The sequence below is a fragment of the Xanthomonas translucens pv. undulosa genome (assembly GCF_017301775.1).
GTDB classification, from domain to species: Bacteria; Pseudomonadota; Gammaproteobacteria; order Xanthomonadales; family Xanthomonadaceae; genus Xanthomonas_A; species Xanthomonas_A translucens.
Window position 1 is genome coordinate 4,460,621 of record NZ_CP063993.1, and the last position, 57,671, is coordinate 4,518,291.

Genomic DNA, 57,671 nt, shown 5'->3' on the forward strand with positions numbered 1-57,671 from the left:
AGCACTGGCGGATAACAGCAGCAGCGACAACAGGAAACGGATCGGCATTGCCTGACAAAGGGTGAAAATGTGCCGCGCATCAGGCAATAATTGTGCCGCGATCGGCTCGCGGATGGATGACGCGCTCTAACCGATGGGTGGCGCGGCCCTTGGTTTCGCGCCGCGGGAACCGGGCGGCGGCGTTGCACGATCCGTGTCGGCCTGGCGCGCGTCGAGCCAGCGTTCCAGCTGGATGGCCGGCAACGCCGGCGCGAACAGGAAGCCCTGCAGCACGTCGCAGCCCAGCCAGGACAGGAAGGCGCGTTGCGCTTCGGTTTCCACGCCTTCGGCGACGGTGTGCAGGCGCAGGCTCTCGCCGATGCGCAGCACCGAGGTGGTCAATGCGCGCGCGGTCTCGCTGTGTTCCAGGTCGCGCACGAAGCTCATGTCCAGCTTGAGTTCGTTGACCGGCAACTGGTGCAGATGGCTGAGGCTGGAATAGCCTGTTCCGAAATCGTCCAGCGACAGGCGCACGCCGCTGGCCTGCAATTGACGCAGATTGGCCAGCACCGCCGGGGCGTTGGACAGCATGACGCTCTCGGTCATCTCCAGCGCCAGGTCGCTGGGCAGCAACCTATGCGTGCTCAGCATCTGCGCTACGTGCGCGGGCAGCTGCGCGTCGGCGAAGTTGCTGGCCGACAGGTTGACCGCCACGCGCGGCACCGGCACCCCGCGCAGGCGCCAATCGGCCATCTGCCGACAGGCCTGGCGCAGCGCCCAATGTCCGAGTTCGTCGATTAGCCCGCATTCCTCGGCCATCGGCACGAAGCGCGCCGGCGAGATGTCGCCCAGATGCGGGTGCTGCCAGCGCAGCAGCGCTTCCACGCCGTACAGCGCGCAGGGCGGCTGGCTGTGCAGCTGCGGCTGGTAGTGCAGTTGCAGCTGATCGCGGCGCAACGCTTCGCGCAGCGCCGTCTCCAGCGCCACGCGTTCCTGCGCCATGCGGTTCATGTCGGCGCTGAAGAAGCGGAAACTGCCGCCGCCTTCGTTCTTGGCCCGGTACATGGCCAGGTCGGCGTGGCGCAGCAGGGTCTCGATGTCGCGGCCGTCGTCGGGGAACATCGCCACGCCGATGCTGGCGCCCGGGTGCAGGGTCACGTCGCCGACCACCACCGGCTCGGCCAGCGCCAGCAGCAGGCGCTCGGCCACCCCGGCCGCCTGCTCGGCACCGCACTGCGGCAGCATCAGCACGAACTCGTCGCCAGCCTGGCGGCCGATCAGGTCGGTCGCGCTCAAGGTTTCGCCCAGGCGTCGCGCGATGTCGCGCAGCAGGCCGTCGCCGGCGGCATGGCCCTGGGTCTCGTTGACGCGCTTGAAGCGGTCGATGTCGACGAACAGGATCGCCACCGGAAACCCGTGGTATTCGGCGGCGGCCAGCGCCTGTTCGGCGCGGGCGCTGAACATCACCCGGTTGGGCAGGTCGGTCAGCGCATCGTAGAACGCCAGCTGGTGCACGCGCGCCTTGGTCTGCGCGCGCTCCAGCGCCAGCGCGCACAGGTGCAGGCACAGCTCGATCAGCCGCAGGTGCCAGGCCTGCGGTTCGCAGACGTGGCGGTAATACAGCACGAAACTGCCGAGCACGCGCCCGCCGTTGGACTTGATCGGGCTGGCCACGCAGCTGCCCAGGCCGAGTTGCTGCACCAGCGCGCGGTAATCGGCGAACAGCGGGTCGGTGGCGGCGTCGCGCACGAGCACCTGCGTGCCGTGCCAGATCGCCGCGCCGCAGGCACCGGAGGTGGGGCCCACGCGCATGGATTCGACTGCCGCGTTGAACGCGGTCGGCAGGCTCGGCGAGGCCAGCGGGTGCAACCGGCCATTGCCATCAACGCTGACGATCGAGGCCACCACCTGCGGGGCGATGCGCTCGACCTCGCTGCAGATCAGGGTCGCCACGTCGACCAGCGGCTGTTCGCGGACCAGCGCGTCGAGCACGTTCTTGTGCAGGACCTCGTGCATCTTGCTCTGGGTGATGTCGGTGAACGACAGCACGTAGTGCTGGATGCGGCCGTCCGCGTCGGCGATCGGATTGGCCACGATCGTGGTCCACAGCGGCGAGCCGTCCTTGCGGTAGACCAGCAGGTCGGTCTGGTGGCCCTGACCCCCGACCACGCGCTCGCGGATCAGCCGGATCACCTGCATGTCGGTGCCGGTGCCGTGCAGCACGCTGCTCGGCAGCAGCCCGCGCACGTCGTCGGCGGCATGGCCGAACATGTGCACGAAACCGGGGTTGGCGTAGAGAATGGCCAACTGCGCGTCGCACACCACGATGGCGTTGTCGCTGCGGTCCAGCGCCAGCGACAGGATCCGCATCTTGACGTCGCGCTCGCGTTCGGCGCTGATGTCGCGCACGAACACCACGTACAGCGGCGTGGACTCCTGCGGCACCGTGGCCGCGCTCACCGCCACCCAGCGCTGCACGCCGTCCTTGCCGGGCAACTGCAGTTCGTGGCTGTCGCCGGGCGCGCCCGGGCCAGGCTGCATGCACCTGGCCAGGAACGCCGCACGCGCATCCTCCGGCACCAGCTCGCCGAGCGGACGCCCTAGCACCTGCGCCTGCGGCAACCCCCACAGCGCTTCGGCGGTCTGGTTGAAGGCCAGGATGCGTGCGTCCGCGTCGATTACCACCACGCCGTCGGGCGCCTGCTGCAGACAGTTCAGCAGTGCCTGCTCGCGCGCTTGCAGCTTGCGCAGCGCCGTCGCCGCGACCACGGTGCCGGCGACGGGCGCGATCGGTTTGCTGGCGCGTTGGCGCGGCATCGCCTAGGGTCCTGCAACACAATGGCGGCAGGCCGCATGGCCGTGTCGCACAGCGCGCACGGTAAGCCCGCGCGCCGTTTTCTGGCGCGTGCGCAATGGCGTCATCACTCGCTCGCTCATCGACATACGTTTCCCCGTTGTTGCTTGCCGCGCACGTGCCCAAGCACGGCGCGACGCCTCCCGATCGCGTCGAACAGCCCCTAGCGGGCCTGGTTGGACAACGCGATCAGGCGCTCGGCGATCCTGTCCAGCGGCAACACTTCCTGTGCGGCGCCCAGCCGGAATGCGCTGCCGGGCATACCCCAGACTACGCTTGTCGCCTCGTCCTGTACCAGCGTGCTGGCGCCGGCCTGCAACATTTCCAGCAGGCCGCGCGCGCCGTCGTCGCCCATACCGGTCAGTACTGCGCCGATCGCGTTGGCGCCGGCATTGCGCGCCACCGACTGGAACAGCACGTCCACCGCCGGCTTGTGCCGGTTGACCGGCGGGCCGTCGTCGATCTTGCAGCGCCAGCGCGCACCGTCGCGGACCACCTGCAGGTGCTTGCCGCCGGGCGGCAGGTAGGCGTGGCCGGGCAGGATCGCTTCGCCCTCGCTGGCCTCGCGTACCGCCATCGCCGAGTGCCGGTTGAGGCGGTCGGCGAAGGCGGTGCTGAAGCCGGCGGGCAGGTGCTGGGTCATCACCACCGCCGGCGCATCGGCGGGCATGCCTTCCAGTACCACGCGCAGCGCCTCGGTGCCGCCAGCGGAGGCGCCGATCGCGATCAGCCGGTCGGTGGTGCGGAACTTCAACGTGGACACCGCGCTGGGCGCTGCCACGGCGTTGCCGGCAGGCCGCGGCGCGGCCGGGCGGTCGAGTGCGCGGACCTTGGCCTTGGCCGCCGCCTTGACCTTGCCGATGATTTCCTCGGCGTACTCCTCCAGGCCGCGCGCCACGTCCAGCTTGGGCTTGGAAATGAAATCCACCGCGCCCAGCGCCAGCGCCTGTAGCGTGGTGTCGGCGCCGCGCTCGGTCAGCGAGGAGATCATCACCACTGGCGTGGGCCGCAGCCGCATCAGGTTTTCCAGGAACGCCAGGCCGTCCATGCGCGGCATTTCCACGTCCAGGGTGATCACGTCCGGATTGAGCCGCTTGATCTTCTCGCGCGCCAGGATCGGATCGGCGGCCGAGCCGACGACTTCGATGCCGGGTGCGCGCGACAGGATTTCGGTCAACATCTGCCGCACGACTGCCGAATCGTCGACGATCAGCACGCGGCAAGGGATTTCTGAGCTCATTCGAACAACTCCACGGCGCCGGTGACCGGCGCTTTGGCGAGGCGGGCACGCACCGCCGATTCGGCGGCGGCGACTTCGGCTTCTTCGTGCGCATGCGGCAGGCGCTGCACGACCACGCGGCCGGTGGTGGGAAAGAACCAGATCTTGCGCGGATGGATGCCGCGCAGATCCTCGGCCACCACCGGGATCTGCTCGGCCTTCAGATACTGCAATACGAACTCGGCGTTGCGGGTACCGACCGGGTTGTTGGTGAAACCCTTGAGCACGTTGCCGCCGCCGAACACCTTGGCTTCCAGGCGGCTACGGCTGGCGCCGCGCTTGAGCAGGTCGTTGATCAGCACTTCCATCGCATAGCTGCCATAGCGCGCCGGTGCGCCGTCGCCGGCCTGGCCGTCGGGCAGCATGAAGTGGTTCATGCCGCCGATCTTCAGCAGCGGGTCGCGGATGCAGGCGGCCACGCAGGAGCCGAGGATGGTGGTCAGCGCGGTGTCGTCGTCCACCACCAGGTACTGGGTCGGCAACAGCTTGGCCGCTATGGTCTGGAAGCGGGTGTCGTGGTAGCGCATCACCTGATCCGCGACCATCGTGGCGGCTCTCATGCGCGTGCCTTGGCGGCGCGCCGGTACAGGGTGCGCCCGCACGGCTGGATCAGGTCGGCCGCATGCAGGTAGTTCTCCGAATGGCCGGTGTAGAGCATGCCTTCGTCGTCCAGGTGCGGGACCAGCCGCGACAGGATGCCACGTTGGGTCGGCTTGTCGAAATAGATCATCACGTTGCGGCAGAACAGCGCCAGGTACGGGCCGCTGACGTCGTAGCGCGGTTCCAGCAGGTTCAACTGGCGGAATTCGAGCAGCTCGCGCAGCGCCGGCACCACCCGGCACTGGCCTTCGTTGGCGCCGCTGCCGCGCTGGAAGTACTTGCGCTTCAGCGCCGGGTCCAGGCTGGCGATGCGATCGACCGCGTACACGCCGCGCGAGGCGGTCGCCAGCACCTGCGTGTCCACGTCGGTTGCCAGGATCCGCACCGGCGGGGTCAGCGTGCCGAACGCCTCGCACACGGTGATCGCCAACGAATAGGGTTCCTCGCCGGTGGAGGCGGCGCACGACCAGATCTTCAGCGGCGCCGAGCTGGCATGCTTCTGCAGCTCCTCGCGCAGGCGCTCGAAGTGGTGCGGCTCGCGGAAGAACGAGGTCAGGTTGGTGGTCAGCGCATTGGTGAACGCTTCCCACTCGTCGCCGCCGTCGCGCTCCAGCCAGTCCAGATAGTCGCGGAACGAGCGCAGGCCCAGCGTACGCAGGCGCCGCGACAGGCGGCCGTAGACCATGTCGCGCTTGGCCGGGGCCAGGGCGATGCCCGCCTTCTGGTAGATCAGGTCGCAGACCCGTTTGAAATCGCGATCGCTGAAGTCGAAGTCGCGATTGTCGGAACCGGGGTGGGGCAGGGAAGACGTTGGAGTGGCCATGGCTCGCAGCGGTGATCGGTCTATCGGTTTATCGGCCGGCGCCGAGCGAAGTTGACGCCGGAACAAGACGCGGCCTGTGCCGGCGCCGCTGCCGCGCTCAGAATTCCTGCCACTGGTCTGCGGCGGCGGCCGTGCCCGCGCTGCCCGCTGCGCTGCGCATGCGCGCCGCCGGTCGCGCCTTGGCCTGGCCACGCGGGCGCGGTGCGGTGCCAGGCGCGGCGTGTGCTGGCGGCTTGCTGGCGTGCGGGTCCAGCTTGAACTCGGCGATGGTGGCGCTGAGCTGGCCGGCCTGGGTCTGCAGCGTGCGCGCGGCGGCGGAGGCTTCCTCGACCCGCGCGGCGTTCTGCTGGGTCGCCTCGTCCATCCGGCTGATGGTCTGGTTGACCTGCTCGATGCCCGACGACTGCTCCTGCGAGGCGGCGGAGATCTCGCCCATGATATCGGTCACGCGCTGCACCGAGGACACGATCTCCTGCATGGTGCGGCCGGCTTGATCGACCAGCGCCGACCCTCCGGCGACGCGGGTGACCGAGTCGTCGATCAGGTGCTTGATCTCCTTGGCCGCGCCCGCCGAGCGCTGGGCCAGGGTGCGCACCTCGCTGGCGACCACGGCGAAACCGCGGCCCTGCTCGCCGGCGCGCGCGGCTTCCACTGCCGCATTCAAGGCCAGGATGTTGTTCTGGAAGGCGATGCCGTCGATGACGCTGATGATGTCGGCGATCTTCTCCGAAGAGATCTCGATGCCGCTCATGGTAGTCACCACCTGGCTCACCACCTCGCCGCCCTGCGAGGCGACCGCGGCGGCGCCGACCGCGAGCTGGTTGGCCTGGCGTGCATGCTCGGCGTTCTGCCTGACTGTGGCGGTCAGCTCGTCCATCGACGTGGCCGTCTGTTGCAGGCTGGCGACCTGCTGTTCGGTGCGTCGCGATAGGTCTTCGTTGCCGGTGGCGATCTCCGAGGAGGCGACGTTGATGCTGGCCGCCGCGGTCTGGATGCGGCCGACGATGCCGGCCAGCTGTTCGGCGGTGGCATTGGCGTCGTCGCGCATGCTGGCGAACACGCCATGGAACTCGCCGTGCATGCGCACGCTCAGATCGCCGGCGGCGATGGCCTGCAGCAGCTGCGACAGCTCGCCCAGGGTCAGGTCGCTGACCTGCATCATCGCGTTGAGGTTCTGCACCATCGTGCGGAAGTCGTACTCGAACCGCTCGGCGTCGCCGCGCGCGCTGAAATCGCCGGCCGCAGCGGCTTCGGCAAGTTGCTTGATCTGCGCGTTCATCGCCGTCAGGTTGGCCTTGGCGGTGTCCATCGTCTCGGTCAGCACCGCTTTCTCGCCGGGCAGGCGCTCCATGTTTTCGCTCAGGTCGCCGACCGCATAGCGCTGGATGATCTGTACCAGGCGCAACTTCACCGCCACGTGCGCGGCGACCAGGTCGTTGCTGGCCTTGACCATGCGGCCGTAGTTGCCGGGGAAGGCGGTCGCGTCCATGCGATAGCTGATCGTGCCCTGCTCGTGGCGCTGCGCCATCTGGTTCTGCGCGTCGATCACCGCGCGGATGCGGCCACGCATGTCCAGCATATCGCCCATCAGCTGGCCGATCTCGTCGCTGGAATGGGGACGCACCGCACTGTCCAGCTCGCCGCGGGCGATCGCCTGCGACAGCTGCCGTGCCGCATCGAGCTGCCGCGCGATGCCGCGCGAGAGCAGCCAGCCGATGCTGGACGCAGCGGCAATGGTCAACACCAGCAGGCTCAGGATCAACAGCTTGGTGCGCGACAGCTGCGCGTTGATGATGTTCATTTCCTGGTTCAGCTGCGTGACGTTGTAGTCGGTCAGCGCCACGATGCATTCGAACAGTGCGCGCCGCAGCGGCCGCGACTGCGTGTCGGAGATGGCCTGCGCGGCGGCGACGTCGCCCGACCGCAGCGCATCGCCCATCGCGGTATTGCTCTGCAGGTAGGCGTCCAGTTTTTTCCTCACCCCGGCATACATCTGCCGCTGCGTCTGCTCCAGCATCACCCGTTCGATGATCGCCTGGTTCTTCGCCACTTCGGTGCGCGCCTTCTGCATGCGGTTGAAGTAGTCGGCCATCGCTTCCGGATCGTCGGCGCGCGCAATCTGCGCCAGTTCGTAGGTGCGGAACTCGCCAAGCTGCGCGCGGACTTCGGCCAGCGCCTGCGTGGCCGGCACCCAATCCAGCTCGATGCGCTTGAGCTCGGCCATCGCCAGGGTAGTGCGCGAATAAGTGAACACGCCTATGAACAGGGTCAACAGCGTGGTCATGGCGAATGTGAAGATCAGCTTGTCGCGGATTTTCAGTTGTTTGAGGAGGTGCATTGACGGTTCCGTGCAGCAGATCGGTCGAAGACGTTGGCGGTGCGATGCGGTGCGGTGCGTCGGGGCTAGCGGTGGGCGTAGATGAGCACGTCGGCTTCCGCATGCGGCGCGTGGCGGGCGTTGATGCGGCTCAGTTCCTCCAGGTCGGCGAACAGGGCGCGGCGCTGCGGCAGCGCCTGTTGCGTTGACAGCTGGTTGGCGCGTTCGTGATCCCCGGCATGCACCGCCGCGCCGATCTGCCGGTGCAACTTCAGGTAGGCATCGAGTTCGGCCTGGATCGTGGCGAAGCGTTGGCGTTCTTCGCCGCTCGGCATGGTGGCGATGTACAGCGCCACCTGCTTGTGTGCGCCGCGCAGCGATTGCTCGATACGCTGGTCGTAGTCGGCCACCTCCGCGGCATTGCCGGTGGCGGCGATCAGCGACAGTTGATACAGGCGCAATTCCGCTAGTTGCGCACGCAGCTCGCACAAGGCCATGGCCGCTGGCGCTTGCCGGGTCTGCAACTGCTGCAGGTGCTCGCGCGAGTCGTCGAGGTTGCGGGTACCCAGATACCCCACCGCGACTACCGTGGCGCAGCCGAGCACGCATAGCAGCGCAGCGAGCAGGGACGATTTCAGATCGGTCTGGCGTGGCATCTCAGGCTCCGAAGCGGCGGCGATGACGAGCGCAGTGGCAGGCATGCATTCATGCATCATTAATCGGATATCGACTGCCGCGCCTAGCGCTTGAGTTCGCCATTGCACGGAACGCGTTCAACTGTGATGCAATTCGGATTCGATGAGCCCGCTCATGGCACTGGATACGGAACTTCGACCAGTCTGTTTCTGCCATTGCCACGCGCGTGCCTGCCGCCCGGTTGAGACCAGGCGCGCGCCGGCCCTGAGCGAACGGCGCGACCCGCACCGCGACATGCGTCCGGCAAAAAAATCCCCGGCGCGTGGCCGGGGATCGGGAAGTGCATGAACGCCGCGATTGCCGGCGCCTCAGAACTCTTGCCAGTCCGAATCAGCCAGGGCCGGTACGGACTTGTTACTGCGGGTGGCCAGCGCCGGCTTGCTCGATGGCACCGCGGCCGGCTTCGTGGCCACCGTGCGGATCGAGTGCACCTGCGCATGGCGCGGCGTCGGCGTCGGCGCGCTGGCCGGCGTCTGCTCCACGCGGAAGATCGAGACCGCTTCGGTCAGTTGCCCGGCCTGTTCTTCCATCGAGCGTGCGGCGGCAGTGGCTTCTTCCACCAGCGCGGCGTTCTGCTGGGTGGTCTCGTCCATCTGGGTGACGGTCTGGTTGACCTGCTCGATGCCGGACGACTGCTCCTGGGACGCGGCCGCGATCTCGCTCATGATGTCGGTGACGCGCTGCACCGAGGACACGATCTCGCTCATGGTCTGCCCGGCCTGGCGCACCAACGCCGAACCGTTGGCGACCTGGCTCACCGAGGCGTCGATCAGGCCCTTGATCTCCTTGGCGGCATTGGCCGAGCGCTGGGCGAGCGTGCGCACCTCGCTGGCGACCACGGCGAAGCCGCGGCCTTGTTCGCCGGCACGCGCCGCTTCCACTGCGGCGTTGAGCGCCAGGATATTGGTCTGGAACGCGATGCCGTCGATGACGCTGATGATGTCGGCGATCTTCTTCGAGGAGGTCTCGATGCCGCTCATCGTGGTGACGACCTGGCCGACCACGGCGCCGCCTTGCGAGGCGACCGCGGCCGCACCGACCGCAAGTTGATTGGCCTGGCGTGCATGCTCGGCGTTCTGCTTCACGGTGGAGGTCAATTCCTCCATCGACGCGGCAGTCTCTTCCAGGTTCGCCGCCTGTTGCTCGGTGCGGCGCGACAGGTCGTCGTTGCCGGCGGCGATCTCGCCAGCGGAGGCGTTGATGCTGACCGCAGCGGTCTGGATGCGGCCGACGATGGCGGCGAGTTGCTCGGCGGTGGCATTGGCGTCGTCGCGCATGCTGGCGAACACGCCCTCGAACTCGCCGTGCATGCGCGCGGTCAGGTCGCCGTGCGACAGCGCGGTCAGAAGCTTGGAGACTTCGCCGATGCTGTCGCCGTTTGCCTGCAGCAGGCCGTTGAGCTGCTGCGCCAACTGCAGGAAGAAACCCTGCTTGCCTTCGGTGGCCACGCGTCCGGACAGGTCGCCGGCGGCGGCGGCCTGCACGATCTTGGCCACTTCCTCTTCGACCTGTGCTTCGACGGTGCGATCGCGCGATTCGCAGACGAAGCCGACATGGCTACCGTGCGCGTCGCGGATGCTGGACACGATCTGCGCGATGCGGGCATGGCCGTAGGCCATCTCGCGCTCGGCGATGCCCTGCTTCTCGATCGCGGCCACGGTGCGTGTGTCGATCTGGTTGCCGTATTCCAGCACCGACAGCGAGGAACCGACCAGCGGCATGCTCGAGTCGAATGCAGGGGCGATCTTGCTGATCTGGTCGGCGTACTTGTCGACGATGCCCTGCATCGACGGGTTCGCGTAGACGATGGTGTAGTCCAGGTCGGCGATGTACATGCCGGTGGAGGAGTTGTCCAGCGCGGTGCGAATGCGCAGGTTCTCGGCAGCCACCGCCGCGTCGCGCTCGGTGCGCTCGCGCAGGTCCTGCTGCATGCGCTTGAGCGCCTGCAGCAGTTCGCCTATCTCGTCCTTGCCGGTGGCGTCGATGTGCCCGTCGAGCTTGCCGCCGGCGACCTCGTTGGCGACCTTGACCGCGCTGCGCACGTTGCTGGCCAGCATGCGCCCGAACAGCCAGGCCAGGCCTACGGCGCCGATGACGCCGATCACCACGCACATCAGCAGCAAGGCCGAGGACCGACGGTAGGTGGTGTTGGCGACCACTGCGGCGACCTGCGCCTGGCGGTTGTTCTCGCCGATCAGCGCGATCACGTCGTCCACGACCTTGTTGTGCAGAGTGCGGGTCTCGCCGGTGAAGGTGTCGATCGCATCGTCGTGCAGTTCCAGCTGCAGCATCTCGTCCACCGACTGGTAGGAGGCGGTGGCCTTCTTCCAGTCCGCCGCGGTGCGCTCGTAGATCGCGCGCTCCTGCGGGCTGCCGATCATCGGCGGATACTGGGCGATGATCTCGTCCATCCGCTTCTTCAGCGCAACCTTGCGCGTTTCGGCGTCTTTCTTGATCGCATCGCTGCTGCGGATCAGGCTCTGGTAGGCCGCGCTGCGGTATTCGCCGAGGATGCCGCGCATCTCGCCGCCGGTGCGCACGCTGGGCACCACCTGATTGGAGGCATTGTCAGCCACGTTGTTGATCGAATGCAGGCCGTTGTAGGCGACCAGTCCCTGGATCAACATGATGGCGAGCACGAGACCGAACGCCAGCATCAGCTTCGGCATCAGCTTCAGATTTTTTATCCACTGCATGAACGCATTTCCCCTTGGTTCGACAACGGTGGCGAAGCATCAGAAAAACAAAAACGCCGCCTTGCCGGGGCGCATGGGCTCCGGCGAGGCGACGCTTCGTCGTCTTACTTGATCGTGGCCAGCTTCAGGCTGGACGGCGCGCTGACCTGGATCTCGGCGCGCGAGCTGTCGCGTTCGATTTTGCCGATCACGCACACGTCCTTGCCTTCCAGGCTTTCCGGCGCGAAGCCGAACTTGCCGCGGTCGGCGCCGGCGATGCGCGCAGAGAAGGTGTGGCGCGGGAACATGCCGCCCATGTACAGGAAGGTCGGCTCGCCTTCGGAGTTCTGCGCGTACTTGGCCTTCTCGACCTTGCCGCAGACCATGCCGTCCTTGCCCACGAAGCGGGCCGCCATCTCCGGCGGGATCATCTGCTGCGACTGGGCAAAGGCGCTCGGGCTGGCGGCAAGCAGCAGGATCAGCAGCAACGGGAAGTTCGGTTTCACGGAGAAACTCCTTTAGGGGCGGGAAGGGGTGGGAAAATGAATCGGCCGCAACTGAATCGCGGCTACCAATCAGCTATCGGCGTGGTCACGACGAACTTGACCGGCGCAAGTGCCTAGCAGTTCGCATTTCGGAAAGAAAAAACCCGCCGATGGACGGCGGGTCGGGAATTGCGGGCGCAACCGCGGCGCGGCCGCGGCTCAGGCCGCTCAGGCGGCTTCGTCGACGTGCGCGTGCTGGCTCAGGTCGGCGCTGTCGAGCAGGGTCTCGATGTCCAGCAGGATCAGCATCTTGTCGTCCTGGGTGCCGATGCCGGAGATGAAGCGGGTATCCACCGCGGCGCCGAATTCGGGCGTCGGCCGGATCTGCTCCTCGTTCAATGGGATCACGTCGGAGACGCTGTCCACGACGATGCCGACCACGCGGTCCTCGACGTTGAGCACGATCATCACGGTGAAGGCGTCGTAGCGCGCTTCCTTGAGGCGCAGCTTCAGGCGCAGGTCGATCACCGGCACGATGGTGCCGCGCAGGTTGATCACGCCCTTGATGTATTCCGGGGCGTCTGGGACCCGGGTGACCGAATCGTAGCCACGGATCTCCTGCACTTTCAGGATGTCGACGCCGTAATGTTCTTCGCCGAGGGTGAAGCTGAGGAATTCGCCGCCGGTGGCACCGGAGGCAGAGGTGTTCTTGTCGTTCATCGTGTGCTCCTGGTGCGCACGGAATTGCGCAGGGATGGCGGGAAGCGGGAAATGCGGCTCTTGCACTAGATCGGCGGGGTGGGGCGGAACTTTAGCGGTCCTGTCACCGTCCGGACCGGCCTGGTGCATTCGATAAGGATGGCGTGTGCTGTAGGGGCGGCTTCAGCCGCGACCGGGGCTTTCCTGGTAACCCCCGGTCGCGGCTGAAGCCGCTCCTACAGCGGCGCGCGGAAGTCGCGGTGTCATGCGTCGGGACTGAAGTCCCTCCCACAAAAAACATGCTCCTACAGGGGTCGCCGTGGGCGCTCGAAGCGCTGTTCACGACAGCACGCCGCTCTTGCGCGCGCTGCGCTGGCGCTCGATGCGGAAGATGTAGCGCTGGATCGCCGCGTCGGCGCCGCGTGGCAGGTCGGCGAAGCGCAGCCCGACGCGCAGCGTGTCCTGGCCGTTGGCCAGCTTTTGCGGATCTATGTTGCAGACCTGCAGGGTCAGCCCGATGGCGTCGGCGTCGGGCAACTGCAAGACGCAGCGCGGGTAGCTTTGCCGCTCCTCCGGCAGCGGCTGGCCGGACACCAGCACCACCGCCAGGCCGCCGCCACTGATGTCGATGACCCGCAGCACCAGTTCGGTGGGCGGGCTGGCATCGTCCAGCCGCAGCAGGCACATCGGCGATTCCGTGATCGGCGTCTCTAACCGGAAGTGCTCGCGGCGCTGCAGGTAGTACAGCGAATCCGGCAGCGGCGCACGGAAGCCAGGCGCGTCGCCGTGCGCGACCCGTTCCAGGCCGACGATGCGGAAACGCAGCCGCACCTTGTCCACCTGCGCGAAGCACAACAGGTACTCCGCCTGCTCCGCGGAGTGGTTGCTGGCTTCGTTGACACTCAGGTCCAGCAGCACGCTGTCATCGTCCAGCTCCAGCAGCGCGGTCGAGAACGACTGGTCGCGGCCACCCACATGCGCGCTGATCTGCGAGCGCTGATTGATCAGCGACCGCAGCAGTTGCCGGATCTCGCGCAGGTTGGTCAGCAGGAAGCGGTCGTCCTGTTCTGTCGCCTCGTGCGCAGACGGTTCCGGGGAGTCGCTGTTGGTGCCTTCGGCCATGGGTGGGCAACAGGGATGATGGATGGGGCGGGGCGGCGTATTGCGCCCGTCCCACGATGCTATCGGCCGTGTTCAGCTTTTTTGTAGCCTGCATGCAAGATGGCGACGTTGCCCGCGGCGCCGGCCGGCGCACGCTGCACCAGCGTGAACGAGGCCACCGCCCGCGCCAGCTCGCCAGCCTGGCTTTCCATCGAGCGCGCGCTGGCGGTGGCTTGCTCGACCAGCGCGGCATTGCGTTGGGTCGCCTCGTCCATCTGGGTGACGGTGCGGTTGACTTGCTCGATGCCGGCCGACTGCTCCTGCGAGGCGGTGGAGATCTCGCCCATGATGTCGGTCACGCGCTGCACCGAGGCCACGATCTCCTGCATGGTGCGGCCGGCGCGGTCGACCAGCGCCGAGCCTTCGGCGACGCGGCCGACCGAGTCGTCGATCAGGCCCTTGATCTCCTTGGCGGCATTGGCCGAGCGCTGGGCGAGGGTGCGCACCTCGCTGGCGACCACGGCGAAGCCGCGGCCCTGTTCGCCGGCGCGTGCGGCTTCCACCGCGGCGTTCAAGGCCAGGATATTGGTCTGGAAGGCGATGCCGTCGATGACGCTGATGATGTCGGCGATCTTCCTGGACGAGGTTTCGATGCCGCTCATCGTGCTCACCACCTGGCCGACCACCTCGCCGCCCTGGGTGGCGACCGCGGCGGCGCCGACGGCGAGTTGATTGGCCTGGCGCGCGTGCTCGGCGTTCTGCTTGACCGTGGAGGTCAGCTCCTCCAGCGCAGCGGCGGTCTGCTCCAGGCTCGCCGCCTGCTGCTCGGTGCGCCGCGACAGGTCGTCGTTGCCGGTGGCGATCTCGCCGGCCGAGCTGTTGATCGAATCCGATGCGCCCTGGATCTGGCGCACGATCGTCGCCAGTTGCAGCGCGGTGGCGTTGGCGTCGTCGCGAATACGCGCGAACACGCCATGCAGATCACCGTCCATGCGCGCGGTGAGGTCGCCCTGCGACAACGCCGACAGCAGCCGGGAAATGCGCGCCAGGCCGTCGGCGTTGTTGTCCAGCAAGGTGTTGAGCTGCTGCGCCAGCAGCAGGAAGAAGCCCTGCTTGCCGTCCAGGCCGATGCGGCTATCGAGGTCGCCAGCGGCGGCCGCGCGCACGATCTGGGTCACTTCCTCTTCGACCTGGATCTCGTCGGTACGATCGGCCCACTCCACGACGAAGCCCTGGCGCTCGAACGCATCGCCGATAACCGGATTGATGATCAGGCGCATGGTGCGTCCGCCTACCCGGATCTGCGCAGTGTGCGTGTGCTGCAGCGCGGCCAGCAGCTTGGCCTGGTGCTCGGGGCGCTTGTGGAACACATCGATGTTGCGTCCCAGCAGGTCGTTCGCATCGAAGCCGGGCAGCTCGCGGCGCAGGTCGTCCTGCACGGCCGACAGCATGCGCGCCAGCGGCTTGTTGATGTAGACGATGTTGCGCTCCGCGTCGGCGATCATCACGTTGGCGGTGACGTTCTCCAAGGCGGTGCGGATGCGCAGGTTCTCGTGCTGCGCCTGCGCGTCCTGTGCGTGGCTGCTCAGCAATTGCTCGCTGGCCACCACCAGGGTATGCGCGATCGAGCCTTCCGGCAGGCTCAGGCCGCGGATCGAGGCGGGCAGCGGTTGCTGGCGGGCGATGGCGCGCGCCAGCAGCGCCAGCTCGCGCGGTTCATGGCCCACGTTCAGCAGTTGCTTGCGCATCTGTACGGCCATCGCCATCAGGATGCCGGCCTCGACCACCACATAGCCGGCGTGCATGGCCAGGATGCCGATCCCCGCGTCGGCGGCGAACGCGCGCAGCGGCAGGCCGCGATGCTGCAGCCAGAAGAACAGCAGGTGATGCACAGCGATGGCCGCGGAGGCGACCAGGATCGGCCGCCAGTCGCGGTAGTACAGCAACAAGGCGATCAGCACGATCACGCCGAAGTGAATTTCGGTCATGCCGCCGGCCTGCTGGATCAGCACGGCGGCCAGCACCATCAAGCCCAGCGCCATGGTGCAGCGGCTCAGCAGCGTGCCTGGATACAGCTGCACCTGCAGCGCGATAACCACCAGGGTCGGCAAGGTCACCGCCAGCCACGGCGTCCACACGCCCTGGCGCCAGGCGATGGCCAGGCCGATCAGGCCGACGAACGCGGCCACCGCCAGGAACAGCCGGTCGGCAGCCGCTGCCAGTTTCTGCAGGTAGACGTAGCGTTCGTTGCCGACGAGGAAGCTGCTGTGGGTGTTCGATGCGCTCATGCAGGTGGTTCCTTATCGGCAGGCACAGTGAGTGGGAAGGATCAGTGGCGAGGCATTGCCGGCCGCGAGCAGGCGCGGGATCAGCGTTGCGGCGGCAATCGCCTTGCCGCAGCCTTCGATCTGCGTAGGTCCGGCATAGACCAGGCGATCGCCGGCATCGAACACGACCAGCGCGTAGGGCAGTGACGCCGGCGCCGGCCGCTGGCGCAGATCGACGCTGCGCAGGCCCGGCGGCGTGGACGCCGGAGCGCCAGGGTCGCAATCGCATCCGGCCGCGCGCAACTGGAACGCCACCGCCTGCCCGCGCGGGGGTGTGGTGGAGGCGAAGGCCTGCAATTGCCGGCGGATGGCGTCGGCGCTGGCCGGCGGCTTGGCAAGCAAGAGCAGGCTGGCGGCCGACCAGCTAGCCCACACGGCGAGCAACAGCATGCCGACCGGCAACGGCGAGGACCGTCGCGGATGATCCGTCTGGGCGATGGTGGCATCGTGCATGGGCTCCCCGATGGGCGCTGCGCCGACAATCACCGGCTTTTCATGTTATCGACGGGAAACGGGCTGGCTTTAGAAGATTGCCGATCGGATGCCGAAAACAGCGGGCAGGGCGCTTGCGCCATGCCTTCGCAGCCGGCCCGCCGTTGCCCGGGTGACGACGCACACAGCATTGGCCGTAGAAGCGCGCCGCGGCCAATGCTGGTCGGCTGATGGGCATGGCGCCGCCAGCAGGCGTATCGCTGCGGCTTGCGTTGGATCGCCGCTAGCGGCTTGCTCGCCGTTGCATGCCTGCCGCGGCAGGGCGGGACCGCGACGATGGCGTGGCATGGGCCGCCTCGATCTTGAACAGGGCGACGGTCTCGGTGAGTTGGCCGGCCTGATCCTCCATCGCGCGTGCCGCGGCGGTGGCTTCCTCGACCAGCGCGGCGTTCTGCTGGGTGGCTTCGTCCATCTGGGTGACGGTCTGATTGACCTGCTCGATGCCGGCCGATTGTTCCTGCGACGCGGCGGCGATTTCGCCCATGATGTCGGTGACGCGCTGCACCGAGGACACGATCTCGCTCATGGTCTGCCCGGCCTGGCGCACCAGCGCCGAGCCGTTGGACACCTGGCTCACCGAGTCGTCGATCAGGCTCTTGATTTCCTTGGCCGCGCCAGCCGAGCGTTGGGCCAGCGTGCGCACCTCGCTGGCGACCACGGCGAAGCCGCGGCCCTGTTCGCCGGCACGCGCCGCTTCCACTGCGGCGTTGAGCGCCAGGATGTTGGTCTGGAAGGCGATGCCGTCGATGACGCTGATGATGTCGGCGATCTTCTTGGACGAGGTTTCGATGCCGCTCATCGTGCTGACCACCTTGCCGACCACGTCGCCGCCCTGCGAGGCGACAGCGGCCGCACCGGCGGCGAGCTGGTTGGCCTGGCGCGCGTGCTCGGCGTTCTGCTTCACGGTGGAGGTCAGTTCTTCCATCGAGGCGGCGGTTTCTTCCAGGCTGGCGGCCTGCTGCTCGGTGCGCCGCGACAGGTCGTCGTTGCCGGTAGCGATCTCGCTGGCGGCGCTGTTGATGCTCATCGCAGCGGTCTGGATGCGGCCGACGATGCCGGCCAACTGCTCGGCGGTGGCATTGGCATTGTCGCGCATGCTGGCGAACACGCCGTTGAAGTCGCCATGCATGCGCGCGGTCAGATCGCCGGCGGCGATGGCCTGAAGCAGCGTGGACAAGGATTGCAGGTTGCCGTCAGCGGTGGCCATCAGCAGGTTGAGGCTGTCGACCATGGCGCGAAAGTCGTACTGGAAGCGCTGCGCATCACCGCGCACGCTGAAGTCGCCGGCCGCTGCGGCCGTGGCGAGTTGGCCGATCTGGCGGTTCATCGCGGTCAGGTTCTGTTTGACCGTATCCATGGTCGCGGTCAGTGCGGCCTTCTCGCCGGGCAGACGGTCCATGTCCTCGCTGAGGTCGCCGATCGCATAGCGGTCCATGATCTGCGCCAGGCGCAGGGTCACCGCGATCTGCGCCGCGGCCAACGCATTGCTGTCGCGGACCATGCGTCCGTAGTCGCCGGGGAAAGCGCTCTCGTCCATGCGGTAGCTGATCTGGCCGGCATCGTGGCGCTGCGCCATCTCGACCTGCGCCGTCAGCACGCGCTGCAGCTGCAGCTGCATCTGTTGCATGTTGTCCAGCAACTGGCCGCTTTCGTCGCGGCTTGACACCGCGATTGCCGTGTCCAGGCGACCCTGCGCAATCTGCGCGGCGACGTCGGCGGCACGGCGCACGTTGCGGGTCAGTGCCGACAGGGTGTGGACGCACAAGGCCACGATCAGCAGCGTCAGCAGGCTCAGCCCGGCGATCGTCCACCACATCGCGCTGCGCGCGTCCGCCAGATGCCATGCCGACTGTCGCTGCAGGGCTTGCAGCGAGGTCGCGCTCAGCGATTGCAGCGCCTGGCCCCACTCGTCGAGCGCGCGGTTCCAGCGCCGGTCGGCATCGGGCGCGCCGCTGTCCAGCGCGGCGGACAGTTGCAGCAGGGCCTGGTCGGCGCGGCTTGCCTCGCTGGCGACTCCCTGGGCCAGCACCGGATCCGCTTGCTTGAGCAGGCTGATCGCCTTTCCCAGTTCCTTGCGCAGCCGGGCATGGTCGCGCGCGATCTGCGCGATCTGCTCGCGCAGCACCGGCGCCTGTGCACCGGCCTGCGACGGATCGGCGGCCGTGTCCAGGCGGGTCAGCGCCTGGCGGGTATCCGGGCCGTAGATCAGGCTGGCCACCACCAGGTGGTAGCTCTCCACATACGGGGTATAGACCAGTTGGCTGTCGTCGCGCATCGCATCCAGTGCGGCGGACGCCCGTGCGGCGACAGCCCCGCTGTCGCCGGGCGTGTCGGTCAGCGTCTGGCGCAGGCGCGCCAGGGCCTTGGCGCTGTTCTCGAAGCCGGGCAACGCGGCGACGCGGCGTTGCAGGTCGGTCAGCATGCTGTCCGCGCGCCGTGCCGATTCTGCGACGGCGGCGCCGGTTTCGACGCGTTGCGCCTGCAGCGCGTCCAGCAGCGACAGCATCTCGCGCAACGGCGCATAGCTGCGCAGCTCGTTGCGGCTGATGCCGACGCTTTCGTTGAGCTTGTCGCTGTAGAGCAAAACCGGGATCATCAGCCCGAGCAGGGCGAGGATACCGATGATGCTGAGCTTTCTGGCGATGGCGAGATCGTGCCAGGCGCGCAGCGGCCTGCGCGGTCCGGTGGAGGGAAGCGAATGGCCGGAGGCGGCCTGGATTGACGGTGTCATTGAGAATCTCTGAGCATCATGGTGACGACGGATCAGGCAGCCGATGACTGCAGTCGTCGGGCATCAGCTGCCTGCCGCTGCGGAACGGCCACCAATGGCAGCATGACAGGAGGTGCCCAGCGCGGTCGGAGATGTCCCATGGCGATGGCAGCCTGCGCATACGTTTGTAAGTGAAGGCTGTAACGGCATGTCGGCAGGATTGTTGAAGCGATGCCAGCGCGCGCGTCAGCTGGCGATCAACTTTGTCGATTGGGCGTGATGGCGGCACCAAGGCGTGCTTGGTTCATCGCGAACGACCAAGGCTTTGCTCGATGCAGCAGACGCTGCAACCCGAACGGCCGGCAGCGTGGCTGCCGGCATTCGCGTGTTCGATACGCTTGGAGGATGCGCTGAGCACGCTGCGGCCATCCTCAGCCGCGATCGCCAAGCCGGATCGGCTCGGCGATCGCGGTACCAACTCAGAACTCGTGCCAGCTGGTGTCGCTGCCTGCGTTGGCCACACGCTTGGGCGGAGCGCTGCGCACGGCGCGGGTCGTCGCCACCGCCTGCGCCTTGACCACCGCGGCCACGGCCGGTGCGCCGGGCGCCGGGCGCCGGCCCGCGATCGCGCCCGTGGGGGCGTCGTCGATCTTGAACACCGCCACGGTTTCGGTGAGTTGGCGTGCCTGATCTTCCATCGAGCGTGCCGCGGCGGTGGCTTCCTCGACCAGGGCGGCGTTTTGCTGGGTGGCTTCGTCCATCTGGGTGACGGTCTGGTTGACCTGCTCGATGCCGGCGTACTGCTCCTGCGAGGCAGCGGAGATCTCGCCCATGATGTCGGTGACGCGCTGCACCGAGGACACGATCTCGGTCATGGTCTGGCCGGCCTGGCGCACCAGCGCCGAGCCGTTGGATACCTGGCTCACCGAGTCGTCGATCAGGCTCTTGATTTCCTTGGCCGCGCCAGCCGAGCGCTGGGCCAGCGTGCGCACCTCGCTGGCGACCACGGCGAAGCCGCGGCCCTGTTCGCCGGCACGCGCCGCTTCCACCGCGGCGTTGAGCGCCAGGATGTTGGTCTGGAACGCGATGCCGTCGATGACGCTGATGATGTCGGCGATCTTCTTGGACGAGGTTTCGATGCCGCTCATTGTGCTCACCACCTGGCCGACCACGTCGCCACCCTGCGAGGCGACCGATGCGGCGCCGACGGCGAGCTGGTTGGCCTGGCGCGCATGCTCGGCATTCTGCTTGACCGTGGAGGTCAGTTCTTCCATCGAGGCGGCGGTTTCTTCCAGGCTGGCGGCCTGCTGCTCGGTGCGCCGCGACAGGTCGTCGTTGCCGGTGGCGATCTCGCTGGCGGCGCTGTTGATGCTCATCGCAGCGGTCTGGATGCGGCCGACGATGGCCGCCAGTTGTTCGGAGGTGGCGTTGGCATCGTCGCGCATGGTGGCGAACACGCCCTGGAACTCGCCGTGCATGCGTGCGGTCAGGTCGCCGGCGGCAATGGCCTGCAGCAGCGTGGACAAGGACTCCAGGTTGCCGTCGGCGGTGGCCATCAGCTGATTGAGGCTGTCGACCATGGCGCGGAAGTCGTACTGGAAGCGCTGCGCGTCGCCGCGCACGCTGAAGTCGCCGGCGGCCGCGGCCGTGGCGAGTTGGCCGATCTCGCGGTTCATCGCGGTCAGGTTCTGCTTGACCGTGTCCATGGTTTCGGTCAGCACGGCCTTTTCGCCCGGCAGGCGGTCCATGTCCTCGCTGAAGTCGCCGATCGCATAGCGGCCCATGATCTGCGCCAGGCGCAGCTTCACTGCGATGTGCGAACCTGCCAGCTCGTTGCTGTCGTGGACCATGCGCCCGTATTGCCCGGGGAATGCCTTGGCATCCATGCGGTAGCTGATCTGGCCGGCATCATGGCGCTGGGCCATTTCGTTCTGCGCGGCCAGGACCGACTGCAGCTGGCTCTGCATCTTGTGCATGCTGATCAACAGGCGCCCGGTTTCGTCGCGCGACTGGGTGTCGATGGCATTGTCCAGATTGCCCGAGGCGATGGCATCGGCGACCGAGATGGCCTGGCCCATGCGCTTGACCAGCTGGCGGCGGATCACCAGGCCCATGCCGATCGCGACCAGGACCGCAATCAGGCTGCCTATCAGCACCGACCATTTGCCGCGGACGCGCACCGTCTCCAGCTCCGCATTGCGTGTAGCCAGCAGGCTGGTCTCCTCACTGCTGAAATCGCTGAGCAGCTGCCGGATCTTGCCCATCGCGACGCGGTCGCGTCCCTCGTGGAACACGGCCACGGACTGTTCGACACCATTGGCCGCACCGCGCACGCCGATCGCGTACTTTTCCGCGGCCAGCAGTTGCTGGTAGGCCTTGTCCAACGCGACCAGGCGTGCCTGTTGCTTGGGATTGTCCACGGTCAGCTGCTTGGCGTCGGCGTAGCCCTTTTCGAATGTGGCCTGACTTTTCTCGAAGGGCTCCAGATGCTTCTTGTCGCCGGACAGCAGGTAGCCGCGCGTGCCGGTCTCGATATTCAGTGCATTCTTCTGCATCTCTTGGCCGGTCGCCAACACCTTGAAGGTGTGTTCGTTGATCTCCACCGCACTGTTCAATTTGGACTGGCTGCTCAGGCTGATGCCGCCGACGACGAGCATGACCAGCACCACGGCGCCAAAGCCGATGGCGAGCTGCGTGGAAATAGTCAAATTCTTGGATTTCATTTTTCTCTACCGGATCATGTTGATGAACGAGCGAACTGTGAGAGTACGGGTCCGGCAGGAGAAAGCGGTCTGCCGGGCGCCGGAGCTCAGCGGACGTGACGCAGCGACAGACAGGAGCCGCCGGTGGTGCTTTTGCCCAGGCGCAAGACATGGAGCGTCGATGCGGTGAGCGGGCTGGCATCATCACATGGGGCGTGAAAGTTGAGTGGTGTTTTTTAGACAAATGTTGATATTGAGACTGTTAGCGGCCTTGTCTGGACGGACTTTAGGGCGTCGTCGGAAAAAAGTTCGGCCCAGGCTGCTCATCCCAAAAGCTTGAGGGCTCGACCAGTGTCTTTTTGCACCCCGCATGAGCATGATTCCCATGCCTTGCGCCGCTGCCGCTGCGCGATGCCATCGGCGATCCGGTGGGACATGTCTGGTCGCGCATCGATCGCTGTGACGAGGTGCCGATCTGTTCGGGGCTACGGCCGCGCATGGCGGATGTTCATGTGGCCGACATGGGCAAGCCCGAACCTGCGGTCCGGGCTTGCCGATCATGCAATGCCGGTGCAATAGAATGCCTGCCTGCTGCCGGCATGCCTTAGCGGCATGACGGCGGCAGGAGTTCAGAACTCCTGCCAACTGGCGTTGCCGCCACCGCCTGCGGCGCGTTTGGGCGCATTGCGCACCGCGCGGGTCGCGGCGGCCACCTGCGCCTTGACCACGGCAGCCACGTCCGCTGCGGCTGGCGCTGGGCGGGGACGCGCTGGCGCGGAGATGTCGTCGATCTTGAACACGGACACCGCTGCGGTGAGTTGACCGGCCTGGTCTTCCATCGAACGTGCCGCGGCGGTGGCTTCCTCAACCAGTGCCGCGTTCTGCTGGGTGGCTTCGTCCATCTGGGTGACGGTCTGGTTGACCTGCTCGATGCCGGCGTACTGCTCCTGCGAGGCAGCGGAGATCTCGCCCATGATGTCGGTGACGCGCTGCACCGAGGAGACGATCTCGGTCATGGTCTGGCCGGCCTGGCGCACCAGCGACGACCCTTCGGCGACGCGGGTGACCGAGTCGTCGATCAGGCTCTTGATCTCCTTGGCCGCACCGGCCGAGCGCTGGGCCAGGGTGCGCACCTCGCTGGCGACCACGGCGAAACCGCGGCCCTGTTCGCCGGCACGTGCGGCTTCCACCGCGGCGTTCAAGGCCAGGATATTGGTCTGGAAGGCGATGCCGTCGATCACCGAGATGATGTCGGCGATCTTCTTCGAGGACGTCTCTATGCCGCTCATCGTAGTCACCACCTGGCTCACCACGTCGCCGCCCTGCGAGGCGACCGATGCGGCGCCGACGGCGAGCTGGTTGGCCTGGCGCGCATGCTCGGCGTTCTGTTTGACGGTGGAGGTGAGTTCCTCCATCGAGGCGGCGGTTTCTTCCAGGCTGGCGGCCTGCTGCTCGGTACGCCGCGACAGGTCGTCGTTGCCGGTGGCGATTTCGCTGGCGGCGGCATTGATGCTGACCGCAGCGGTCTGGATGCCGCCGACGATGCCGGTCAACTGGTCGGCGGTGGCGTTGGCGTCGTCGCGCATCTGCGCGAACACGCCATGGAACTCGCCGTGCATGCGTGCGGTCAGGTCACCTGCGGCGATCGACTGCAGCAATGCGGAGAGCTTGCCGAGGTTGCGGTCGCTGACTTCCATCATCGCGTTGAGGCCTTGCACCATCGCCTGGAAATCGTGCTGGAAGTGCTGCGCATCGCCGCGCGCACTGAAATCGCCGGCGGCGGCCGCGGCCGCCAGGCGCTTGATCTCGGTGTTGATCGTCAGCAGGCTGGCCTTGGCCGCGTCCATCGATTGGTGCAGTACCGCGCGGCTGCCGGGCAGGCGCCGTGCATCGCGGCGTAGGTCGCCGTTGGCGTATTCGTTGAGTACCGCGATCGCATCGACGATGGCGTCCAGGTGCTCGAACATCATGGTGTTGATGCCCTTGCTCAGGTCGCCGTACACGCCGGGGAAATCCAGCGGCATGCGATGGGTCATGTCCTTGTCGGCGTGCAGTTCGATCATCTGCGCGGTTTCGCTGGAGAAGCGCTGCAACTGCGTCTGCATCTTGTCCATCGCGTTGAGCAGGCGGCCGGGTTCGTCGCGCGCCTCGGTGCGCACGTCGTTGTCCAGGCGGCCGTCGGCGATCGCCTCGGCGGCGCGGGTGGCCCGGTTCAGCGGCTGGGTCAGGCTGCGGGTGATCGCCCAGGCCAGCAGGCTGCTGACGATCAGCACCGCCATGCCGCCGACGATCAGCATGTTGCGGCCGCTGGCCATCGCCTGCGTCGCCTGGGCATAGGCCGCCTGCATCTGTTCGTCCTGCAATTCCACGTTCTCGTTGATCTTCGCGTTCCAGGCGAGGGTGGCCGGGCGCGAGCGCTCGCTCAGCGCAGTTTGCGCTTCGGCATTGCGGCCGGAGGTGGCGAGTGCGATGACTTCGTCGTTCATGGTGCGCGCGGTGGCGCGCGCGGCGTCGATCTCGTTGCGAAGTGCTCTGCCTTTCTCGCTGGCGGTGAATGTCTCCAGTTGCTTGCGCAAGTCCGCATAACGCTGGCGCTGTGTCTTGATCTCAGCCAGCGCCTGCTGGTTGAGTTCCTCGCTGGTGATCATGGCCAGGGTGCCCAGTGCGATCAGGATGTTGCTGTTTGCATTGAGCATGCTATTGCCGATCCGGGCCTTCTCGACGTTGACTTTGACGATGTTGTCGAGTTCCTTGTGGGCACGCGACATGGACAGTAGCCCTGCCGCCACCAGCAGGCAGGAGAGCAGGATCAGAAGGCCAAAGGCGCCGCCCAGGCGGCGCCCGACGTTGTAGCGTTGCAGGAACGAATTCATGGTTGACCTCTTTGATTACCAAATGTTGCTGTACGGTTCGTTGGACAACGCCCTGCATAACGGCATTGCCGAAGAAATGTCTTTAGCGACGAGACTTGGCCGTAAACAAATGGAGAAAGAATTCGACTGTTTCGTTGTGGAGCTGCGTTTCTGTCCAGCTGTGTAGCAGCTGTTGTACCGTCGCCTGAATGCAATAGCGGCACGGATGCTGGATAGGCGTATGGAACTTTGGGTGTAGGGCGACTCCCGACCTTGGGCGGGTGCGTTCCCTACGCGCGGCAGGCTTGCGATGGCACGTCGGCGTTCATGCGACGCTGGTGCCTGGAGTGCAGCCGGGCGAACCGCCCCGCTTGCACTCCATCAGAACGCTTGCCAATCCGTCTCGATCGCGGGGTGGACGGTAGCGCGATTGCCGGGAATCGCGCGAACGGCTGGCGTGCGCATGCCGCTCGCTGGCTGAGGCCGCTTCGGTAGCGCCTTCACGGCGGTCGCTGTCCGGCTCGGCACCGCGGTGCCCGGCACGTGGCCGTCGAGTCTGAATATCGCGACGACCTCGCTCAGCTGACCGGCCTGTTCCTCCATCGCGCGTGCGGCGGCGGTGGCTTCCTCGACCAGGGCGGCGTTCTGCTGGGTGGCTTCGTCCATCTGGGTGACGGTCTGGTTGACCTGCTCGATCCCCGACGACTGCTCCTGCGAGGCGGCGGAGATCTCGCCCATGATATCGGTCACGCGCTGCACCGAGGACACGATCTCCTGCATGGTGCGGCCTGCCTGATCGACCAGCGCCGACCCTTTGGCGACGCGGGTGACCGAGTCGTCGATCAGGTGCTTGATCTCCTTGGCCGCGCCCGCCGAGCGCTGGGCCAGGGTGCGCACCTCGCTGGCGACCACGGCGAAACCGCGGCCCTGCTCGCCGGCACGTGCGGCTTCCACTGCGGCATTCAAGGCCAGGATGTTGGTCTGGAAGGCGATGCCGTCGATGACGCTGATGATGTCGGCGATCTTCTTCGAGGACGTCTCGATGCCGCTCATGGTAGTCACCACCTGGCTCACCACGTCGCCGCCCTGCGAGGCGACCGATGCGGCGCCGACGGCGAGCTGGTTGGCCTGGCGTGCGTGCTCGGCGTTCTGCTTCACGGTGGAAGTCAATTCCTCCATCGAGGCGGCGGTTTCTTCCAGGCTGGCGGCCTGTTGCTCGGTGCGTCGCGACAGGTCGTCGTTGCCGGTGGCGATCTCGCTGGCCGCGGTGTTGATATTCCCGGCGGCCTGCTGGATGCGGCCGACGATGCTGGCCAGGCGCTCGGCGGTGGCGTTGGCGTCGTCGCGCATCGTGGCGAACACGCCCTGGAATTCGCCGTGCATGCGCGCGCTCAGGTCGCCGTCGGCCAATGCGCTGAGCAGGCGCGACACTTCGGCGATGCTGCCGGCGTTGGCGTCGAGCAAGCCGTTGAGCTGCTGTGCCAGCAGCAGGAAGAAGCCCTGTTTGCCGTCGCTGTCGATACGCTTGGACAGATCGCCGGCGGCAGCGCTGCGCACCACCTCGGCTACGTCCACTTCGACCTTGGCCTCGGCGGTGCGGTCGCGCCATTCGCAGACGAAACCGACGTGCGCGCCGAGCTCGTTGCGGATCGCGGAAATCTCCTGCGCGATGCGGGCATCACGGTAACGCACCTCGCGCTGCGCGACGCCCTGGCGGTCGAGCTGCTGGTAGATCTCCGCGTCCTGCGAGTTGCCCACTTCCAGCAGCGACACCGGCTGGCCGAGCAGCGGGCTGGAACGCGTGAAGGCCGGCGCACAGGCATGGATGTCGTCGGCGTAGGTGTGCAGCAGTTGCTGCAGCGCGCCGTTGGCGTAGACGATGGTCAGGTCGGGATCGGCGATGTACATGCCGGTCGAGGCGTTGTCCAGCGCGGTGCGGATGCGCAGGTTCTCGGCGGCGACGCTGCGCTCGCGTTCGATCCGCTCGCGCAGTTCGCGCTGCATGCGCGCCAGCGCCGCCATCAGGCTGTTGGCGTGCTTGGCGGCGACCGGGATCGGCTGATCCAGGCGCCCTTCGGCGATGTGCTGGGCGGCGGCCATCGCCACCCGCGGTTCGCCGCCGAGCAGGCGCGACGCCGAACGCAGGATCCAGCCGGCGGCCAGTCCCAGTCCCAGCACCGCCAGCACCACTGCGGCGGCCTGTTGACAGGTCACGCGGCGGCTGTACTGTTCGGCGGCGCTGCGGCTGCTCTGGTTCAGCGCCAGGATGCGCTCGCTGATCGAGCCCATGCGCGTTTCGAGCTGTTCGAATTTCTCGGTGAAGGCGGCATAGGCGGCGTCGCTGTCCGCCTTGGTTTGGACCAGGGTCAACACCTGGTTCGCGGCGGCGATGTAGTCCTGCAACGCCGGCGTGACGGCATCCAGTTCGTGGCGCAATGCCGGATCCAGCGGCAGTTTGCGGTTGTCGGCCACGGCCTGACGGAATTCCGCGGCATGCTCGACCAACGAGGCGTGCGCGGCCTTGACCCCGGCGGCGTCCTGCCGCGAGGCCGACAGCAGCGCGGTGGTCACGTCGCCGCGCAAGGCGTCGTGCATCATGTCCGCTTGCATATGGTTGCGCAGCGCGTCGGAGGAAATGACCTGCGCGGCGACCGCGTTGAGCAATCCGTGCTGCGCGCTGTAACCGACGCCGCCCAGCGCCAGCAGCGCGACCACCGCCACCAGCACCAGGATTGCGAGCATGTGCATGATCTTCATCGGTATCGCCTGGTTCGGTTCAAAAACGGAAGGACAAACCCGCGCCCAGCGCGTGATCCGGCGAACGGTCGTTGAGGCCGTGGCTATAGGCCACATCCAGCTGCACGTCGTTGCTCAGCAGCCAGGCCGAGCCGATGTCGAGCAGGGCGACGGTGCCGCCGTCGTTGCTGTTGGCGATCTGCGGCAGCGCCAGTTCGACGAACGAACGGCTGCGCTCGGTCCACGACTTGCCGAGCACCATGCCGAAGATGCCGGCCGCGTAGCGGTGGCCGTCCTCGTTCTCGTCCCAGATCACACCCGGCATTACCCCGGCAGAGAGGCTGTCGCTGAGTTCCCATTCGGCGACCAGCCGGAACGACGGGCGCGCGCCGTTGCCGCGCAGGCGGTGCGCGCCGCTGGGCAGATCCACGTGCAGCAACCACGCCAGCGAGGCGCCGCCATCGTCGGACGCGGTCAGGTGATGCTTGACCCCGAGCGAGACATCGGCGAAGCCGGAGATGTCGCCATCACCGCCGGGCACGTCGTTGTGCTGCCAGCCGTCGGTTTCCAGGCGCAGTTCCCAGGTCGGGCCGAGGCCGTAGCGCAACAGTGTGGGCGTGGCGTAGCCATCGACACCGTCGTCGCGCTCCCAGGCGACGCTGGTTTCCACCTGCAGGCGGCGGTCGCCGACGGTGAGGCTGGATTCGACGAAGTCGGGGCGATCGGTGGCGATCGGCGCTTCTTCGGCGTGCGCGAGGCCGGCGATGCCGAACAAGGTCAGGCAGCTGGCAAGAGCGATAGGCTTCATGGTATTCCCTGTAAACGGTCGACGGTGAACACATGCGCCTGGCCGTGGTGTCGCCGACTGGCCGCAGGGTCCGTTTGGACCGGCTGTCGCGTCAGCCAGGACGCGTCAGCCAAATGTCTTACACGCTAGCGGCCAGGCGCGAAGTATCTTTAAACATGTCCGGCCGATGGCGCGCGGCGGTCATCGAACGGACAGTGCAACGGCGGTCAGCCTGGTGCGGTTGTCGCGCCGCGACATGCGGTGGCATGCGGGCCTTGCGCTGGCGCATACCGTCTCGGTGCGTCCCCGCCGCAGTGCGGGAACGCGCCGGACCACGGCGGCTCAGAACTCGTGCCACTGCGCTTCGTTGGCGCTGCTCGGCGTGCCTGGCAACGCAGGCATGGATGGCATGCCGCGCTTTGCCGGCGCGCTCCTGGTTCTCGCCTTCGCAGCGGGCGTGGCGCGCGCTGCGCCGGGCCTGGGTACGATGGCCAGCGTGGTGGAGGCAACCGCGGTGTCGAGCTTGAACACGGCCACGGCCTCGGTGAGCTGGCCGGCCTGGTGTTCCATCGCGCGCGCCGCGGCGGTGGCTTCCTCGACCAGGGCGGCGTTTTGCTGGGTGGCTTCGTCCATCTGGGTGACGGTCTGGTTGACCTGCTCGATGCCGGCGTACTGCTCCTGCGACGCAGCGGAGATCTCGCCCATGATGTCGGTGACGCGCTGCACCGAGGACACGATCTCGGTCATGGTCTGCCCGGCCTGACGCACCAGCGCCGAGCCGTTGGCCACCTGGCTCACCGAGTCGTCGATCAGGCTCTTGATCTCCTTGGCCGCACCGGCCGAGCGTTGGGCCAGCGTGCGCACCTCGCTGGCGACCACGGCGAAACCGCGGCCCTGTTCGCCGGCACGCGCCGCTTCCACCGCGGCGTTCAAGGCCAGGATGTTGGTCTGGAAAGCGATGCCGTCGATCACCGAGATGATGTCGGCGATCTTCTTCGAGGAGGTCTCGATGCCGCTCATCGTGGTGACCACCTGGCTGACCACCTCGCCGCCCTGCGAGGCGACCGATGCGGCGCCGACGGCGAGCTGGTTGGCCTGGCGCGCATGCTCGGCGTTCTGCTTGACCGTGGAGGTGAGTTCCTCCATCGACGCGGCAGTCTCTTCCAGGCTGGCGGCCTGTTGCTCGGTGCGGCGCGACAGGTCGTCGTTGCCGGTGGCGATTTCGCTGGCCGCGCTGTTGATGCTCATCGCGGCGGTCTGGATGCGGCCGACGATGGCGGCCAGCTGCTCGGAGGTGGCGTTGGCATCGTCGCGCATCGTGGCGAACACGCCCTGGAATTCGCCGTGCATGCGCAGGCTCAGGTCGCCAGCGGCGATCGCCTGCAGCAGCGTGGACAAGGATTGCAGGTTACCGTCGGCGGTGGCCATCAGCAGGTTGAGGCTGTCGACCATGGCGCGGAAGTCGTACTGGAAGCGCTGCGCGTCGCCGCGCACGCTGAAGTCGCCGGCCGCTGCGGCGGAGGCGAGTTGGTTGATCTCGCGGTTCATCGCGGTCAGGTTCTGCTTGACCGTGTCCATGGTCTCGGTCAGCACGGCCTTTTCGCCGGGCAGGCGGTCCATATCGTCGCTGAAGTCGCCGATCGCATAGCGGCCCATGATCTGCGCCAGACGCAGCTTCACCGCGATGTGCGAGGCGGCCAGCGCGTTGCTGTCGTGGACCATGCGCCCGTAGTCGCCGGGGAAGGCGCCTTCGTCCATGCGGTAGCTGATCTGGCCGGCGTCGTGGCGCTGCGCCATTTCCTTCTGCGCATCGAGCACGGCGCGCAGTTGTTCCTGCATGCGCTGCAGCGAACCGAACAGGCGACCCAGCTCGTCATTGCGCCGGTACTGGATGCGGCTGTCCAGGCGCCCGTCGGCGACCGCGGCAGAGACTTCGGCGGCGTCGGCCAGCGGCTTGACCACCAGGCGTTGCAGCAGCAGGTAAAGCCCGGCGCTGAGCAGCAGCGCCGCGCACAGGCCGACTGCGATGATGGTCCACAACAGCGAACGCGCCTGGGCCATCAGCAACGCGCGCGGGACCGCCACGCCCAGCGCGAAGCGCTCCTGCGTCTGGCCGACCTGCAGCGGCACATACACTTCGATGTCGCTGGCGCCGGTCTGCGGATCGGCGGCCTGTCGGGTCACGGTCTCGCCCTTGGCGATGCCGGCCAACAAGGCGCGCGTGGCCGGATCGTCGAGTTTCTTGCCGACCAGCGCCGGGTCGCGATCGGCGATGATCACCCCGCCGGGCGACAGCAGGCGCACCTGGCCCTCGCCGAGCGGACGCAACTTGGACAGGCGTTGCTGCAGCTTGTCCAGGCCGAAGTCGCTGATCACCACGCCCAGGAACTTGCCGTTCTCGAGCACCGGAGTGGTCAGCGTGGTCATCAGCACCTTGGCGCCATCGATCTCATAGAGATAGGGTTCGACCACGGTGGGGCGGTGTTGCTGGCGCGCCTTGAGATACCAGTCGCCGATGCCGGGGACGTCGTAGTCGCGCAGCGGCTCGCGCACCTGTTTGTCGCCCTGCCATGCCCAGTACACCATGTAGCGGCCGCTGCGGTCGTGGCCCTCTGCGTTGACATAGGCTTGGTCCTTGCCGTCGAACGTCTCCGGCTCCCACATGGTGCCCATCGCGGTCCAGTTCGGGTGCTGGCGCAATCCGCGCAGCAGGATGTCGCTGAAGGTCTTGCGGACCTGGCCGCTTTGGTGACGCTGCACCAACATGCTGCTGGCGACGATCTGGTGGGAGATGAAAGCGGCATCCATGTCGCTGGCAATGCGCTGCGCCTCCAGGCGCGCGACATTGGCCATGCCGTCCTTGGCCGAGACGAGCAAGGCATCGCTGCTGCGCACGTAGCTGATCGCAGCGGTCACTCCGAAGCACAGGACGGCAATGGCGGCCACGCCGAGCATCAGGCGGGTTGCGACGCTGGTGGAGCGGGTGAGAAGAGTCTGGCTCATGGCGTTGGTCGGCTGGCAGAAGTGGAGGGGACGCGCATTCCCATCCGTTCGCCGGCGTTGCAAGAGGGCATCGAGTGCCGGGCGTGACGGTTTCGTGAAGATGCTGCGTCTGACTCCTTATCGGCATTGCATCTCAAAAATTGAATCGGCCGCAGCGAGGCTGCGGCCGATCGGAACCTCATGCTGCGCCGGACGCTGCCGCCGGACTCAGAATTCCTTCCACTCGGTTGCCGTTTCGGCCATGGCCAGCGCCTTCGGCCGCGCTGCCTGGCGCACTGGCGCACGCGTTGCCGGCAGCGGGCGCGGCACCGGCCTGGTCGCCGCCACGGCGGTGTCGGTAGCCTCGATCTTGAACACCGCCACGGCCCCGGTGAGCTGGCCGGCCTGCTCTTCCATCGAACGTGCGGCGGCGCTGGCTTCTTCGACCAGCGCGGCGTTCTGCTGGGTGGTCTCGTCCATCTGGTTGACGGTCTGGTTGACCTGCTCGATACCGGCGTATTGTTCCTGCGAGGCGGCGGAAATCTCGCCCATGATGTCGGTGACGCGCTGCACCGAGGCCACGATCTCGGTCATGGTCTGGCCGGCCTGGCGCACCAGCACCGAGCCGTTGGCCACCTGGCTGACGGAGGTGTCGATCAAGCCCTTGATTTCCTTGGCCGCACCGGCCGAGCGCTGGGCGAGGGTGCGCACCTCGCTGGCGACCACGGCGAAACCGCGGCCCTGTTCGCCGGCACGCGCCGCTTCCACCGCGGCGTTGAGCGCCAGGATGTTGGTCTGGAAGGCGATGCCGTCGATGACGCTGATGATGTCGGCGATCTTCTTCGAGGACGCCTCGATGCCGCTCATCGTGGCCACCACCTGACCGACCACCTCGCCGCCCTGCGAAGCCACCGAGGCGGCGCCGACCGCCAGTTGGTTGGCCTGGCGTGCATGCTCGGCGTTCTGCTTCACGGTGGAGGTCAGTTCTTCCATTGAGGCGGCGGTCTCCTCCAGGCTGGCGGCCTGCTGTTCGGTACGCCGCGACAGGTCGTCGTTGCCGGCAGCGATCTCGCTGGCCGCGGCGTTGATGCTGACCGCCGCGGTCTGGATGCCGCCGACGATGGTGGCCAGCTGTTCGGCGGTGGTGTTGGCGTCGTCGCGCATCCTAGCGAACACGCCGTTGAAGTCGCCGTGCATGCGTTCGGTCAGGTCGCCGGCGGCGATGGCCTGCAGCATCGTGGACAGGGACTCCAGGTTGCCGTCGGCGGTGGCCATCAGCTGGTTGAGGCTGTCGACCATGACGCGAAAGTCGTACTGGAAACGCTCAGCGTCGCCGCGGACGCTGAAGTCGCCGGCCGCCGCTGCCGTGGAGAGTTGGCCTATCTCGCGGTTCATTGCGGTCAGGTTCTGCTTGACCGTGTCCATGGTTTCGGTCAGTACGGCCTTTTCGCCGGGCAGGCGGTCCATATCCTCGCTGAAGTCGCCGATCGCATAACGGCCCATGATTTGCGCCAGGCGCAGCTTCACCGCGATGTGCGCCGCGACCAGCGCGTTGTTGTCGCGGACCATGCGCCCGTAGTCGCCGGGGAAGGCGCTTTCGTCCATGCGGTAGCTGATCTGGCCGGCGTCGTGGCGCTGCGCCATTTCCGCCTGCGCTGCCAGCACCGCGCGCAACTGGGTCTGCATGATGCCCATGCTGACCAGCAGGCGCCCGGTTTCATCGCGCGACTCGGTGTCGATGGCATTGTCCAGCTTGCCCGAGGCGATGGCGTCGGCGACACCGATCGCCAGACCAAGGCGCTTGAGCAACTGCCGCCGGATCAGGATGCCCATGCCCACCGCGACCAGGATCGCGACCAGGCTGCCCAGCAGCACCGACCACTTGCCTTGCGCACGCACCACAGCCAACTGCTCGCTGCGCTTGACCAGCAAACCGCTTTCCTCGTCGGCGAAGGCGCTCAGCAGCGAGCGGATCGTGCCCATGGCCTTGCGGTCGCGGCCTTCGGCGAACGCGGACAACACCTGGTTCTGGCCGTTGGCGCCTGCGCGCAGCGCGATGATCTGCTTTTCGACCTGCAGCAGCTCCTGGTACTTGGCGTCCAGCTGCACCAGGCGCGCCTGCTGCCGCGGATTGTCCGCGGTCAGGCGCTTGGCCTCGGCGTAGCTCTTTTCGAAGCCGGCCTGGCCGAACACGAACGGCTGCAGATGCGCCTTGTCGCCCGTCAGCAGGTAGCCGCGGGTTCCGGTTTCCACGTTCAGTGCATTGGCCTGCATCAGTTCGCCGGTCGCGAGCACATTGAAGGTGTGCTCGTTGATGGCCATGGCGTCGTTGAGCTGGAACTGGCTGCGCAGGCTGATCGCGCCAACGATGAGCAGCACCAGCACGACGGCACCGAAGCCGATGGCGAGTTGTGCCGAAATGGGCAGATTCTTGGTCTTCATCGATGGATCCCGAAGTTGAGGATGAAAGAACGGCAGGGGGAGGATGCCGATCGCCGCATCCATGTCCTCTGTAACGGCCGGTTCATGCCCAAGTTCAATCGATTGCTGGACCGCAATAGATAGCCTTGGTCAATCGTTATTAGCTGTTTTCCTGTACGATGCCTTTGATTTGTTGGATTTAGGACACGCCACGCGATGCGGTTGTGGTCTTTGCCACGGCAGACAGGTGCGACGTATCACGGCCGGCCACAATTGGCACTGCGTCCCAGAACGAGAATCGGCCGCGGAAATTCCGCGGCCGACGGGGTGTCGCTCTGCGCTGGGTCAGGCGGTGGCGGCATTCCTGGCCGCCGCCATCGCTGTGTGGCCTATGTCATTGCGTCTATGCCTGACGCAACTGCGCCGGTTGTGCCGACAGGCTGCGCACCGCTGCCCGTTTTGTCGGTGCGGCCTTGGCGGCCTCGATCTTGAACACCGCCACCGCTGCGGTGAGCTGGCCGGCCTGCTCCTCCATCGCGCGCGCCGCGGCGGTGGCTTCCTCCACCAGCGCCGCGTTCTGCTGGGTGGCTTCGTCCATCTGGGTGACGGTCTGGTTGACCTGTTCGATACCGGCGTACTGCTCCTGCGAGGCGGCGGAGATCTCGCCCATGATGTCGGTGACGCGCTGCACAGAGGACATGATCTCGGTCATGGTCTGGCCAGCCTGGCGCACCAGCGTCGACCCTTCGGCGACACGGGTGACCGAGTCGTCGATCAGGCTCTTGATCTCCTTGGCCGCACCGGCCGAGCGCTGGGCGAGGGTACGCACCTCGCTGGCGACCACCGCAAAGCCGCGGCCCTGTTCGCCGGCACGCGCCGCTTCCACCGCGGCGTTCAAGGCCAGGATGTTGGTCTGGAAGGCGATGCCGTCGATCACCGAGATGATGTCGGCGATCTTCCTCGAGGAGGTTTCGATGCCGCTCATCGTGCTCACCACCTGGCTGACCACATCGCCACCCTGCGAGGCGACCGAGGCGGCGCCGACCGCGAGCTGGTTGGCCTGGCGTGCATGCTCGGCGTTCTGCTTGACCGTGGAGGTCAGTTCTTCCATCGAGGCGGCGGTTTCTTCCAGGCTGGCGGCCTGCTGCTCGGTACGCCGCGACAGGTCGTCGTTGCCGGTGGCGATCTCGCTGGCCGCGGAATTGATGCTGAGCGCGGCGGTCTGAATGCCGCCGACGATGCCGGTCAACTGGTCGGCGGTGGCGTTGGCGTCGTCGCGCATCCGGGCGAACACGCCATGGAACTCGCCGTGCATGCGCGCGGTCAGGTCGCCGGCGGCGATCGATTGAAGCAGCGCCGAGAGCTTGCCGAGGTTGCGGTCGCTGACTTCCATCATCGCGTTGAGGCCTTGCACCATCGCCTGGAAATCGTGCTGGAAGTGCTGCGCATCGCCGCGCGCACTGAAGTCGCCGGCGGCGGCCGCGGCCGCCAGGCGCTTGATCTCGGTGTTGATCGCCAGCAGGCTGGTCTTGGCCGCGTCCATCGATTGGTGCAGCACCGCGCGGCTGCCGGGCAGGCGCCGTGCATCGCGGCGCAGGTCGCCGTTGGCGTATTCGTTGAGCACCGCGATCGCATCGACGATGGCGTCCAGGTGCTCGAACATCATGGTGTTGATGCCTTTGCTCAGGTCGCCGTACACGCCGGGGAAGTCCAGCGGCATGCGGTGGCTCATGTCCTTGTCCGCATGCAGTTCGATCATCTGCGCGGTCTCGCTGGAGAAGCGCTGCAGCTGCGTCTGCATCTTGTCCATCGCGTTGAGCAGGCGGCCGGGTTCGTCGCGTGCCTTGGTCTGCACATCGTTGTCCAGGCGCCCGTCGGCGATGGCTTCGGCGGCACGGGTGGCACGATTCAGCGGCTGGGTCAGACTGCGAGTGATCGCCCAGGCCAGCAGGCTGCTGACGATCAGCACTATCACGCCGCCGACGATCAGCATGTTGCGGCCTTGGGCCATTGCCTGTGTCGCCTGCGCATAGGCCGTCTGCAATTGCTGGTCCTGCAGGTCCACGTTGTCACGGATCTTCGCGATCCAGGCGAGGGTGGCGGGGCGCGAGCGCTCGCTCAGCGCGGTTTGCGCTTCGGCATTGCGGCCGGAGGTGGCAAGCGCGATCACTTCGTCGTTCATGGTGCGGGCGATGGCGCGTGCGGCGTCGATCCCGGCACGAAGCGCCTTGCCTTCCTCGTCGGCGGGGAATGCCTCCAGTTGCTTGCGCAAGTCCGCATAGCGCTGGCGTTGCGTCTTGATCTCGGCCAGCGCCTGCTGGTTGAGTTCCTCGCTGGTGATCATGGACAGGGTGCCCAGCGCGACCAGGATGTTGGTGTTGGCATCGAGCATGCCGTTGCCGATCCGGGCCTTCTCGACGTTGACTTTGACGATGTTGTCGAGCTCCTCGCGGGCACGCGACATGGACAGCAGCCCTGCCGCCACCAGCAGGCAGGAGAGCAGGATCAGCAGGCCGAAAGCGCCACCGAGACGGCGGCCGACGTTGTAGCGTTGCAGGAACGAATTCATGGTGGACCTCTTTGATTACCAAAGGTTGCTGTAACGGTTCGGTGGGCAACGTCCCTGCAGAGCGGCATTGCCGAAGAAATGTCTGTAGCGGCGAGACTTGGCGGTAAACAAATGGAGAAAGAATTCGACTGTTGCATTGTGTGTCTGCGTTTCTGTCCAGCTGTGCTGCAATTGTTGTGCCGTCGCCTGAATGCAATAGCGGCACGGAGGCTGGGTTGGCGTATGGGACCTTGCGTGTAGGGCGACTCCCGACCTTGGCCGAGTGCGTTCCCTACGCGCTGCAGGCTTGCGATGATGCGTCGGCGTTCATGCGAGGCTGGTGGCGAGCATGCAGCCAGGCGAACCGCCCGGCTGGCACTCCATCAGAACGTTTGCCAATCCGTGTTGGTCGCAGGGTGGGCGGCGATGCGATTGCCGTGAATCGCGCGAACGGCTGGCGTGCGCATGCCGCTCGCCGGCGCAGGTCGCTTCGGTAGCGCCTTCACCGCGGCCGCTGTCCGGCTCGGTACCGCCGTGCCCTGCAGGTGGTCGTCGAGTCTGAATATCGCGACGGCCGCGCTGAGCTGCCCAGCCTGGTCGTCCATCGCGCGCGCCGCGGCGGTCGCTTCCTCCACCAGCGCCGCGTTCTGCTGGGTGGCTTCGTCCATCTGGGTGACGGTTTGGTTGACCTGCTCGATGCCGGCGTACTGCTCCTGCGAGGCGGCGGAGATCTCTCCCATGATGTCGGTGACGCGCTGCACCGAGGACACGATCTCGGTCATGGTCTGGCCGGCCTGGCGCACCAGCGTCGAACCTTCGGCGACGCGGGTGACCGAGTCGTCGATCAGGCTCTTGATCTCCTTGGCGGCGCCGGCCGAGCGCTGGGCCAGCGTACGCACCTCGCTGGCGACCACGGCAAAGCCGCGGCCCTGTTCGCCGGCACGCGCCGCTTCCACTGCGGCATTGAGGGCGAGGATATTGGTCTGGAAGGCGATGCCGTCGATCACCGAGATGATGTCGGCGATCTTCTTCGAGGAGGTCTCGATACCGCTCATCGTGGTGACCACCTGGCTGACCACCTCGCCACCCTGCGAGGCGACCGATGCGGCGCCGACGGCGAGCTGGTTGGCCTGGCGCGCATGCTCGGCGTTCTGCTTGACCGTGGAGGTCAGTTCTTCCATCGACGCGGCGGTTTCTTCCAGGCTGGCGGCCTGCTGCTCGGTGCGGCGCGACAGGTCGTCGTTGCCGGTGGCGATCTCGCTGGCGGCGGCGTTGATGCTGACTGCGGCGGTCTGGATGCCGCCGATGATCCCGGTCAGTTGTGCGACCGTGGTGTCGGCGTCGTCGCGCATTGTAGCGAACACGCCCTGGAACTCGCCGTGCATGCGTGCGGTCAGGTCGCCGGCGGCGAGGGATCGCAGCAGTTCGGACAACGTGCCCAGGTTGCGGTCGCTGTTCTCCATCATGGCGTTGAGGTCCTGCACCATCAGGCGGAAGTCGTGCTGGAAGTGCTCTGCATCGCCGCGGACACTGAAGTCGCCGGCGGCGGCTGAGGCGGCCAGACGCTTGATCTCGGTGTTGATCGCCAGCAGGCTGGCCTTGGCCGCGTCCATCGATTCGTGCAGCACCACGCGGCTACCCGGCAGGCGCCGCGCGTCGCGGCGCAGGTCGCCGTTGGCGTATTCGTTGAGCACCGCGATCGCATCGACGATGGCGTCCAGGTGCTCGAACATCATGGTGTTGATGCCCTTGCTCAGGTCGCCGTAGACGCCGGGGAAATCCAGCGGCATGCGATGGCTCATGTCCTTGTCGGCGTGCAGTTCGATCATCAGCGTGGTTTCGCTGGAAAAACGTTGCAACTGCGCCTGCATGCGTTGCATTGCGTGCAACAGGCGGGCCGGTTCGTCGCGCCCCTGGGTGCCGACGTCGTTGTCCAGGCGGCCGTCGGCGATCGCCTCGGCGGCGCGGGTGGCGCGCTCCAGCGGCTGGGTCAGGCTGCGGGTGATCGCCCAGGCCAGCAGGCTGCTCACCAACAGCACGCCGACGCCTCCGGCGATCAGCGTATTGCGCCCGTTGACCATTGCCTGGGTTGCCGAGGTGTAGGCGAGGGTGGCCTTCCTGCGCTGGCTGGAAACGCAGTCGCGGATCGCTTTTTGCCAGGCGTTCATCGCTGCGCCACCAGGCCCCATCAGCATCGCTTGCGCCTCGGCCTGGCGGCCTGTCATGGCGCTGGCGATGATCGCATCGTTCGAGATGCGGGCGATGTCACGCTGCTTGGTCACGATTGCGCGGTTCTTCATGCCCTGCGCATCGGTGGAGGTGGCGAACAGCACATCGCGGTTGCTGTTGTAGCGCTGGCGCTGGCTGTCGATGGTCGCTTTGGCCGTGGCCATGTCGTCGGCATCCTTGGCCATGGACAGGTCGCGCAACGCGATCGAGATGCTGCTGTTGGCATCCAGCAGCTCGCCCCATAGCCGGATCTTTTCCATGTTGACGTTGACGATGCCGTCGATCTGGCCGCGTGCTTTGGCGATGGTTGCGACACCGGCGGCCACCAGCGAGCAGGACAGCAGGATCAAAAGACCGAAGGCCAGCGTCAGCCGGCGGCCGACGTTGTAGCGTTGCAGAAGTGCATTCATGAAGAGATTCCAGTAAAACCAGGGACAGGGGGAGCGGCTGAGGTGAGGGTGACAGTTGCGTTTGCGGCGTCCATGCAGCAATTGGATGACGGCCGCAACGCAAGGCGGCATCCCCATGGAGACGGGGCGGCGCCTGTGTGCTCCGTGGCGTGGCGGTCGTTGCGTCGGGAGAGATGAAACCTTGGCTGTCAGCGACGGCGTCGGGTCTGCGTTTTCTCTGCGGCAATGACACGGCTGGCATTCTCGGGGCGCATTCGCTGGGCGCATGCGGCCTGCTGCATGGCCGCTGCAGCCTGTGCGTTGCGCGCGCGATGCCGCTAAAGCGGAACGAACGGGAAGGCGTGGTCGGCTACCTGATCTTCGGGAGCTTCACGGTATGCATCAGGCGCATCCGTGAGTAGGCGTCAGGCCCTGGGCCTGGTCGGCATTGCACCGAACCGGACGCCAACCTCAATTTGGTCTGGACGGACTCGCTTGGGTCATGACGCCGGTGACCCGTCCAGGATGCCGCTTGTCCTTTAAGCAACGGCTTCGTCCGCGATTTCTTTAGCCGGCGACGCGACGCCGCGTCGCCGTCGGTGCGTGTGCCGCTGCGCTCAGGCCGCTTGCGGCACCTTCAGCGAACGCACCAGTCCGCCGATGTCCACGATCAGGGCGACGCGGCCGTCGCCGAGGATGGTGGCGCCGGAGATGCCGCCGATGCGTCGGTAGTTGTTCTCGATGTTCTTGACCACCACCTGCTGCTGGCCGACCAGTTCGTCCACTTCCAGCGCGATCTTCTGGCCGTCGGCCTCGACCACCACCACCAGCGGCTCGGCCTGCTCGGTACGGCCGTAGCCGTAGGAATCACTGAGCGACAGTATCGGTAGGTATTCGCCGCGGACCCGCAGCACGCGGCCTTCGCCGGCCATGCTGCGGATGTCGTCAGGCTGCGGCTGCAGCGCTTCGAGCACGTAGGCCAGCGGCAGGATCAGGGTTTCGCCGGCGACCGACACGGTCATGCCGTCCAGGATCGCCAGGGTCAGCGGCAGCCGGATCAGCACGCGGGTGCCGCGGCCGGAGTTGCTTTCCAGCTGCACTTCGCCACCCAGGCCCTGGATGTTGCGGCGGACCACGTCCATGCCCACGCCGCGGCCGGACAGGTCGGTGACGGCGTCGGCAGTGGAGAAGCCGGGGGCGAAGATCAGGTCCCACACCTGCGCGTCGGTCGGGTTGTCCGGCACGCTCAGGCCGCGCTCGGTGGCCTTGGCCAGGATGCGCTCGCGGTTGAGGCCGGCGCCGTCGTCGCTGACTTCGATGACGATGTGCCCGCCCTGGTGCGAGGCGGCCAGGGTGATGGTGCCGGTCTCGTCCTTGCCGGCGGCGCGGCGCGCTTCTGGCATTTCCAGACCGTGGTCGATCGAATTGCGCACCAGGTGCACCAGCGGATCGGCGATCTTCTCGATCAGGCCCTTGTCCAGCTCGGTGCCTTCGCCGATGGTGCGCAGCCGCACCTGCTTGCCGAGGCGGCTGGACAGGTCGCGGACCAGGCGCGGGAAGCGGCGGAACACCGCGTCCACCGGCAGCATGCGCACGCCGATCACCGCTTCCTGCAGGTCGCGGGTGTTGCGTTCGAGCAGGTCCAGACCGGCGAACAGGCGTTCGGCGTGGGCCGGGTCGAGGTCGCCGGAGACCTGCTTGAGCATGGCCTGGGTGATGACCAGTTCGCCGACCAGGTTGATCAGCGCATCGACCTTGTCGACGCTGACCCGGATCGAGCTTTCCGCTTCGTGCGCGGCGGCGGCGTTGCCGGCCGGCGCATTGGCGGCGACGGCGGCGGCCGGCGCGGCGGTGGCGCTGGCCGGCGGCTGCGCCAGGGTCGGGGCGGGCGCGTTGGCCAGGCTCGGCGGCGGCACCGCGCGGATGTCCAGTTCGCAATCGTCGATCACCCAGGCGAAAGTGTCTTCGATCGCGCTGCGCGGGATCTTGCCGACCAGGCCCAGGTCCCAGGCCAGATAGGCCTCGAGCGGGTCGAGGTCGCTGAAGCCGGGCAGGCGCGCGGTGCGGCAGGCGACCTGCAGCGGGCCGAGGTGTTCGAGTTCGCGGATGATGCGCAGCGGGTCGTTGCCGCTCATGAACAGCGACGGCGCCGGGGTGAAGCCGATCTGCCAGGCTTCCGGCTCGGCCGGCTGGTTGGCGGCCGGGGTCGCCACGGGCGCGGCGGCAGCATTGCCGTTGAGCGCCTGCTGCAGGCGGTCGTGCACGGCCTTGACCGCGACCTGATCGGCCGGGGTGCCGTGCTCGGCTTCGCGCAGCAATGCGCGTAGCACGTCCACCGAGCCCAGGATCGCGTCGATCGCGTGCGCTTCCACCTCGCGCTTGCCCGAGCGCAGCTCGTCGAGCAGCGTCTCCAGCACGTGGGTCAGGCCGGCCATCGCCTCGAAGCCGAAGGTGGCGGCGCCGCCCTTGATCGAGTGCGCGGCGCGGAACACCGAGTTGATCGTTTCAGGGTCGCGGTTGCCTTCTTCCAGCGACAGCAATCCGGCTTCCATCGCGTCCAGCCCTTCGCGGCTTTCCTCGAAGAAGGTGGCGTGGAAACGTTGCAGGTCCATGCTCATGGGCGGGGAATCCGGAAAAGGGTGGAGAGGGAATCAGCCCAGGACTTTCTGGACGGTGGCGATCAGCTGTTCCGGGTTGAACGGCTTGACCAGCCAGCCGGTGGCGCCGGCGGCCTTGCCTTCGGACTTTTTGTCCGCCGCCGACTCGGTGGTCAGCATCAGCATCGGCGTGAACTTGTAGTCCGGCAGCTGGCGCAGCGCACGGATCAGCGAGATGCCGTCCATGTTGGGCATGTTGACGTCGGTGACCACCGCGTTGAAGCGCTGGCCCTGGGCGCGGCCGAGGGCGACCTGGCCGTCTTCGGCTTCCTCGACCGCGAACCCGGCCGAAGTGAGGGCAAAGGAGACCATCTGGCGCATCGACGCCGAGTCGTCCACCACCAAGATACGTGCGCTCATGCCGCGTTCTCCACAGATTTCAGGTTGTCAGGGGTTGCAGGAAGGCCCAGCGATGCGCTGACCCCTAGCAGGCGTGCCGCGTCGCGGAACGTGTCGTTGCAGGCCGCGAACACCGTGCTTTTGCCATCCTGCCGACGGGCATCGACGAATGCGTACAGCACCTGCACGGATGCGGTATGGATGCGGCGGACCTCGCCGGCGTCCAACTGCAGCTCGTCGGCCGACGCCAGGAACGGGGTCAGCCGTTGTTTCAGGTCGGCGCTGGTCTCGATGCCGAGATCTTCGCCAAGGGTGACTGTGCTCATCATTGCTCCGCACGGAATTGTTCTAGGGCAGATAACGGCCAATACGCGGGAAGCTTTAGCGGCGCATCGGGAAAGTGCGGCAGGGTTGGCAGTTGCCGCCCGGCGATGCCGGGGGACATCGCCGCTGGCGCGGCGCGGGGCCGCGCCCGGGTGCTGCCGCCACGGGCGCGCGCCAGGCCTTGCCGGACACGCGGGAGACGGCTGGGTGACGCGCTCGCTTAGCGCAACGAGCTGCTGCGCGACCCGCAGGCGTCAAGGCGCAGCGGGACCATGCGCCTGGTTTCAGTGCAGCAGCTGCTCGGCGTCGAGCAGGATCATTGGCTGCTGCGCCAGCCGCGCCACGCCGCGGAACAGGTGGTTGGAGATGCGGCAGATGCGGGCGTTGTCTGGCGGCTCGATCTGCTGGTCGGTGAGGCTGGCCACGTCCTCGACCGCGGATACGCGCAGGCCCAAGGTCTCGCCGTTCTCTTCCAGCACCACCACTCGGGTCAGCATGTCTATCTCGATCGGCGCGGCGCCCAGGTGGATGCCCAGGTCGATCACGGGTACTACCTGGCCACGCAGGTTCATGATGCCCAGCATCGCCGGCGGGGTGCCGCGCAAGGCCAGCAACGGAACCGGCAGCACCACTTCCTGCACCTTCAGCAGTTCCAGTGCATAGGCCTGTTCGCCGCAGCGCAGGCGCAGCCAGCGGGTGCTGCGGTCCGGCGCGCGGCGCTGGTGCGGGGAGGCTTCGTGCGGCACGCTCGGTGCCATGAACGCCTGCAGGTTGGGTGGCAGGCGCACGCCTGCCGCTTGCGCGCGCTCTGCCTCGACGCGGCGTTCCGGCGGCACCCCCATTGCCGGGCGCTTGGTCGCGCGCGCGGCGGCGGCATCGTCTTCGGCGGCCAAGTCGCGTGGCGGCGCGGCGGCACGTTGCATCTCCATTGCCGCGACCACCTCGAGATCGGCGTCGCGCTCGGCGGCCGACGATGCCTGCTGCGACATGATGCCGGCCAGCGCCGGGTCGGCGTCGGCTTCGGCCAGCACGGCGGCGGCGAGTTCTTCCGGGGTTGGGCCGGCCGGCTTGGGCGCCAGGGCCTGCTGCGACATGATGCCGGCCAGCGCAGGATCGGCGTCGGCTTCGGCCAGCACGGCGGCGGCGAGTTCTTCCGGGGTTGGGCCGGCCGGCCTGGGCGCCAGGGCCTGCTGCGACATGATGCCGGCCAGTGCCGGATCGGCGTCGGCTTCGGCCAGCACGGCGGCGGCGAGTTCTTCCGGGGTTGGGCCGGCCGGCTTGGGCGCCAGGGCCTGCTGCGACATGATGCCGGCCAGTGCCGGATCGGCGTCGGCTTCGGCCAGCACGGCGGCGGCGAGTTCTTCCGGGGTGGGGCCGGCCGGCCTGGACACCGTGGCCTGCTGCGACATGATGCCGGCCAGTGCCGGATCGGAATCGGCTTCGGCCAGCACCGCGGCGGCGATGTCCTCCGCGGAGGGGACCCCCGGCGCGGGCGCGTCGGCGGCGTGCGCCGGTTCCGGCGCCGCTGCGGCGCTGGCCGCGGGGAGTGTGGGCTGGCGTGCGGCGTCCTGCTCCTCGGCGATCACGTCGTGCAGCAGGCCTTCCAGATAATCGTCGATGACCCCAGGGGTGTTCATGCGGCCTGCTCCATCGGCGCCACGTCGCTGGCGACCAGCCATTCCAGCGCGCGCCGGTAGGCGGCCAGGCCGCGGCCGGGGTAGTCGCCGGGGACGCCGGCCACCGTCAACGCCTTGACGTTGCAGATCTTGGTGTCGACCGGGATCGCGTCTTCCCAGACCCGCTCGCCGTAGCTGTCCTGCATCTGCCGCAGGGTGTCGTTGCCGGCGCGGGTGCGCTTGTCGAACAGGGTCGGGAGGATCGAGGCGGGCAGCGGACGGCGGCGCGAACGCTCGACCATGTCCACGGTGCGGACCATGCTGGCCAGGCCGTGCAGCGCCAGCGGCTCGGCCTGGGTCGGGATGATCACCCGGTCGGCCGCGGCCAGCGCGTTGATCATCAGCAGGCCCAGGGTCGGCGGGCAGTCGAGCAGGATGTAGTCGTGCTGGCCGGCGTGCCGTGCCATCGCCTGCTGCAGGGCCAGGCCCAGCCCGGGCTGGTTGGCGCTGCGCCGCTCCAGCGTGGCCAGTGCGGTCTGTCCGCAGACATAGCTCAGGCGCTCGATGGCGCTGGTGCGGGCCAGCGCGGCCAGGTCGTTCGGCGGCGTGGCGAACAGGTCGAGCACGCCGTTCGGCGGCGGGTCCTGCGGCACGTCGAAGGCGCGGGTCAGCGAGGCGTGCGGATCGAGATCCAGCATCAGCACGCGGTGGCCGAGCATGGCCAGGCCGCGGCCCAGCGCCAGCGTGGTCGTGGTCTTGCCCACGCCACCCTTCTGGTTGGCAATCGCCCAGATGCGCATCAGTTCACTCCTTCAATGGCGGCAGGTACCGCGCGGGGCTGGCCGGCATGGCCGGCAGCCGCCGCGACGGCATGTAGCGGGGTCGCCGGCGCGGCGCCGGCGGTATGGGTCGATCGGTCTTGCGGCGACGGGGTGCCGGCCGCGGCGCCGGGCGCCGGGTCGCTGCCGCTATCGGGACCGCCGGCATCGGCCAGGATCACCAGCACCACGCGGCGGTTGGCATTGCGCCCGGCCTGGCTGTCGTTGTCGGCACGCGGGCGGAACTCGCCGTAGCCGATCATCGACAGCCGCGACGGTTGCAGGCCCTGGTCGGCGAACAGATGCACCACGCTGGCCGCGCGCGCCGCCGACAGTTCCCAGTTCGACGGGAACTGCACGGTGGCGATCGGGCTGTTGTCCGTATAGCCCTCCACGCGCACGCCGTTGGGTACCGGCACCAGCACCTGCGCCAGCTGCGCCAAGGTGGCGCGGGCGCTCTGGTCCAGCGAGGCGGAGCCGGAGCCGAACAGGATGTCGCTGTTGATCTCCACTTCGATCCACAGTCCGGCATGGCGTACGCTGATCAGATTCTTCTGGATCAGCGGCGCCAGCGCGGCGCCGAGCCGGTCGGCGATGCCGTCGAGCTGGCGCTGTGCGCGGCGCAACTGGTCCTCGTCGCGCAGCGCGGCGGGCGCGCGCAGCGGCGAGGCCGACGGCAGCCGGTTCGGGTCGGGCAGGGACAGCGCGGGGCTGGACTTGATCGGGGTCGGGCGTGCGCCGCCCTGGCCCTGCATCAAGTGTTCGCCGACCTGCACCGGGCTCATCGTCCGCGGCGCGCCGCCGAAGGCGGTGCTCATCGCATCGGCCATGACCCGGTACTTGGCCTCGTTGACCGTGGACAGCGCGTACATCACCACGAAGAAAGCGAGCAGCAACGTCATCAGATCGGCATAGGGGATGGCCCATGCCTCATGGTTGACGTGATCTTCGTGCTGACGCTTGCGGGCCATAGTCGTGGGGTCAATGCAAGAAGCCGGCCAGCTTCGATTCGATGTTGCGCGGGTTCTCGCCCTGGGCGATGGCGATGAGTCCTTCGATGATCATTTCGCGCTCGCCGCTGCTGTGCTTGATCACGCTCTTGAGCTTGCTGGCCATCGGCAGGAACAGCAGGTTGGCCGAGGCGATGCCGTAGATGGTGGCGGTGAACGCGGCAGCGATGCCGTGGCCGAGCTTGCTCGGGTCGGCGAGGTTCTTCATCACCGCGATCAGGCCCAGCACCGCGCCGATGATGCCCATCGTCGGCGCGTAGATGCCCATGCCTTCGAACACCTTCGCCGCGGCCAGGTCGCAGTGCTCCTGGCCGTCGAGGTCGATCTCCAGCATGTGCCGGATCGATTCCGGCTCCACTCCGTCGACCAGCATCTGCAGGCCCTTGCGCACGAACGGGTCGTGCTGCTGCTGCACCTGGTTCTCCAGGCCGAGCAGGCCCTGGCGGCGGGCGATGTTGCTCCACTCCACGATCTGCTGCAGCAGCGCCTGGCGATCGCTGGACGGCGGATGCAGGATCCACTTGGCGATCTGGAACGCGCGCTTGAACACCGCCGGCGGGGTATGCACCAGGATCGCGGCGATGGTGCCGACGATCACGATCACGAACGCGGCCGGCGACCACAGCGCCGAGACGCCGGCGCCCTTGAGGATGCTGCCGCCGACCAGCGAAGCGATCGCCAACAGCAAGCCAATGAGACTGAGTTTGTCCATGCAGAAACTATCGGCAGCGAGGGGAGGGACTTGATGGTGGGACTCGGGACTCGGGACTCGGGACTCGGGACTCGGGACTCGGGACTCGGGACTCGGGACTCGGGATTTTCGCAAGTTCGGCGCATTTCTGCTTTTCTGTAGGAGGGGCTTCAGCCCCGACGCCTTACCGGTAAGGCGTCGGGGCTGAAGCCCCTCCTACAGAAAAAGCAGCTGCGCCGGAGCTGCAAAAAAAGCCACTTTTTTTTAAAAAAATCGGCCCTTTTTGCATCAAATCGCTTGACATCGATTTACCCCGGGAAATCATCAATCCCGAGTCCCGAGTCCCGAGTCCCGAGTCCCGAGTCCCGAGTCCCGAGTCCCGAGTCCCGAGTCGCTCAGCTCTTCAACCCGTCCACATCCAGGATCAGCGCCAGCCGGCCATCGCCGATCAGGGTCGCGCCGGCGTAGCCGGGCAGGCCGCGCAGTGCGCGCGGCAGCGGTTTGATCACCACTTCCTCGCGGCCACGGACCTGGTCCACGACCAGGCCCATGCGCGATTCGCCGGCCTGTAGCACCACCACGGTCAGCAGCGGCAGTTCCGGCGCTTCGATGTTCAACCAGTGGCGCAGGTCCACCAGTGGCAAGGTGTGCGATTGCCGGTCCAGCACGGCGCGGCCGTCGAACCAGCCCAGCGCGCGGCGCGGCGCGTGCAGCACTTCCACCACGCGTGCCAGCGGCAGCGCATAGACGGTGTCGCCGGCCTGCACCAGCAGGGTCGGCAGGATCGCCAGGGTCAGCGGCACGCGGATCAGAAAGCGGCTGCCGCGGCCGAGTTCGGACTGGATCTGGATCTGTCCGCTGAGTTCGCGGATGCGCGACTGCACCACGTCCATGCCGACGCCGCGGCCGGAGATGTCGGTGACTTCGGCCTTGGTCGAGAAACCGGGCAGGAACACCAGGTGCAGGCACTCCTCGGTGGTCAGGCGCGCGGCGGCTTCCGGATCGATCAGACCCTTCTCGCGCGCCTTCTGCCGCAGGCGTTCGGGGTCGATGCCGGCGCCGTCGTCCTGTACTTCGATGCTGACGTAGTCGCCTTCCTGCTGCGCCGACAGGCGCACATGGCCGCCGCGCGGCTTGCCGGTGGCTTCGCGCAGCGCCGGCGTCTCGATGCCGTGATCGATCGCGTTGCGCACCAGGTGCACCAGCGGATCGGCCAGCGCCTCGACCAGGTTGCGGTCGAGTTCGGTGTCGGCGCCGATCAGTTCCAGGTCCACTTCCTTGTTCAGGGAGCGGGCGACGTCGCGCGCGACCTTGGGGAAGCGCGAGAACACCTTGCCGACCGGCTGCATGCGGGTGCGCATCACCGCCGATTGCAGGCGCGAGGTGGCGATGTCCAGGCTGCTGACCGCGCGGTCCAGTTCTTCGTCGCGCAGCCGCACGCGCAGGGTCTTGAGCCGGTTGCGCGACAGCACCAGTTCGCCGATCAGGTTGACGATCGCGTCCAGACGCTTGGTGTCCACGCGCACGGTCTGTTCGGGTTCGGCGCTCTTGGTGGGCGCCGCCGCGGCCTTCGGCGCGGGCGGGACTCGGGACTCGGGACTCGGGACTCGTGAAAGCTGCGCTCCGGCGCCGGGAGCGGCACCGTGCAAGTTGTCCAGTAGGGCTTCGAATTCGTCGTCGCTGATCAATTCGGAATCGGCGGAACTGGCCGCTGCATGTGCAGCGCTTTTGCCGGGTCCCGAGTCCCGAGTCCCGGGTCCCGACGGCACGGCGGTTTCTTCGCCGCTGGTCGCAAACTGCGCGATCAGCTGTTGCGGCGCGCGCGGCGGTTCGCTGCCGCTGCCGAACGCGTCGAGCATCGATTGCAGGTAGTCCAGCGACTGCTGCGCGGCGTCGAAGTGCCGCGCCTGCAGTGTGGCCTGGCCGGCGCGCGCCTGGCCCAGGGTGTCCTCGGCGGCGTGGCACAGCTCGACCATGGCGTTGATCGCCAGAAATCCAGCGCCGCCCTTGAGCGTATGGAAACCGCGGAACACCGCGTTGAGCTGCTCGCTGTCCTCGGGCGCATGCTCCAGCGACACCAGTTGCTCGCCGAGCCGGTCCAGGATTTCCTGGGCCTCGATGATGAAGTCAGCAGCGATGTCGTCGGGCACGGCGCTCATGGCGTTACAGCCCCAATCCGGACAATAGATCGTCGGCGTCGTCCTGCGACACGCCGTGTCGGTCCAGACCGGCCAGCGCCGGGCCGGCCAGGCCGCCGTCGGGTTTCTTGTCGTCCTTCGGCGGCAGGCCGAGCGCGCCGAAGCCCTCGTGTACGCGGCGCACGATGGTCGCCACGCGACGGATGATCTGCCCGGTCAGGTCCTGGAAGCTCTGCGCCAGGGCCATCTCGGTGAGGTTGTGGCGGATTTTGTCGAGGATCTCGCCCTGGTCGCCGGTCAGGCCGCCGGCGCGCAGCTGATCGGCCAGCGCGCGGCATTCCTCTGCCAGGTCCAGGGTGCGGTGGCTGGCCTGTTCGGTCATCGCCACCACGTGGTCCAGGCGCGAGCAGGCATCGTCCAGCTCCCCGGCTTCGGAAGGGATGGTGGGCAGCTCGCCGAGCGCCTGTCCCAGGTCGCGCGCCAGCCGGCTCAGGCCCTGCATCATCGGCCGCGTGCGCCAGGCGGCGAGCGTGTCGATTTCCTTGCGCCAGGCGGCTTCGTCGCCACGCTCCAGTGCGTCCAGCGCACCTTGCAGGCGTTCGATCAGGGCGCTGCGTTCGGCGGTGGCTTGCATCAGGCGGTCGCTCCCATGCGCTCGAAGATCTTGCCGAGCTTCTCCTGCAGCGTCTGCGCGGTGAACGGCTTGATGATGTAGCCGTTCACGCCGGCCTGGGCCGCTTCGATGATCTGCTCGCGCTTGGCCTCGGCGGTCACCATCAGCACCGGCAGGTGCTTGAGCTTGTCGTCGGCGCGGACGTTGCGCAGCAGGTCGATGCCGGTCATGCCGGGCATGTTCCAGTCGGTGACGATGAAGTCGAACGGTGCCGAGCGCAGTGCCGCCAGCGCACTGTTGCCGTCTTCGGCCTCTGCAGTGTTGGTGAAGCCCAGATCGCCGAGCAGATTCTTGACGATGCGCCGCATCGTCGAGAAATCGTCCACGATCAAAATCCGCATGTTCTTGTTCACCGCTAACTCCCTTGGGTCTTATTCTTCGTCTTCCAGGCCGGCGTCTGCCGCTTCGAACGCTTTCAAGCGTCCGCGCAAGCGTACCGTGGCCTGGCCGTGGATCTGGCAGACGCGCGACTCGCTGACACCGAGCACCGCGCCGATTTCCTTCAGGTTCAATTCCTGTTCGTAGTACAGCGACAGCACCAGCTGCTCGCGCTCGGGCAACTGCCCGATCGCCTTGCCCAGCTCGCGGCCGAACTCGCTGCGTTCCAGCATTTGCTGCGGATTGGGGCCGCCCTTGGCGATGGTGTCCAGCTCGCCATGGTCTTCGACCCGCGACTCCAGGCTCAGCACCTGGCCGCGTGCGGCATCTTCCATCAATCGCATGTAGTCGGGAAGCGGCATATCCATCGCGGCGGCCACTTCGTTGGCGGCGGCGGCACGGCCGGTGCTCTGTTCGATCTTGCGCACCGCCGAGGCGGCGTCGCGGGCGCGGCGGTGCACCGAGCGCGGCACCCAGTCGCCGCGGCGGATCTCGTCGATCATCGAGCCGCGGATGCGGATCGAGGCGTAGGTCTCGAACGAGGCGCCCTGGTCGGCGTCGTAGCTGCGCGAGGCCTCGATCAGGCCGATCATGCCGGCCTGGATCAGGTCGTCGATCTCGACGCTGGCCGGCAGCCGCGCCGCCAGGTGGTGGGCGATGCGCCGCACCAGGTCCGAATGCTGGGCGATGTAGTCGTTGGAACTGTTGCGCTGCACGGCGCGGTACTGGGCGGCGGCGTTCATGCGGCGACTCCCCGTTGGATGATCCGTTCGACGAAGAACTCGACGTTGCCGCGTGGCGCGGTCGGCGCCTGCCAGCGCGAGGTGCGGCGGGCGATTTCGGCGATCGCCTGCGCCGACGGGCTGGACGGGTAGGCCTTGACCACCGGCTGCTGGCGCTGCACCGACAGGCGCAGCCAGTCGTCTTGCGGCACGCAGCCCAGATAGTTCAGCGACACGTCGCCGAGGAACTTCTCGCATACCCGACTCAGCTTGTCGTACAGCAGGCGGCCTTCGTTGGGGTCGCGGACCATGTTGGCGACGATCTGCATCCGGTCCACGCCGCGTTCGCGCGACAGTACCTTGATCAGCGCGTAGGCGTCGGTGATCGAGGCCGGCTCGTCGCAGACCACCACCACCGCGTCCTGCGCGGCCTGGCAGAAGGTCAGCACGCTGTCGGTGATGCCGGCGGCGGTGTCGATGATCATCATGTCCAGGTCGCGCTGCAGCTCGGAGAACACGTTGACCAGGCCGACGTGCTGCGCGGGCGGCAGTTCGGCCATGTGCCGGCGGCCGGAGGCGGCGGGCACCACCATCAACCCGTTGGGCATGTCGATCAGCACTTCTTCCAGGGTGCAGCGCCCGGCGACCAGGTCGGCCAGGGTGAACCTGGGGGTCAGTCCGAGCAGCACGTCGACGTTGGCCAGGCCAAGGTCGGCGTCCAGCAGCAGGGTGCGCTTGCCCATGTCGGCCAGCGCCATCGACAGGTTGACCGAGATGTTGGTCTTGCCCACGCCGCCCTTGCCGCCGGTCACGGCGATCGTGCGCACCGGGCCTAGCGGACCCAGCGGTTCGCTGCGGGTTGCCGACAGGGGGAAGGCATTGGTGAGATTGGCGTAATCACGCGACGGCATGGTTCTGCTCCGGAGTACAGGGCTTATCGGCAGCGCGCCGCAAATCTTCAAGGCGCAATACCAGGCTGGCGGCGTTGGCGCGGTGCAGGTCGTCCGGCACGCGCTGACCATCGGTCACCCAGGTGATGGGAAGCCGGTGGTCCGCGACCACCGACAGGGCACTGCCAAACCGCCCGGTTTCATCCAGCTTGGTCAAGATCACCCCCTGTGGATCGGCGCCGGCGAACCGGCGCACCACCTCGTCCAGGTCGGAGAAATGCGCGTTGGCAGGGAGTACTAGCAAGGACCGGACCACGCGCGAGGCGCGCAGCCAGTGCAATTGTGCGGCCAGGGCGCGGTCGCGCTGGCCCATGCCGGCGGTGTCGATCAGCACCAGCTTGTAGTCGCGCAGGCGCTCCAGCAGCTGCTGCAGGGCGGCGTCGCTGTCGGCCTCGTGCACGGCGATGCCGAGCTGGCGGCCGTAGCTGTGCAACTGTTCGCGGCCGCCGACGCGGATGGTGTCGGTGGTGACCAGGGCCACGTCGCGGGCGGCGTGGCGTTCCAGGAAGCGCGAGGCCAGCTTGGCGATGGTCGTGGTCTTGCCGGCGCCGGTGGGGCCGATCAGGGCGATCACGCCGCCTTCCTCGATCGGATCCAGCGGCGCGATCGGCAGGCGCTTGGACAGCAGCCCCAGCATCAGCCCGCGGCCGCGGTGCAGCTCCAGGTCGGCGGGGATCTGCATGACCACGTCGCGGATCAGGCCGCTGTCGAAGCCGTAGTCGTCCATCAGCTCCAGCGCCTGGGCGCGCACCGGCGAACCGCGCAGGCGCTCGTCGGTGAGCCGGTTCATTTCGCGCTCGATCATCTGCCGCATCAGTGCCAGTTCGTCGCGCAGCTGAGTCAATTGTTCGTCGTTCTGCGCTGCCGGGAAGCTCGGCACCGGTGTCAGGGCCGGCAGCGCCAGGATCCCGGCGCTGGCGGCAACGGGGGCCGGCGCCGTCGCGGCAACGATCGGTTCGGCGCTGGGCGCAGTCGGGGCGCCCGGCGTGGTGGCCGGGCTCAGCGACACCGCGGCGATGTCCTCGAGCCAGGCCGGCACGGCGGCGGCGCTCGCAGCGGCGCTGGCCGCTGCGGCGAACGGGCTTGCCATCGGCACGCTGATCGGCGCGTTGCGGAACACGTCCTCGGGAATGCGGAATTCGGCGAAGGGCGCGGCGGCGGGAGCCGGGGCAGGGGCCTGCGGCGCGGCGGCTGGACGGCTCGGTGCGGGTGCGGTGCCGGCCGGCATCGCCGAGACGGCGATTGCGGCGGGCTGGGTCAGCGGCCGCGCCGGCGCCGGCTGGGCCATGCCGGCCGTAGCCGGGGAGCGACGCTCGCTGATCGCGGCCATCATCGCCATCGCCGGGTTGGCCGTGGCGCCGGACTTGGCCGCACGCGGCGCGGGGTTGGCGGCCGACACCTGCAGCCGCGGCGCCGGCTCTTCCGGACGCGCCGCGTCCAGGGCCTGCTGCACCAGCGCTTCGTCGTAGTTGCTGGCGGCGACGATCTCGATGCCCTCGTCGGTGCGCCGGTTGGACAGGATTACCGCATCCGGACCGTGCTCGTCGCGCACCATACGGAACGCGGTGCGCATGTCGGGAGCTACGAAGCGTTTGATTTTCATGCGGATACCTTCGGGGCGGGGCTCGGGACTCGGGACCCGGGACGCGGCAACAGCTTGGGGGCCGCAGCTTGCGATCGCGTTTGGATGTGGATGTGTTTACGAGAATTCATTTGTCTATTCCGATTCCTGACCGTTGCGCTTCCGAGTCCCGAGTCCCTAGTCCCGGGTCCCGGCTTCAACTAATCGTTCCCACCAGCTTCAGCCGCTTGTCTTCCGGTACTTCGCTGTAGGACAGCACCGACAGCGAGGGCACACTGTGGCGGACCAGCCTGGCCAGCGCGGCGCGGACTTGCGCCGGCACCAGCACCACGGCCGGTTCGTTGCGCGCTTCCTGCTTGCTGACGCATTCGGCCAGGCTCTGGTGCAGTCGCTCGGCCAAGCCTGGTTCGAGCGCGGCACCGTTGCCTTGCGTAGAGTCTTGCAAGACACGTTCCAATTGCGGGGCCAGGGTGTACACCGGCAGTTCGGCGGACATTCCCGAGATTTCCTGGACGATGAACCGGCCCAGCGCGTTGCGCACCGCGGCGGTGAGCACGCCGGGTTCTTGACTCTGCGGGGCCTGTTCGACCAGCGCTTCGACGATCTTGCGCAGCTGCCGAACCGGGATCTTCTCGATCAGCAGGTTCTGCAGCACGCGCACCACCACCGACAGCGGCAGCGCCTTGGGGGTGAGGTCCTCGACCAGCTTCGGCGCGCTCTTGGCCAGCGTGGCCAGCAACTGCTGCACTTCCTCGTGGCCGAGCAGCTCCGGGGCGTGCTCGCGGATCAGGTGCGACAGGTGGGTGGCGATCACCGTGGCCGGATCGACCACGGTGTAGCCCATGGTCTCGGCCTGGGCGCGCTGGTGCGGCTGGATCCAGATCGCGTCCAGGCCAAACGCGGGATCCTTGCCGGGAATGCCGTCGATCTTGCCCAGGGCGCCGCCCGGGTCCAGCGCCAGTTCGCGGTCGGGATGGATGTCGGCGGTGGCCACCGGCACCCCGTGCACCAGCAGGCGGTAGGCGTTGGCCGGCAGTTCCAGGTTGTCGCGGATGTGCACCGGCGGGATCAGGAAGCCGATGTCCTGGGTCAGCTTGCGGCGCACGCCCTTGATCCGCGCCATCAGTTCGCCGCCCTGGGTCTTGTCCACCAGCGGGATCAGCCGGTAGCCGACCTCCAGGCCCAGCGGGTCGATCGGGCGCAGTTCGTCCCAGCCCAGTTCGGCGCTGGCCTGCGCGCCGGCGGTGGCGGCCTGCTGCGCCGGATCCGGCTTGGCCTCTTCCGGCAGCAGGCTGCGCTTCCACATTTTCCACGCCAGCAGGCCCAGGATCAGCGCCAGCGTCAAGAAAGCGACGTTGGGCATGCCCGGGACCAGGCCGACCAGGCCCAGGATCGCCGCAGCGACCGCCAGCGCTTTGTGCTGGCCGAACACCTGGCCCATCATCGAGGCGCCCATGTCCTGCGAGCGCGAGGCGCGGGTGACCAGCATCGCCACCGCCGAGGACACCAGCAGCGCCGGCAGCTGCGCTACCAGGCCGTCGCCGATCGACAGAAGGGTATAGGTGGACGCGGCCTGCGCCACCGGCATGCCGTGCTGCAGGACGCCGACCGCCATGCCGCCGATCAAGTTGATGAACAGGATCAGGATGCCGGCGATGGCGTCGCCGCGGATGAACTTGCTGGCGCCGTCCATCGAGCCGTAGAAGTCGGCTTCCTCGCGGACTTCCTCGCGCCGCGCCTTGGCTTCCTCGCGGGTCAGCAGGCCGGCGTTGAGGTCGGCGTCGATCGCCATCTGCTTGCCGGGCATGGCGTCGAGGATGAAGCGCGCGGTCACTTCCGACACGCGCCCGGCACCCTTGGTGATGACCACGAAGTTGATGATGGTCAGGATCGCGAACACCACGATGCCGACCGCGTAGTTGCCGCCGATCACGAACTCGCCGAATGCCTCGATGACCTTGCCGGCGGCGCCGTGGCCGTCCTGGCCGTTGATCAGGATCACGCGGGTGGAGGCCACGTTCAGCGCCAGGCGCAGCATGGTGGTCATCAGCAGCACGATCGGGAAGATGCTGAACTCCAGCGGCCGCTTCACGTAGACCACCGCCAGCAGCACCATCAGCGAGATGGCGATGTTGAAGGTGAACAGCGCATCCAGCACCGGCGCGGCCAGCGGCACCACCACCATCGCCAGCATCGCCACCACGATCACCGGCGCACCGAGGCCGTGCTTGATCATGTCCATCATCTTGCGCGTGTTCATTTGCGCGGCGGGCTGGCTCACGGCTTGCTCCCCGGGGCGAATTCATCGACCTCCAGCGGCGGCAACGGCGGCATCGGCCCGCTGCGCCAGGAGCGCAGCTGGTAGACGTAGGAGAGGATCTGGGCCACGGCCGAATACAGTCTCACGGGAATTTCCTTGCCGAGTTGCCCTTCCCTATACAAGGCGCGTGCCAAAGGTGGCGCAGACACCACTGCGACGCGGTGCTGCTCGCCGATCTCGCGAATGCGGAAGGCCAGTTCGTCCACGCCCTTGGCGACCACGGTCGGCGCGCGCATGCGCCCGCTCTCGTATTTCAGCGCCACCGCGTAGTGGGTGGGGTTGACCACCACCACGTCGGCGCTGGGCACCGCCTCCATCATCCGCCGCTGCGACAGCTGCATCTGCATCTGCCGGATGCGGCCCTTGACCTCCGGGCTGCCCTCGCTCTCCTTCATTTCCCGCCGCACTTCGTCGCGGGTCATCTTCAGTTTGCGGGTGTAGTTCCACTTCTGGTACGGCGCGTCGATCGCGGCCAGCAGCGCCAGCGCGCCGGCGGTGTACAGCAGCAGGTTCAGGGTGAAGCCGAGGCCGTCGCCGATCGCCTGTTCCAGCGGGTGCCGCATCAGGCTGCGCAGGCCGTCCACGTTGTTCCAGATGCACAGGCTGGCGGCGCCGCCGACGAAGGCCATGCGCAGCATCGACTTGAATAGCTCGGCCAGGCTTTCCATGCCGTAAAGCCGGTTCAGCCCGGCCATCGGGTTGAGCCGCTCGAACTTGGGGATCAGCGCCGCCCCGGAGAAGCGCAGGCTGCCCATCAGGATCGGCGCGACGAAGCCTGCGGCCACGCAGATGCCGACCAGCGGCAGCGCCACCCACAGCAGCCCCAGCAGCAGTTCGCCGAAATGGCCGAACAGGGCGTCGGGGTTGTCGTGCAGGCTGGGATCCGGGCGCAGCGCGCCCTTCATCCAGGTCACCGCGCCGGCCGCCAGCGAGCCGGACATGCCCATCAGGGCGAAGATGCCGGCGCTGAACACCGCGGCCGTGGCCAGTTCGCGCGACTGCGGGATGTTGCCCTGCTCGCGCGCCTCGCGCAGGCGTTTGTCGGTCGGTTGTTCGGTTTTTTCGGCGCCTTCTTCGTTTTCGGACATGGCGGTGGGGCAAGCCGGGCAGGGGATTCGACCCAGCTTCCTGCAAGGACCATACCATTCGTCCGGCGGCCTGCCAGGCCCGAGCCGTCGCGCCGTTGTCGAACCGCGCGGCCCGCTCGCGCAGGATCTAGGGCTGCTGCAGTTCGACCCGGTTGCGGCCCAGATGCTTGGCCCGGTACAGGGCCTGGTCGGCGCGGGCCAGCAATTGCTGCAGGGTCTCGCCCGGCCGGTGCCAGGCCACGCCGATCGAGGCGGTGACCGTCAGGCTCTGCTTGCCGACCCGTATTGGATGCCCGGCGATCGCCACGCGCAGGTTCTGCAGCCGCTCGTGGGACGGGATCGGCAGCCCCGGCAGCACGCCCAGCAATTCCTCGCCGCCGTAGCGGCCGATCTGGTCCGATTCACACAGATTGGCGTTCAGGCGCTGCGCGACCTTGGTCAGGACCGCGTCGCCGATCAGGTGGCCGTGCGTGTCGTTGATGCGCTTGAAGTGGTCCAGGTCGATCATCGCCACCGCCAGCGGCCAGTCTTCGGCCAGGCTGTGGCGCATCTGCGCGGCCAGCGCATCGAGGATGCCGGCGCGGTTGAGCAGGCCGGTCAGGGAGTCGTGCGAGGCCTTCACCGCCAGGGCGGCGCGGGCGATCTCCAGTTCGCGCTTGTCGTGCTCCAGTTCCTGGGTGCGCAGCGCGACCAGGTCGGCCAGGTGGCGCTCGCGCTGGCGCAGGCGGCGCTCGCGCCAATGCAGCGCGGCGATCGCCAGCCCGCCGCCGAGCAGCGCGTACAGCGCTAGCATGGTCTGGCTGCGCCACCACACCGGCGCCACCGAGAACGCCACCCGCACCGGCGCCGAGGCGCTGTGGCGGTAGGCGTCGAGCAGCTGCAGTTCAAACGTGTAGTCGCCCGGCGCCAGCGGCGGATGCTCGATCTCGAAGTTAGGCGTGTGGATCCAGCGCGTATGCGCGCCTTCTAAGCGGTAGCGCAGCGAGACCCGATTGCGGTCGTCGTACAGGTCCGGCGAACCGGCCTCGATGTGCAGCGGCTCCTCGTTCCAGGGCAGGCGCGCGCCGGCCGCGATCGGATGGCCGCCGCGGCTGAATTCGCTCAGCGTCACCCCTGGCGCGTTGGCCTGGAACAGGCGTTGCGGGGCCAGGATATGGCTGACGCCCTTGCTGGTGCCGATCCACAACGAGCCGTCGTGGTCCTCGAAGAGCGCCGATTCGGAGATGTCGTCCCACAGCAGCCCTTGCGACTGGTTCAGGCGCGACCAGTGGCGGCCGTCGTAGACGTCCACGCCCTGGTTGTGGCCCATCCAGATCCAGCCGTTACGGGTGCGCCGTATCAGGTAGATCTGCAGCTCGCGCTGTTCCGGCTGCACGCTCGGCCGCAACTGCAGGGTGTCGCCGTCGAGCCGGCCCTGCCAGACGCCCGGGTTGTACAGCGCGGCCCAGACCTGGCCGTCTTCCCGGATCAGCAGCTTGCTGACCCACGGCTGCGCCGGCTTGCCGTCCAGCTCCAGCCGGATCGGAGTCCAGGTGCTGCCGCGCAGCCGGAACACGCCGACCGCGCCGGACAGCCACAGGCTGCCGTCGCGGCGCTGCTGGATGTCCGAGTATTCGCTGACGGGCAGCGCCTGCACCCGTTGCGGCATGTCGTCCGATTGTGGCCGCAGCAGGTAAAGGCCA

At 67.5% G+C, this 57,671-nt stretch carries 39 protein-coding genes (2 of these 39 running past the window's edge); 1 reads left to right on the top strand and 38 read right to left on the bottom strand.

The window, feature by feature from the left end:
* The 16 genes from ISN38_RS19135 to ISN38_RS19210 form a co-directional block, all read right to left on the bottom strand.
* Positions 1-87: the start of a hypothetical protein gene (locus ISN38_RS19135; RefSeq protein ID WP_139115898.1), read on the bottom strand. Its footprint begins 195 nt before the window's first position; the window shows 87 of its 282 coding nt (coding positions 1-87); its start codon is at positions 85-87; the stop codon falls past the left edge of the window.
* 39 nt (positions 88-126) lie between these two features.
* Positions 127-2,796 (bottom strand): sensor domain-containing protein, encoded by a 2,670-nt coding sequence (locus tag ISN38_RS19140; RefSeq protein ID WP_206711979.1) that lies wholly within the window; start codon positions 2,794-2,796, stop codon positions 127-129.
* 200 nt (positions 2,797-2,996) lie between these two features.
* On the bottom strand, positions 2,997-4,073 hold the full coding sequence (locus ISN38_RS19145; RefSeq protein ID WP_003465535.1) for a protein-glutamate methylesterase/protein-glutamine glutaminase: 1,077 nt from the start codon (positions 4,071-4,073) through the stop codon (positions 2,997-2,999).
* On the bottom strand, positions 4,070-4,672 hold the full coding sequence (cheD, locus tag ISN38_RS19150) for a chemoreceptor glutamine deamidase CheD (protein ID WP_009601101.1): 603 nt from the start codon (positions 4,670-4,672) through the stop codon (positions 4,070-4,072). Before cheD ends, ISN38_RS19145 begins: the two co-directional genes overlap by 4 nt.
* Positions 4,669-5,535: a CheR family methyltransferase gene (locus ISN38_RS19155; protein WP_003465538.1), complete on the bottom strand. Its 867-nt coding sequence runs from the start codon at positions 5,533-5,535 to the stop codon at positions 4,669-4,671. The genes cheD and ISN38_RS19155 overlap by 4 nt, the downstream gene beginning before the upstream one ends.
* 97 nt (positions 5,536-5,632) lie before the next feature.
* Positions 5,633-7,873, bottom strand: coding sequence for a methyl-accepting chemotaxis protein (locus ISN38_RS19160; protein ID WP_206711980.1), 2,241 nt, complete (start codon positions 7,871-7,873; stop codon positions 5,633-5,635).
* 65 nt (positions 7,874-7,938) lie between these two features.
* The gene (locus ISN38_RS19165) at positions 7,939-8,508 is read right to left on the bottom strand and encodes an MCP four helix bundle domain-containing protein (RefSeq protein WP_058358790.1); all 570 of its coding nucleotides are present in this window, start codon (positions 8,506-8,508) and stop codon (positions 7,939-7,941) included.
* Between the two features lie 348 nt (positions 8,509-8,856).
* Complete coding sequence (locus ISN38_RS19170; RefSeq protein ID WP_003467822.1) at positions 8,857-11,244, bottom strand: methyl-accepting chemotaxis protein; 2,388 nt, start codon at positions 11,242-11,244, stop codon at positions 8,857-8,859.
* Positions 11,245-11,348: 104 nt separating this feature from the next.
* Complete coding sequence (locus ISN38_RS19175; protein ID WP_141696369.1) at positions 11,349-11,654, bottom strand: hypothetical protein; 306 nt, start codon at positions 11,652-11,654, stop codon at positions 11,349-11,351.
* Positions 11,655-11,936: 282 nt separating this feature from the next.
* Entirely contained in the window at positions 11,937-12,428 is a 492-nt protein-coding gene (locus tag ISN38_RS19180; RefSeq protein WP_003467814.1) for a chemotaxis protein CheW, read from the bottom strand.
* Positions 12,429-12,746: 318 nt separating this feature from the next.
* On the bottom strand, positions 12,747-13,529 hold the full coding sequence (locus tag ISN38_RS19185) for a flagellar brake protein (protein ID WP_058364133.1): 783 nt from the start codon (positions 13,527-13,529) through the stop codon (positions 12,747-12,749).
* 59 nt (positions 13,530-13,588) lie between these two features.
* Positions 13,589-15,796: a methyl-accepting chemotaxis protein gene (locus ISN38_RS19190; protein WP_003467800.1), complete on the bottom strand. Its 2,208-nt coding sequence runs from the start codon at positions 15,794-15,796 to the stop codon at positions 13,589-13,591.
* Between the two features lie 12 nt (positions 15,797-15,808).
* Entirely contained in the window at positions 15,809-16,288 is a 480-nt protein-coding gene (locus ISN38_RS19195; RefSeq protein WP_003467798.1) for a hypothetical protein, read from the bottom strand.
* Positions 16,289-16,550: 262 nt separating this feature from the next.
* Positions 16,551-19,058, bottom strand: coding sequence for a HAMP domain-containing methyl-accepting chemotaxis protein (locus ISN38_RS19200; RefSeq protein WP_058364135.1), 2,508 nt, complete (start codon positions 19,056-19,058; stop codon positions 16,551-16,553).
* 458 nt (positions 19,059-19,516) lie between these two features.
* Positions 19,517-21,760, bottom strand: a complete 2,244-nt coding sequence (locus ISN38_RS19205; RefSeq protein ID WP_206711981.1) for a methyl-accepting chemotaxis protein — start codon at positions 21,758-21,760, stop codon at positions 19,517-19,519.
* Positions 21,761-22,368: 608 nt separating this feature from the next.
* Complete coding sequence (locus ISN38_RS19210; protein ID WP_047324969.1) at positions 22,369-24,612, bottom strand: methyl-accepting chemotaxis protein; 2,244 nt, start codon at positions 24,610-24,612, stop codon at positions 22,369-22,371.
* Here ISN38_RS19210 and ISN38_RS19215 point away from each other — a divergent pair.
* A complete protein-coding gene (locus ISN38_RS19215; RefSeq protein ID WP_153476767.1) occupies positions 24,611-24,778 on the top strand; it encodes a hypothetical protein in 168 nt (55 codons plus the stop codon). The genes ISN38_RS19210 and ISN38_RS19215 overlap by 2 nt on opposite strands.
* Positions 24,779-24,972: 194 nt before the next feature.
* Here the strand turns inward: ISN38_RS19215 and ISN38_RS19220 are convergent, their stop codons facing one another.
* The 22 genes from ISN38_RS19220 to ISN38_RS19325 all read right to left on the bottom strand — a co-directional run.
* A complete protein-coding gene (locus ISN38_RS19220) occupies positions 24,973-27,348 on the bottom strand; it encodes a methyl-accepting chemotaxis protein (RefSeq protein ID WP_206711982.1) in 2,376 nt (791 codons plus the stop codon).
* 19 nt (positions 27,349-27,367) lie between these two features.
* Positions 27,368-28,135 carry a transporter gene (locus ISN38_RS19225; protein ID WP_003467766.1) on the bottom strand — a complete coding sequence of 256 codons (768 nt, stop codon included), beginning with the start codon at positions 28,133-28,135 and terminating at the stop codon, positions 27,368-27,370.
* A gap of 321 nt (positions 28,136-28,456) precedes the next feature.
* A complete protein-coding gene (locus tag ISN38_RS19230; RefSeq protein ID WP_047324966.1) occupies positions 28,457-31,117 on the bottom strand; it encodes a methyl-accepting chemotaxis protein in 2,661 nt (886 codons plus the stop codon).
* A 207-nt stretch (positions 31,118-31,324) separates the two neighbouring features.
* Complete coding sequence (locus ISN38_RS20645; protein ID WP_058363929.1) at positions 31,325-33,538, bottom strand: methyl-accepting chemotaxis protein; 2,214 nt, start codon at positions 33,536-33,538, stop codon at positions 31,325-31,327.
* A 382-nt stretch (positions 33,539-33,920) separates the two neighbouring features.
* The gene (locus ISN38_RS19240) at positions 33,921-36,086 is read right to left on the bottom strand and encodes a methyl-accepting chemotaxis protein (protein ID WP_003467747.1); all 2,166 of its coding nucleotides are present in this window, start codon (positions 36,084-36,086) and stop codon (positions 33,921-33,923) included.
* Positions 36,087-36,448: 362 nt separating this feature from the next.
* Complete coding sequence (locus tag ISN38_RS19245) at positions 36,449-38,704, bottom strand: methyl-accepting chemotaxis protein (RefSeq protein ID WP_058361717.1); 2,256 nt, start codon at positions 38,702-38,704, stop codon at positions 36,449-36,451.
* A 596-nt stretch (positions 38,705-39,300) separates the two neighbouring features.
* On the bottom strand, positions 39,301-41,301 hold the full coding sequence (locus ISN38_RS19250) for a chemotaxis protein CheA (protein ID WP_206711983.1): 2,001 nt from the start codon (positions 41,299-41,301) through the stop codon (positions 39,301-39,303).
* Positions 41,302-41,334: 33 nt separating this feature from the next.
* Positions 41,335-41,700, bottom strand: coding sequence for a response regulator (locus ISN38_RS19255; protein ID WP_003470902.1), 366 nt, complete (start codon positions 41,698-41,700; stop codon positions 41,335-41,337).
* Positions 41,697-42,005, bottom strand: a complete 309-nt coding sequence (locus ISN38_RS19260) for an STAS domain-containing protein (protein WP_003470904.1) — start codon at positions 42,003-42,005, stop codon at positions 41,697-41,699. The genes ISN38_RS19255 and ISN38_RS19260 overlap by 4 nt, the downstream gene beginning before the upstream one ends.
* A 282-nt stretch (positions 42,006-42,287) precedes the next feature.
* A complete protein-coding gene (locus tag ISN38_RS19265; protein WP_047324962.1) occupies positions 42,288-43,640 on the bottom strand; it encodes a chemotaxis protein CheW in 1,353 nt (450 codons plus the stop codon).
* Entirely contained in the window at positions 43,637-44,419 is a 783-nt protein-coding gene (locus ISN38_RS19270; protein ID WP_003470909.1) for a ParA family protein, read from the bottom strand. The genes ISN38_RS19265 and ISN38_RS19270 overlap by 4 nt, the downstream gene beginning before the upstream one ends.
* Positions 44,419-45,408, bottom strand: a complete 990-nt coding sequence (gene motD / locus ISN38_RS19275; RefSeq protein WP_003470911.1) for a flagellar motor protein MotD — start codon at positions 45,406-45,408, stop codon at positions 44,419-44,421. Before motD ends, ISN38_RS19270 begins: the two co-directional genes overlap by 1 nt.
* Positions 45,409-45,418: 10 nt before the next feature.
* The gene (locus ISN38_RS19280) at positions 45,419-46,159 is read right to left on the bottom strand and encodes a flagellar motor protein (RefSeq protein ID WP_003470913.1); all 741 of its coding nucleotides are present in this window, start codon (positions 46,157-46,159) and stop codon (positions 45,419-45,421) included.
* 374 nt (positions 46,160-46,533) lie between these two features.
* On the bottom strand, positions 46,534-48,297 hold the full coding sequence (locus tag ISN38_RS19285; protein WP_003470187.1) for a chemotaxis protein CheA: 1,764 nt from the start codon (positions 48,295-48,297) through the stop codon (positions 46,534-46,536).
* A gap of 4 nt (positions 48,298-48,301) precedes the next feature.
* Positions 48,302-48,910 carry a protein phosphatase CheZ gene (locus tag ISN38_RS19290; RefSeq protein ID WP_003470189.1) on the bottom strand — a complete coding sequence of 203 codons (609 nt, stop codon included), beginning with the start codon at positions 48,908-48,910 and terminating at the stop codon, positions 48,302-48,304.
* Positions 48,910-49,302 carry a chemotaxis response regulator CheY gene (gene cheY, locus ISN38_RS19295; RefSeq protein WP_003470190.1) on the bottom strand — a complete coding sequence of 131 codons (393 nt, stop codon included), beginning with the start codon at positions 49,300-49,302 and terminating at the stop codon, positions 48,910-48,912. Before cheY ends, ISN38_RS19290 begins: the two co-directional genes overlap by 1 nt.
* Positions 49,303-49,320: 18 nt before the next feature.
* A complete protein-coding gene (locus ISN38_RS19300; protein ID WP_003470191.1) occupies positions 49,321-50,070 on the bottom strand; it encodes an RNA polymerase sigma factor FliA in 750 nt (249 codons plus the stop codon).
* Positions 50,067-50,960, bottom strand: coding sequence for a MinD/ParA family ATP-binding protein (locus ISN38_RS19305; RefSeq protein WP_003470192.1), 894 nt, complete (start codon positions 50,958-50,960; stop codon positions 50,067-50,069). The genes ISN38_RS19300 and ISN38_RS19305 overlap by 4 nt, the downstream gene beginning before the upstream one ends.
* Positions 50,947-52,602, bottom strand: coding sequence for a flagellar biosynthesis GTPase FlhF (gene flhF, locus ISN38_RS19310; RefSeq protein WP_058358782.1), 1,656 nt, complete (start codon positions 52,600-52,602; stop codon positions 50,947-50,949). The genes ISN38_RS19305 and flhF overlap by 14 nt, the downstream gene beginning before the upstream one ends.
* Positions 52,603-52,777: 175 nt before the next feature.
* Positions 52,778-54,841, bottom strand: a complete 2,064-nt coding sequence (flhA, locus tag ISN38_RS19315; protein WP_139115954.1) for a flagellar biosynthesis protein FlhA — start codon at positions 54,839-54,841, stop codon at positions 52,778-52,780.
* A 17-nt stretch (positions 54,842-54,858) separates the two neighbouring features.
* Positions 54,859-55,989 (bottom strand): flagellar biosynthesis protein FlhB, encoded by a 1,131-nt coding sequence (flhB, locus tag ISN38_RS19320; RefSeq protein WP_003469342.1) that lies wholly within the window; start codon positions 55,987-55,989, stop codon positions 54,859-54,861.
* A 127-nt stretch (positions 55,990-56,116) separates the two neighbouring features.
* Positions 56,117-57,671, bottom strand: the 3' portion of a protein-coding gene (locus tag ISN38_RS19325; protein ID WP_068873455.1) for a diguanylate cyclase. The gene runs 1,343 nt beyond the window's last position; 1,555 of the gene's 2,898 nt are visible here — the last part of the coding sequence; its start codon lies off the right edge, out of view — the gene reads right to left on this strand; it ends in the stop codon at positions 56,117-56,119.

Excerpts from the sequence above, each read along its gene's own strand:
- ISN38_RS19140 (WP_206711979.1), bottom strand. The coding sequence starts at position 2,796 with ATGCCGCGCCAACGCGCCAGCAAACCGATCGCGCCCGTCGCCGGCACC.
- ISN38_RS19225 (WP_003467766.1), bottom strand. The coding sequence starts at position 28,135 with ATGAAGCCTATCGCTCTTGCCAGCTGCCTGACCTTGTTCGGCATCGCC.
- ISN38_RS19205 (WP_206711981.1), bottom strand. The coding sequence starts at position 21,760 with ATGAAATCCAAGAATTTGACTATTTCCACGCAGCTCGCCATCGGCTTT.
- ISN38_RS19230 (WP_047324966.1), bottom strand. The coding sequence starts at position 31,117 with ATGAGCCAGACTCTTCTCACCCGCTCCACCAGCGTCGCAACCCGCCTG.
- ISN38_RS20645 (WP_058363929.1), bottom strand. The coding sequence starts at position 33,538 with ATGAAGACCAAGAATCTGCCCATTTCGGCACAACTCGCCATCGGCTTC.
- ISN38_RS19250 (WP_206711983.1), bottom strand. The coding sequence starts at position 41,301 with ATGAGCATGGACCTGCAACGTTTCCACGCCACCTTCTTCGAGGAAAGC.
- motD (WP_003470911.1), bottom strand. The coding sequence starts at position 45,408 with ATGGCCCGCAAGCGTCAGCACGAAGATCACGTCAACCATGAGGCATGG.
- ISN38_RS19300 (WP_003470191.1), bottom strand. The coding sequence starts at position 50,070 with ATGAACGCCGCCGCCCAGTACCGCGCCGTGCAGCGCAACAGTTCCAAC.
- ISN38_RS19280 (WP_003470913.1), bottom strand. The coding sequence starts at position 46,159 with ATGGACAAACTCAGTCTCATTGGCTTGCTGTTGGCGATCGCTTCGCTG.
- flhB (WP_003469342.1), bottom strand. The coding sequence starts at position 55,989 with ATGTCCGAAAACGAAGAAGGCGCCGAAAAAACCGAACAACCGACCGAC.
- ISN38_RS19245 (WP_058361717.1), bottom strand. The coding sequence starts at position 38,704 with ATGAATGCACTTCTGCAACGCTACAACGTCGGCCGCCGGCTGACGCTG.
- ISN38_RS19165 (WP_058358790.1), bottom strand. The coding sequence starts at position 8,508 with ATGCCACGCCAGACCGATCTGAAATCGTCCCTGCTCGCTGCGCTGCTA.
- ISN38_RS19155 (WP_003465538.1), bottom strand. The coding sequence starts at position 5,535 with ATGGCCACTCCAACGTCTTCCCTGCCCCACCCCGGTTCCGACAATCGC.
- ISN38_RS19240 (WP_003467747.1), bottom strand. The coding sequence starts at position 36,086 with ATGAATTCGTTCCTGCAACGCTACAACGTCGGCCGCCGTCTCGGTGGC.
- ISN38_RS19270 (WP_003470909.1), bottom strand. The coding sequence starts at position 44,419 with ATGCGCATCTGGGCGATTGCCAACCAGAAGGGTGGCGTGGGCAAGACC.
- ISN38_RS19215 (WP_153476767.1), top strand. The coding sequence starts at position 24,611 with ATGGTTGACCTCTTTGATTACCAAATGTTGCTGTACGGTTCGTTGGAC.
- ISN38_RS19265 (WP_047324962.1), bottom strand. The coding sequence starts at position 43,640 with ATGAACACCCCTGGGGTCATCGACGATTATCTGGAAGGCCTGCTGCAC.
- ISN38_RS19175 (WP_141696369.1), bottom strand. The coding sequence starts at position 11,654 with ATGATCCCGCCGGAGATGGCGGCCCGCTTCGTGGGCAAGGACGGCATG.
- cheD (WP_009601101.1), bottom strand. The coding sequence starts at position 4,672 with ATGAGAGCCGCCACGATGGTCGCGGATCAGGTGATGCGCTACCACGAC.
- ISN38_RS19145 (WP_003465535.1), bottom strand. The coding sequence starts at position 4,073 with ATGAGCTCAGAAATCCCTTGCCGCGTGCTGATCGTCGACGATTCGGCA.
- flhA (WP_139115954.1), bottom strand. The coding sequence starts at position 54,841 with ATGAACACGCGCAAGATGATGGACATGATCAAGCACGGCCTCGGTGCG.
- ISN38_RS19200 (WP_058364135.1), bottom strand. The coding sequence starts at position 19,058 with ATGACACCGTCAATCCAGGCCGCCTCCGGCCATTCGCTTCCCTCCACC.
- ISN38_RS19190 (WP_003467800.1), bottom strand. The coding sequence starts at position 15,796 with ATGAGCGCATCGAACACCCACAGCAGCTTCCTCGTCGGCAACGAACGC.
- ISN38_RS19290 (WP_003470189.1), bottom strand. The coding sequence starts at position 48,910 with ATGCAAGCCACCGCCGAACGCAGCGCCCTGATCGAACGCCTGCAAGGT.
- ISN38_RS19255 (WP_003470902.1), bottom strand. The coding sequence starts at position 41,700 with ATGAGCGCACGTATCTTGGTGGTGGACGACTCGGCGTCGATGCGCCAG.
- ISN38_RS19185 (WP_058364133.1), bottom strand. The coding sequence starts at position 13,529 with ATGGCCGAAGGCACCAACAGCGACTCCCCGGAACCGTCTGCGCACGAG.
- flhF (WP_058358782.1), bottom strand. The coding sequence starts at position 52,602 with ATGAAAATCAAACGCTTCGTAGCTCCCGACATGCGCACCGCGTTCCGT.
- ISN38_RS19180 (WP_003467814.1), bottom strand. The coding sequence starts at position 12,428 with ATGAACGACAAGAACACCTCTGCCTCCGGTGCCACCGGCGGCGAATTC.
- ISN38_RS19285 (WP_003470187.1), bottom strand. The coding sequence starts at position 48,297 with ATGAGCGCCGTGCCCGACGACATCGCTGCTGACTTCATCATCGAGGCC.
- ISN38_RS19220 (WP_206711982.1), bottom strand. The coding sequence starts at position 27,348 with ATGAAGATCATGCACATGCTCGCAATCCTGGTGCTGGTGGCGGTGGTC.
- ISN38_RS19210 (WP_047324969.1), bottom strand. The coding sequence starts at position 24,612 with ATGAATTCGTTCCTGCAACGCTACAACGTCGGGCGCCGCCTGGGCGGC.
- ISN38_RS19160 (WP_206711980.1), bottom strand. The coding sequence starts at position 7,873 with ATGCACCTCCTCAAACAACTGAAAATCCGCGACAAGCTGATCTTCACA.
- ISN38_RS19195 (WP_003467798.1), bottom strand. The coding sequence starts at position 16,288 with ATGCACGATGCCACCATCGCCCAGACGGATCATCCGCGACGGTCCTCG.
- ISN38_RS19305 (WP_003470192.1), bottom strand. The coding sequence starts at position 50,960 with ATGCCGTCGCGTGATTACGCCAATCTCACCAATGCCTTCCCCCTGTCG.
- ISN38_RS19260 (WP_003470904.1), bottom strand. The coding sequence starts at position 42,005 with ATGAGCACAGTCACCCTTGGCGAAGATCTCGGCATCGAGACCAGCGCC.
- ISN38_RS19170 (WP_003467822.1), bottom strand. The coding sequence starts at position 11,244 with ATGCAGTGGATAAAAAATCTGAAGCTGATGCCGAAGCTGATGCTGGCG.